Annotated in this window: 44 protein-coding genes and 3 pseudogenes (2 of these 47 running past the window's edge); 13 read left to right on the forward strand and 34 right to left on the reverse strand. The window is 38.1% G+C overall.

Translation table 11 applies throughout. The features are described from left to right. The 13 genes from A6E06_RS14055 to A6E06_RS14115 all read right to left on the reverse strand — a co-directional run. A protein-coding gene (locus A6E06_RS14055) for a DUF3466 family protein (protein WP_065591116.1) crosses the window boundary here: on the reverse strand, positions 1 to 392 show its 5' end (the start). Its footprint begins 1,252 nt before the window's first position; the window shows 392 of its 1,644 coding nt (coding positions 1–392); its start codon is at positions 390 to 392; its stop codon lies off the left edge, out of view. A gap of 8 nt (positions 393 to 400) precedes the next feature. Next, positions 401 to 2,314 (reverse strand): ABC transporter ATP-binding protein, encoded by a 1,914-nt coding sequence (locus A6E06_RS14060; RefSeq protein ID WP_065591115.1) that lies wholly within the window; start codon positions 2,312 to 2,314, stop codon positions 401 to 403. Further along, the gene (locus A6E06_RS14065; protein ID WP_065591114.1) at positions 2,295 to 2,537 is read right to left on the reverse strand and encodes a glutaredoxin family protein; all 243 of its coding nucleotides are present in this window, start codon (positions 2,535 to 2,537) and stop codon (positions 2,295 to 2,297) included. Before A6E06_RS14065 ends, A6E06_RS14060 begins: the two co-directional genes overlap by 20 nt. Before the next feature lie 6 nt (positions 2,538 to 2,543). After that, entirely contained in the window at positions 2,544 to 4,661 is a 2,118-nt protein-coding gene (gene rlmKL, locus A6E06_RS14070) for a bifunctional 23S rRNA (guanine(2069)-N(7))-methyltransferase RlmK/23S rRNA (guanine(2445)-N(2))-methyltransferase RlmL (RefSeq protein ID WP_065591113.1), read from the reverse strand. Positions 4,662 to 5,194: 533 nt separating this feature from the next. Next, positions 5,195 to 5,734, reverse strand: a complete 540-nt coding sequence (locus A6E06_RS14075) for a cell division protein ZapC (protein WP_065591112.1) — start codon at positions 5,732 to 5,734, stop codon at positions 5,195 to 5,197. Between the two features lie 218 nt (positions 5,735 to 5,952). Then, complete coding sequence (gene pyrD, locus A6E06_RS14080; RefSeq protein ID WP_065591111.1) at positions 5,953 to 6,963, reverse strand: quinone-dependent dihydroorotate dehydrogenase; 1,011 nt, start codon at positions 6,961 to 6,963, stop codon at positions 5,953 to 5,955. A gap of 264 nt (positions 6,964 to 7,227) precedes the next feature. Continuing rightward, positions 7,228 to 12,060 (reverse strand): NAD-glutamate dehydrogenase, encoded by a 4,833-nt coding sequence (locus A6E06_RS14085; protein WP_065591110.1) that lies wholly within the window; start codon positions 12,058 to 12,060, stop codon positions 7,228 to 7,230. A 158-nt stretch (positions 12,061 to 12,218) separates the two neighbouring features. Continuing rightward, positions 12,219 to 12,443, reverse strand: a complete 225-nt coding sequence (locus A6E06_RS14090; RefSeq protein ID WP_065591109.1) for a DUF2835 domain-containing protein — start codon at positions 12,441 to 12,443, stop codon at positions 12,219 to 12,221. A 107-nt stretch (positions 12,444 to 12,550) separates the two neighbouring features. After that, complete coding sequence (gene pepN / locus A6E06_RS14095; RefSeq protein WP_065591108.1) at positions 12,551 to 15,154, reverse strand: aminopeptidase N; 2,604 nt, start codon at positions 15,152 to 15,154, stop codon at positions 12,551 to 12,553. A gap of 148 nt (positions 15,155 to 15,302) precedes the next feature. Beyond that, entirely contained in the window at positions 15,303 to 15,968 is a 666-nt protein-coding gene (locus A6E06_RS14100; protein WP_065591107.1) for a hypothetical protein, read from the reverse strand. Positions 15,969 to 16,107: 139 nt separating this feature from the next. Further along, complete coding sequence (prc, locus tag A6E06_RS14105) at positions 16,108 to 18,129, reverse strand: carboxy terminal-processing peptidase (protein WP_065591106.1); 2,022 nt, start codon at positions 18,127 to 18,129, stop codon at positions 16,108 to 16,110. Positions 18,130 to 18,146: 17 nt separating this feature from the next. After that, the gene (proQ, locus tag A6E06_RS14110) at positions 18,147 to 18,776 is read right to left on the reverse strand and encodes an RNA chaperone ProQ (protein WP_065591105.1); all 630 of its coding nucleotides are present in this window, start codon (positions 18,774 to 18,776) and stop codon (positions 18,147 to 18,149) included. A gap of 105 nt (positions 18,777 to 18,881) precedes the next feature. Next, complete coding sequence (locus A6E06_RS14115; RefSeq protein ID WP_065591104.1) at positions 18,882 to 19,334, reverse strand: GAF domain-containing protein; 453 nt, start codon at positions 19,332 to 19,334, stop codon at positions 18,882 to 18,884. Positions 19,335 to 19,417: 83 nt separating this feature from the next. On the opposite strand from A6E06_RS14115, the gene A6E06_RS14120 reads away from it, so the two are divergent. The 5 genes from A6E06_RS14120 (at position 19,418) to A6E06_RS14140 (ending at position 27,916) form a co-directional block, all read left to right on the forward strand. Then, complete coding sequence (locus A6E06_RS14120) at positions 19,418 to 21,211, forward strand: ABC transporter ATP-binding protein (RefSeq protein WP_065591103.1); 1,794 nt, start codon at positions 19,418 to 19,420, stop codon at positions 21,209 to 21,211. A 17-nt stretch (positions 21,212 to 21,228) separates the two neighbouring features. Then, a complete protein-coding gene (locus tag A6E06_RS14125; protein ID WP_065591102.1) occupies positions 21,229 to 22,455 on the forward strand; it encodes a paraquat-inducible protein A in 1,227 nt (408 codons plus the stop codon). Next, complete coding sequence (locus A6E06_RS14130) at positions 22,433 to 25,069, forward strand: MlaD family protein (protein ID WP_065591101.1); 2,637 nt, start codon at positions 22,433 to 22,435, stop codon at positions 25,067 to 25,069. Before A6E06_RS14125 ends, A6E06_RS14130 begins: the two co-directional genes overlap by 23 nt. 163 nt (positions 25,070 to 25,232) lie before the next feature. Continuing rightward, a complete protein-coding gene (gene rsmF, locus A6E06_RS14135; RefSeq protein ID WP_065591100.1) occupies positions 25,233 to 26,654 on the forward strand; it encodes a 16S rRNA (cytosine(1407)-C(5))-methyltransferase RsmF in 1,422 nt (473 codons plus the stop codon). Positions 26,655 to 26,740: 86 nt separating this feature from the next. Continuing rightward, a complete protein-coding gene (locus A6E06_RS14140; RefSeq protein ID WP_065591099.1) occupies positions 26,741 to 27,916 on the forward strand; it encodes a threonine/serine exporter family protein in 1,176 nt (391 codons plus the stop codon). A 68-nt stretch (positions 27,917 to 27,984) separates the two neighbouring features. Here the strand turns inward: A6E06_RS14140 and yeiP are convergent, their stop codons facing one another. Continuing rightward, a complete protein-coding gene (yeiP, locus tag A6E06_RS14145; RefSeq protein WP_065591098.1) occupies positions 27,985 to 28,551 on the reverse strand; it encodes an elongation factor P-like protein YeiP in 567 nt (188 codons plus the stop codon). A 99-nt stretch (positions 28,552 to 28,650) separates the two neighbouring features. After that, the gene (locus A6E06_RS14150) at positions 28,651 to 29,541 is read right to left on the reverse strand and encodes a sulfite exporter TauE/SafE family protein (RefSeq protein WP_065591097.1); all 891 of its coding nucleotides are present in this window, start codon (positions 29,539 to 29,541) and stop codon (positions 28,651 to 28,653) included. 287 nt (positions 29,542 to 29,828) lie between these two features. On the opposite strand from A6E06_RS14150, the pseudogene A6E06_RS14155 reads away from it, so the two are divergent. Next, positions 29,829 to 30,589: pseudogene (locus A6E06_RS14155) on the forward strand (transporter substrate-binding domain-containing protein). A 75-nt stretch (positions 30,590 to 30,664) separates the two neighbouring features. Here the strand turns inward: A6E06_RS14155 and A6E06_RS14160 are convergent. The 4 genes from A6E06_RS14160 to A6E06_RS14175 form a co-directional block, all read right to left on the reverse strand. Next, positions 30,665 to 31,351, reverse strand: a complete 687-nt coding sequence (locus tag A6E06_RS14160) for a TVP38/TMEM64 family protein (RefSeq protein WP_065591096.1) — start codon at positions 31,349 to 31,351, stop codon at positions 30,665 to 30,667. Between the two features lie 2 nt (positions 31,352 to 31,353). Further along, on the reverse strand, positions 31,354 to 31,923 hold the full coding sequence (locus A6E06_RS14165) for a glutaredoxin (RefSeq protein ID WP_065591095.1): 570 nt from the start codon (positions 31,921 to 31,923) through the stop codon (positions 31,354 to 31,356). Positions 31,924 to 32,127: 204 nt separating this feature from the next. Then, positions 32,128 to 32,508 carry a VOC family protein gene (locus A6E06_RS14170; protein ID WP_065591094.1) on the reverse strand — a complete coding sequence of 127 codons (381 nt, stop codon included), beginning with the start codon at positions 32,506 to 32,508 and terminating at the stop codon, positions 32,128 to 32,130. Between the two features lie 21 nt (positions 32,509 to 32,529). Then, positions 32,530 to 33,090, reverse strand: coding sequence for a TetR/AcrR family transcriptional regulator (locus A6E06_RS14175; RefSeq protein ID WP_065591093.1), 561 nt, complete (start codon positions 33,088 to 33,090; stop codon positions 32,530 to 32,532). A 124-nt stretch (positions 33,091 to 33,214) separates the two neighbouring features. Here A6E06_RS14175 and A6E06_RS14180 point away from each other — a divergent pair, with 124 nt between their 5' ends. Continuing rightward, a complete protein-coding gene (locus tag A6E06_RS14180; protein WP_065591092.1) occupies positions 33,215 to 33,667 on the forward strand; it encodes a DUF417 family protein in 453 nt (150 codons plus the stop codon). A gap of 111 nt (positions 33,668 to 33,778) precedes the next feature. On the opposite strand, the gene yciA is transcribed toward A6E06_RS14180, so the two are convergent. The 3 genes from yciA to A6E06_RS19990 form a co-directional block, all read right to left on the reverse strand. Then, positions 33,779 to 34,189, reverse strand: coding sequence for an acyl-CoA thioester hydrolase YciA (yciA, locus tag A6E06_RS14185; RefSeq protein ID WP_141676976.1), 411 nt, complete (start codon positions 34,187 to 34,189; stop codon positions 33,779 to 33,781). A gap of 144 nt (positions 34,190 to 34,333) precedes the next feature. Continuing rightward, positions 34,334 to 35,770 carry an amidohydrolase gene (locus tag A6E06_RS14190; protein WP_065591090.1) on the reverse strand — a complete coding sequence of 479 codons (1,437 nt, stop codon included), beginning with the start codon at positions 35,768 to 35,770 and terminating at the stop codon, positions 34,334 to 34,336. 149 nt (positions 35,771 to 35,919) lie between these two features. Next, positions 35,920 to 36,069: a hypothetical protein gene (locus tag A6E06_RS19990; protein ID WP_176703462.1), complete on the reverse strand. Its 150-nt coding sequence runs from the start codon at positions 36,067 to 36,069 to the stop codon at positions 35,920 to 35,922. A gap of 186 nt (positions 36,070 to 36,255) precedes the next feature. Here A6E06_RS19990 and malE point away from each other — a divergent pair. Next, positions 36,256 to 36,930 (forward strand): annotated as a pseudogene (gene malE, locus A6E06_RS14200) (maltose/maltodextrin ABC transporter substrate-binding protein MalE); the annotation flags it as partial. A gap of 60 nt (positions 36,931 to 36,990) precedes the next feature. On the opposite strand, the gene A6E06_RS14205 reads toward malE, so the two are convergent. After that, positions 36,991 to 37,983 (reverse strand): MBL fold metallo-hydrolase, encoded by a 993-nt coding sequence (locus A6E06_RS14205; protein ID WP_065591088.1) that lies wholly within the window; start codon positions 37,981 to 37,983, stop codon positions 36,991 to 36,993. Between the two features lie 162 nt (positions 37,984 to 38,145). Further along, positions 38,146 to 38,967, reverse strand: coding sequence for a helix-turn-helix domain-containing protein (locus tag A6E06_RS14210; RefSeq protein WP_065591087.1), 822 nt, complete (start codon positions 38,965 to 38,967; stop codon positions 38,146 to 38,148). Between the two features lie 67 nt (positions 38,968 to 39,034). Between A6E06_RS14210 and A6E06_RS14215 the strand changes: the two genes are divergently transcribed. Continuing rightward, on the forward strand, positions 39,035 to 39,931 hold the full coding sequence (locus A6E06_RS14215; RefSeq protein WP_012550255.1) for a DMT family transporter: 897 nt from the start codon (positions 39,035 to 39,037) through the stop codon (positions 39,929 to 39,931). Between the two features lie 80 nt (positions 39,932 to 40,011). Here the strand turns inward: A6E06_RS14215 and manA are convergent, their stop codons facing one another. From manA to malX, 3 genes are all read right to left on the reverse strand, one after another. Further along, positions 40,012 to 41,118 carry a mannose-6-phosphate isomerase, class I gene (gene manA, locus A6E06_RS14220; RefSeq protein ID WP_065591086.1) on the reverse strand — a complete coding sequence of 369 codons (1,107 nt, stop codon included), beginning with the start codon at positions 41,116 to 41,118 and terminating at the stop codon, positions 40,012 to 40,014. Next, positions 41,118 to 42,287 (reverse strand): MalY/PatB family protein, encoded by a 1,170-nt coding sequence (locus A6E06_RS14225; RefSeq protein WP_065591085.1) that lies wholly within the window; start codon positions 42,285 to 42,287, stop codon positions 41,118 to 41,120. The genes manA and A6E06_RS14225 overlap by 1 nt, the downstream gene beginning before the upstream one ends. Before the next feature lie 80 nt (positions 42,288 to 42,367). Beyond that, positions 42,368 to 43,945, reverse strand: coding sequence for a maltose/glucose-specific PTS transporter subunit IIBC (gene malX / locus A6E06_RS14230; protein WP_065591084.1), 1,578 nt, complete (start codon positions 43,943 to 43,945; stop codon positions 42,368 to 42,370). 249 nt (positions 43,946 to 44,194) lie between these two features. On the opposite strand from malX, the gene A6E06_RS14235 reads away from it, so the two are divergent. Then, a complete protein-coding gene (locus tag A6E06_RS14235) occupies positions 44,195 to 45,217 on the forward strand; it encodes a Mal regulon transcriptional regulator MalI (protein ID WP_065591083.1) in 1,023 nt (340 codons plus the stop codon). An 80-nt stretch (positions 45,218 to 45,297) separates the two neighbouring features. Here A6E06_RS14235 and A6E06_RS14240 read toward each other — a convergent pair whose 3' ends face one another. From A6E06_RS14240 to A6E06_RS14260, 5 genes are all read right to left on the reverse strand, one after another. After that, positions 45,298 to 46,164 carry a DMT family transporter gene (locus A6E06_RS14240; protein ID WP_065591082.1) on the reverse strand — a complete coding sequence of 289 codons (867 nt, stop codon included), beginning with the start codon at positions 46,162 to 46,164 and terminating at the stop codon, positions 45,298 to 45,300. A 182-nt stretch (positions 46,165 to 46,346) separates the two neighbouring features. Next, entirely contained in the window at positions 46,347 to 47,600 is a 1,254-nt protein-coding gene (pepT, locus tag A6E06_RS14245; protein ID WP_065591081.1) for a peptidase T, read from the reverse strand. A 63-nt stretch (positions 47,601 to 47,663) separates the two neighbouring features. Beyond that, a complete protein-coding gene (gene dcuC / locus A6E06_RS14250; RefSeq protein ID WP_065591080.1) occupies positions 47,664 to 49,025 on the reverse strand; it encodes a C4-dicarboxylate transporter DcuC in 1,362 nt (453 codons plus the stop codon). A 133-nt stretch (positions 49,026 to 49,158) separates the two neighbouring features. Beyond that, positions 49,159 to 50,010 (reverse strand): MurR/RpiR family transcriptional regulator, encoded by an 852-nt coding sequence (locus tag A6E06_RS14255; RefSeq protein WP_065591079.1) that lies wholly within the window; start codon positions 50,008 to 50,010, stop codon positions 49,159 to 49,161. A gap of 255 nt (positions 50,011 to 50,265) precedes the next feature. After that, the gene (locus A6E06_RS14260; RefSeq protein WP_065591078.1) at positions 50,266 to 50,676 is read right to left on the reverse strand and encodes a LysM domain-containing protein; all 411 of its coding nucleotides are present in this window, start codon (positions 50,674 to 50,676) and stop codon (positions 50,266 to 50,268) included. A gap of 607 nt (positions 50,677 to 51,283) precedes the next feature. On the opposite strand from A6E06_RS14260, the gene A6E06_RS14265 reads away from it, so the two are divergent. The 3 genes and pseudogenes from A6E06_RS14265 (at position 51,284) to A6E06_RS14270 (ending at position 54,085) form a co-directional block, all read left to right on the forward strand. After that, positions 51,284 to 52,030 carry an HAD-IIB family hydrolase gene (locus A6E06_RS14265; RefSeq protein ID WP_065591077.1) on the forward strand — a complete coding sequence of 249 codons (747 nt, stop codon included), beginning with the start codon at positions 51,284 to 51,286 and terminating at the stop codon, positions 52,028 to 52,030. A gap of 27 nt (positions 52,031 to 52,057) precedes the next feature. Next, positions 52,058 to 52,188, forward strand: a pseudogene (locus A6E06_RS20145) (IS3 family transposase); the annotation flags it as partial. 562 nt (positions 52,189 to 52,750) lie between these two features. Continuing rightward, entirely contained in the window at positions 52,751 to 54,085 is a 1,335-nt protein-coding gene (locus A6E06_RS14270) for an amidohydrolase family protein (protein ID WP_065591076.1), read from the forward strand. A gap of 789 nt (positions 54,086 to 54,874) precedes the next feature. Here the strand turns inward: A6E06_RS14270 and A6E06_RS14280 are convergent. Together A6E06_RS14280 and A6E06_RS14285 are read right to left on the reverse strand one after the other, a co-directional pair. Further along, entirely contained in the window at positions 54,875 to 56,965 is a 2,091-nt protein-coding gene (locus A6E06_RS14280; protein WP_065591074.1) for a carboxylesterase family protein, read from the reverse strand. Positions 56,966 to 57,130: 165 nt separating this feature from the next. Further along, positions 57,131 to 57,671: the end of a BamA/TamA family outer membrane protein gene (locus tag A6E06_RS14285; RefSeq protein WP_065591073.1), read on the reverse strand. 635 nt of this gene lie beyond the right edge of the window; only the last 541 of its 1,176 coding nucleotides appear in the window; its start codon lies beyond the right edge, outside the window — the gene reads right to left on this strand; its stop codon occupies positions 57,131 to 57,133.

Raw genomic sequence — 57,671 nt, forward strand, 5'->3', positions numbered from 1 at the left:
CAACTTGACCAACGATCAGACGCCCAATACTCACAAGTTGCATAACCTAATTGATAATTGCAGTAATCTTCAAACCCATCGTAATCATCTTCAATGTAGCCAAATGAGTTATCCATAGCGAAAGGGACTTCTTCACGATATGAGAAGCCATCTGGCCGCTCTCGAGTCTCTCCTGCTAGTTTATAGTCAGTACCAAGCCCACAATCCTTCTCAAAACATCCTTTAGGAAAAGTTGTATTATCTGCAATTGGAGACGGCTGAATAGCCGTTCCATAATACTCGGTCCCAGAAACGCCAGGCGTTACTTCCACCACTTTATAAAGCGCCGCTTGCGCAGGAAGCGCAGCGGACACCAAAACAGCTAATGTGGTTAATTGTAATTTACTACTCATTTAACTTCCTATTGTAGAGCTTCAAGTTCTTCCCAACGCTCGAATGCCACTTCCAACTCTTGCTCAGCTTCAGCTAAACGCCCTAAGACTTCATCAGTCTTTTTAGGATCTTGTTGGAAGAAAGCCGCATCGTTCACTTTCTCTTGAAGTTCAGTAATTTCGTTTTCTAATTTCTCTAATGTTTCAGGAAGCTGTTCAAGCTCACGCTGTAACTTATATGATAATTTCTTTGGCTTAGCTGCCTGCTCTACTTTTTGAGTTGTAGCAGCAACTGCTTCCGCTTTTACTTTTACTGTTGGAGCCATTGCATCACGAGCTGCCTGTACATTAGCACGTTGACGTTGTGCATCGTGATAGCCACCTACGAATTCTTCGATCTGGCCCTCACCTTCAAAGATCCAACTGGTCATTACTGTGTTATCAACGAACTGACGATCGTGACTTACTAATAATAATGTACCCTCATAGTTGGCAAGTAATTCTTCTAAAAGTTCCAATGTTTCGATATCTAAATCATTGGTTGGTTCATCAAGAATCAATAAATTGTTTGGACGAAGGAATAAACGCGCTAGTAATAAACGGTTTTTCTCACCACCTGATAATGCTTTAACAGGCTGACGAGCACGCTTTGGAGAGAACAAGAAATCTTGCAAATAGCTAAGTGCATGACGTTCACGACCGTTTACTGTCACTTCTTGCTTACCGTCTGCTAAATTATCGATAACCGTTTTTTCTGGATCTAACGCTTCACGATATTGGTCAAAGTACGCCACTTCAAGTTTCGTACCGCAATACAATTTACCTGAATCAGGTTGCAGTTGGTCAAGCATCAGTTTAAGTAAGGTACTCTTACCACAACCATTTGCACCAATTAAGGCAATGCGATCACCACGCATAACATTGAAGCTGAAGTTCTTAACAATGTTTTTACCATCAATTGAGTAATGAAGGTTTTCAGCTTCAAATACAATTTTACCTGAACGATTACCACCATCCACTTGAATGTTCGCTTTACCAACGACTTCACGACGATCTGAACGTTCACGACGTAATTGTTTTAATGCACGAACACGACCTTCATTACGAGTACGACGCGCTTTAACACCTTCACGGATCCACGCTTCTTCTTGAGCAAGTACTTTATCAAATTGAGCATTCTGATCTGCCTCTACACGTAGAGCTTCTTCTTTTGCTAGCAAATATTCGTCATAGTTACCAGGGTAAGACGATAAGTTACCGCGGTCTAAATCAACAATACGTGTCGCCATTGATTGAATGAATGCACGGTCATGCGAGATAAAGATGATTGAGCCTTTAAAATCTTTTAAGAAAGTTTCAAGCCATTCAATCGTCGTTACATCTAAGTGGTTGGTCGGTTCATCAAGAAGCAATACATCAGGATCAGAAACTAAAGCACGAGCCAATGCCGCCTTACGTTGCCAACCACCCGATAAATCGGTTAATAGCATTGAACCATCAAGTTTTAAAGACTCTAAAACTGATTGAATACGTGTATCAAAATGCCACGCATTAAGATTATCAATTTGCTCTTGTGCTCTTGCCAATTTATTAATGTTTGATTCACTTGGATCAGTCGCTAATAAATCTAATATATGGTGATACTCTTTTAAGTATTTCCCCGCTTCTGCTAGGCCTTCAGAAACATAATCAAAAACACTGCCTGTTTCATTACGCGGTGGATCTTGCTCTAGGCGAGAAACCACCACATCTTGATTAATTTGAAGTTTGCCGTCATCCATAATGATGTCACCAGCAATCACTTTCATTAGCGTTGATTTACCTGCACCATTACGGCCAACTAAACACACACGCTCATTTTCTTGTAAAACGAAATCAGATTTGTCTAATAGCGGATGATCACCAAACGCTAATTGACCGTTATTAATTGTAAGTAATGCCATTGTCTTCTAACCAATTCTTTAATTGCGATATATTGAATGGCCAATTTAGCTCAGATAAGCCATTGGCCACCACTGGTATTGTGACACCGTAACGAGAGAAAAGCTCATCGTTGAACGCTATGTCTACCGTGTCTACTTTTTCGATATCTACACCCACCTCCACAAGCAAGTCAAACGCTTGCTCGCAAAGATGGCAGCCTTCCGTGCTATAGAGAGTTATCATTCGTCTCTAATCTTCCTTGTGTGTGATAATCCAACAGTTATGAATGTGTTTATTACGAGCAAAATCAAGTGGCAATGTTTGCTTAGAAATATTCTTAGCTTGAAGGCCTGCTTTCTCTAGTGCTTCGTCATCCATTTTGAAATTACGCTTGTTGTTCGAGAATACGATCGTCCCGTTCTCACGTAGCATACGTTTTAGGTTCTCAAGTAACATGATGTGATCACGTTGAACATCAAACGTCTGTTCCATACGCTTAGAGTTAGAGAACGTAGGTGGATCGATAAAGATTAAATCAAACTCACCTTCTGCTTGTTGTAACCATTGCAGACAGTCAGCTTGTAAGAACTGATGTTGAGTTCCTGTTTGATCATTCGTATTCATGTTCTTCTGTGCCCACTCTAGGTAGGTACGAGACATATCAATCGTCATGGTAGATTTTGCACCACCACAAGCAGCATGAACTGTCGCAGAACCGGTGTAAGCAAATAGGTTTAAGAAATCTTTACCTGCTGCCATTTCACCAATCATTTTACGAGTTAACTTATGATCTAAGAATAAACCCGTATCTAGGTAATCTTGTAAGTTAACAATCAGTTTTACACCGTACTCATCAACATCAAAAGAGCGAGATTTCTCAGCCAATTTTTGATATTGATTTTTACCTGATTGCTTTTGACGAACTTTCAAAATTACATTATTCGTTTCTACACCGGTCACAAGAACCGTTGCACGGATCATGTCAGTTAAACGACGACGAGCTTTGTCTTCTGAAATTTCTTTTGGTGCCGCGTACTCTTGAATGATGATGTAATCTTTGTATACATCAATAGCCGCGTTGTAATCAGGTAAATCGGCATCATAAAGACGGTAACATTCTAATTTCTCTTTACGAGCCCACTTACCAATCTTAGACAAATTCTTTTTAAGACGGTTCATAAACTCAGGAGCAACTTCAACGTTTACGGCTTCTTTACGTTCAGCTGATTCAGTAATTGAGTAGTTTTTCTGAACACACGGTAATGCACCATTGTTCAGTTTAAATTGCTTATCTGCTCGCATACGTATACATGCAAGTAAATCATCATTACTTGAATAGATTGATGCAGTACAACCACCAAACTGTTCTTTAAGTTGACGACCAAACTCACTGTACAATGCAATCAATGCTGGCTCAGTACTTAAACGCTCACCGTATGGTGGGTTACAAATCACTACGCCATTTTCAAATCCTTCTGGACGCTCAATCTTAGTTGCATCACCAACATCAAACGTAATTAAATCTTCAACGCCGGCACGACGAGCATTATCACGAGCGGTTTGAATTACACGGTAATCACGATCAAATCCGTAAAAATGTGTATCTACTTTCTTAACACCACGACGACTCTTCACTCGCGCTTCTGAACGGATCTCAGCCCAAAGCTCTGCATCAAAATCATTCAGTGCTTCAAAACACCACTTTTCACGTTTAACACCCGGTGCCATTTCACATGCCATTAGCGCCGCTTCAATCAGTAACGTACCTGAACCACACATTGGGTCTAATAATGGCTTGCTCTCATCCCATGTACTACGAAGTACTAAGGCTGCTGCTAATGTTTCACGCAGTGGAGCTCGACCGGCTTCAGTACGGTAGCCACGTTGATGCAAACCAGAACCAATTAAATCAAAACCAAGAATCCCTTTCTCGCCAGATAAACGCATATGTATACGTAAATCAGGTTCCGCTTTATCAATATTTGGACGTTCTAAATCTGCTTTTGTGAAACGGTCAACAATCGCATCTTTTACTTTCAATGCACCATATTGGCTATTTCGAATCTCACGGTTCGTACCGTTAAAATCCACCACTAACGTTTTATCTGCTGTGAAATAATTAGGCCAGTTAATTGCAGAAGCACCTAGATATAAATCCATATCATCACGAACATCAAACTCAGAAAGAATTTGAACAAAACGAGAAGCGATACGGCTCCATAAACAACAACGATAAACAACCTCAACAGGAGCTTCAAACGTAACCCCTGCATAAACTAATTTTGGATCAGTAACACCAAGTGCAATAAGTTCGTCAGCAAGTAGGTTTTCAAGGCCTTTAGAAGTAATGGCTAAGTATTTTTTCATGGGATTCTTTTGGTTATTAAATTGCCTCGCATTATACATGAATCTTACTGAAAAAGGATAAATAGATTGTAGATAAATACCTATGAAACAAGTTCATTTAAGCCTTTTAAAACAAATACTTATTAAATATAAAACCGACCGATCATTAATTATGTTTCTAAGCGGAAACTAAAAACCATCGAACAACCCTCACCTAAACTGGACTACTCCAGAACAAAATAGCGACTGTAATATTCTTACATTTACCGTTAAATGAGGAATCGAATAAGAAATATGCTTTATTTTTTGTGCTTTATGGCCATTTTTTTTCATGGTGTTTTTTTGTACTTCTTGACTCTATGTCTCATTTTTAATAGACCGAAATACAAATAATTAACTTTTTTAAGGATATTTATCGGAAAGCTGAAATGTACAAATGGCCAATAAGCCATTCATATAAAGAATAGAAGCGATGTTTGTAGGGCAAATAAGGCGTGATAAGTCTTCAGGAAAGGGATTACAAATACATAGAGATAAGCGTGGCTTCTCGTTAACTAGCCCACTAAGGCGTAATAGGCAGAGTTTACGACTTGCATTTTGGCCATACGATCATGCATAACTTTAATTGGTTCACAAAATGCCATGTATTTAATTGGATTAAGTGCAAAAGAGTCCATGTCGACTAGCATACACATACTGGCACATTCGTAATTCTCTACAATAATAAAGTGCCCTTCTCCCAAATCATTCTTAAGAGAAACAATTTCGCCCTCTTCAGGAGAGTAACCGCAGCCTTGAGGTTCAAAAAACCAACTTTTAGGTAGCATTGGTTTATGAAAGCGTTTAGCTGCGACGCAATTAAGTGCTAATTCAACTTTACGAGGTTCAGAAAGCGGTAAGAATGAAATGTGTTCTACGAACATTTGGTAAGCAGAGGCGTCATCAACAGAGAATTTACACTCAGAGAAAGCACTATCAATAAGTACTTTATAAGGTAAGTTAACACGGAATACCATGTCCATACCTAAATCGAGCATTAGTGATTGTGCTTTATTGTCGTAATACCAATTCCATGTATCACTGGGTTTAAGCATTATCATTTCTCTCTTGATAAAATGGGAAGAGTCCCTTAGATAGCCAGTCACCAATTACTGAAAATTAAGCTGAAATTAACTCCTGTTTTCAACTCAAAATAATACTGGTGCAATTAATCATTAATTTTACAAGAGGTTAGCAATAAAAAAAGGGGAAATTTTCATTTCCCCTTCCGTTTGAATGGTTTGTAAGCAACTTTCGTTACTTTTTATAACAATTAAATATTATTAATAATATCTTTAACTAAAGCTGGACCTTTATAAATGAAACCAGAGTAGACCTGAACTAGATCTGCACCAGCCATCATCTTCTCTTTTGCTGCGATATAAGAATCAACACCACCGACTCCAATGATTGGCAACGAGTCTCCAAGCAGCTCTTTTAGACGACGTACGACTTCAGTACTGCGAGTTTGAATAGGACGACCACTTAGGCCACCCATCTCTTCCGCATGCTTCATGCCTTCAACCATTGAGCGATCTAATGTTGTGTTCGTTGCTATCACACCATCAATTTTATATTTCATTAAAGAATCAGCAATTTGAGATAATTCATTATCGTCTAAGTCCGGAGCGATCTTTAGAGCAATAGGAACATACTTACCGTATTTCTCTGCTAATTCTTTTTGCTTCTCTTTTAATTGAGAAAGAAGATCATCTAATGCTTCGCCATATTGAAGAGTGCGAAGCCCTGGAGTGTTTGGTGATGAGATATTAATCGCGATATATCCTGCGTATTGATATACCTTTTCCATACAAATTAGGTAATCTTCTGTGCCCTTTTCAATTGGCGTGTCTTTGTTTTTGCCAATGTTAATACCAATAACACCATCAAATTTTGCTTTCTTTACGTTCTCAACTAAATTATCAACACCAAGGTTATTGAACCCCATGCGATTGATTATCCCTTCAGCTTCAATTAGGCGGAAAAGGCGCGGTCTATCATTACCGGCTTGAGGACGAGGTGTCACTGTACCCACTTCAATAAAACCAAAACCCATTGCGCCAAATGCTTCGATACATTCGCCGTTTTTATCAAGACCAGCCGCAAGGCCAAGAGGATTTTTAAATTGGATACCCATGACTTCTACAGGTTTAGAAGCGAGTTTTTGACGATAGAAGAGATCAAGCGGAGTGCCTGTAAAGCGTTTAAAATTTTGAATAGCTAAATCATGTGCTTTTTCAGCATCAAGTTTGAAAATGCCAGCTCTGGCGATGCGGTATAACATTGTAGCTCCAAAAAAAGTCCCGAATAAACGGGGAGTCATTATTCACTGATTTTATTCACAATTCAAACTTAATCGTACTTTATTCGTCATAATTTATTGCAATCTAAATCCACACTATAATTAAAACAAATAACAATTCAATAAAACAGATTATAAATACAGGTGAATGCGGAAAATGTCGGGTAAATAAAAAGGCAAAGTGAATAAACAATCACTTTGCCTTTTTCTATGCAAACGTTTAGCTAAACGTTACCACTCGTTATTTTAAGAGTGTGATGAACAACTTAAGTTAAGTAAAGTTAGCTCTCTTAATGCTACAGAGAATTTAGCAAATTCATGCACCGAACCTACTTTAAACTCATTGAGAATGTTGTCCCAACGCCCTACTGATGCCGTATTCTTTTTACACCACTCTTCAATCGCACTTTCAACTGAACTACTGTCTTTATACTCATCAAGAACAAGTTGAGTTAACTGACGTTGTTGCCAATCTAAATCTTCACGGAAAGAAGCTCGAGCTAATGCTTGCCAATGATTATCAACACTTTGGTTATTAATTTGTTTTAAGAACCAATGAAGAGATAATTTGTCCCCGAGTACATAGTATAAACGAGCAGATATCGATACAGGTTGATTCGTTATTTCTGCAACAACTGAAATATCCATTGCTGAATATAAGCTGCTTAAACGAGCTAATGCATTACCTAATTCACAGGGTACCCCTAGCTCTAAATAATGATTTGCTTGTTCAATATGCTCCACTACTTCATCTTTCACTAAGTAGCTATCTAGATTCGCTTTAATATCATCAACCGCTGGTTTGTATTTAGCTATCAACTCTTGAATCGTTAGTTTTTGTGAACCATTACGCAATAACCAACGCGCTACTCGACGAATCGTTCTACGCATCGTGAAGAACGCATCATATTGCGCTTCTGTTGTGGCAATATTATCTAGTTTACGAATTTCTTTAAATAAATCCCCGAACTCAAAAATTGCTCGAGTAGCAGAATACGCATTAGTAATATCAGTGACACTGTAACCAGTTTCTTCATGCATACGAGTGATAAAGTTGCATCCCATTTCATTCACCATCTGATTTGCTAGGCAAGTCGCGATAATTTCAGAACGTAAGGGATGATTATCCATTGCTGCTTTATAGTTACGCTGTAACTCATTAGGGAAATACGTGGTAAGTAAATCAGCATGATATGGATTATTTGCTATTTCATCACACGCTAATTGCTCTTTAAGCACCATTTTTCCGTAAGCGATAAGAACCGAAAGCTCAGGTCGAGTTAATGCCTGCCCCATTTTCTCACGTTCAGTCAATGTTTCGTCATCCGGAATAAATTCCAATGCACGATCTAACTGACCTTGTTTTTCTAAGTGATGAATAAATCGGATCTGCTCTTTAACTAATGAGGTTCCTTGTTGCTCTGTCACCGAGATCGATTCCGCCTGACAATAAGCATCATCAAGAACAATCTCACCGACGTCATCTTCCATTTTTTGTAATAATACGTTACGTTGTTTATAGGTAAGATCACCATTGGCAACCAAACCATTAAGTAAGATCTTAATGTTTACTTCGTTATCAGAACAGTCAACACCACCTACATTATCAACAAAATCGGTATTAACACGGCCACCTTTAAGCCCATATTCAATACGACCCAATTGAGTCATACCTAAGTTACCACCCTCACCAATTACTTTCGCATTTAGTTCTGAACCATTGATACGTAAGGAATCATTAGCACGATCACCTACATCTGCGCTGGTTTCTTTACTTGATTTAACGTAAGTACCAATACCACCGTTCCACAACAGATCAACATCCATCTTCAAGATCATCTGAATCAAATCATTCGGAGCTAATGATTGTTTACGAGTCCTTAGCATCTTCTGAATTTCAGGAGAAAGATCTATCGATTTAGCTCGGCGTGAGAATATACCACCACCTTGCGAAATCAGATCTTTATTGTAATCTTCCCAGCTTGAACGAGGTAATTCGAATAAACGAGCACGCTCAGGCCAAGTCAGTTCCGAATTTGGATTAGGATCAATAAAGATATGCATGTGGTTAAATGCGGCTTGAAGACGAATATGTTTAGATAGCAACATACCGTTACCAAACACATCACCCGCCATATCACCAACACCAGCAACGGTGAAATCCGTCGTTTGGCAATCAATATTCATTTCACGGAAGTGACGTTTAACCGATTCCCAAGCCCCTTTTGCAGTAATACCCATGGCTTTATGGTCATAACCATTAGAGCCACCAGAGGCAAACGCATCACCTAGCCAGAAGTTGTACTCTTCAGATACTGAGTTAGCTAAATCAGAGAACGTTGCTGTCCCTTTATCTGCTGCAACAACTAAATATGGGTCATCATCATCATGGCGAACCACATTGTGTGGTGGAATAACCTCTCCTTCAATGATGTTATCTGATACATCCAATAACGCACGAATGAATTGTTTATAACAACGTTGACCTTCAGCAAAAATATCATCCCGCGTTGTGAAATGATGTTGCTTCTTACAAACAAATCCACCCTTTGCGCCTACTGGAACAATAACGGTATTTTTAACTTGTTGTGCTTTTACTAGTCCAAGAACTTCGGTACGGAAATCTTCCTGGCGATCAGACCAACGCAAACCACCACGGGCAACTTTACCACCACGTAAATGCACACCTTCAATATCTGGCGCATAAACAAAGATTTCAAAAACTGGCACGGGTGCTGGAATTTCAGGGATATTCGATGGCTGCAGCTTCAAAGATAACCAGGGTTTTGGTTGTCCATCGTCTCCGGTTTGATAGTAGTTAGTACGTAACGTGGCAACAATCATCTCAACATAACGACGAATGATACGATCATCATCTAAGCTTTCTACTTTATCTAAACTTGCGTAAATAGAGTCTAGTTGTTTTTTCTCTTTCTTCTCAGACCAACCAGCCGCAGGATCAAATCGCAGTTCAAAGAGATTAACTACGGATACTGCCAGTTTGGTGTGTGTAGATAAGGTATCTTCAATGTATTGCTGGCTGAATGGAAAGCCCACTTGACGCATATAACGAGCATAAGCACGTAAGATGGTAACTTCACGACCCGACAATCCCGCACCAAGTACTAAACGGTTAAAGCCATCACTCTCTAATTGTCCACCCCAAATTTGAGCAAATGCTTCTTGGAAACGGCAACGAGCTTGACGTAAATCAACTTCTTCCGAACCGTTATGAATCATAGAGAAATCTAAGATCCAATCAACAGAACCGTCACTTTTCTTAACGCTATATGGTGATTCACCTATTACTCGTAATCCTAAATTTTCAAGCATAGGCATTACATCAGATAAATGAATTGGCTCATCACGATGAAATAGTTTTAACTTAACGTTCGCTGAGCCTTTTTTCTCTTCTTGTGGACGATAGAATAACATCCCCAACTTATTGTCATCACTCAACAACTCAAGAAGCTCGATATCTGCAACCGCAGACCCAGGAAGTGTCGCTTCTTTATATGAACGAGGAAAAGCTCGTTGGTATTTCTTCGCAATCGCGGTACCTGTGCTTTCACCTAGATTGGCAACTATCACATCACACAGGCGATCATCCCATGTTGATGCCGCTTCCATTAGATTATTTTCAATATCTTTCACATTAATGTCGCCGTTATTATTATCTACACGAACAATGTAATGAGTTCTTGCTAAAGCACTCTCAGAGAAGAACGTCGTAAATTCAACTTCTTGATCTGAACCAAAGTAGTTCTTCAAAATACGCTGAGTTTGACGACGAAGTTCAGTGTTATAACGCTCTTTAGTCACATACACCATGCATGAGAAGAAACGACCAAATGGGTCACGACGCACAAATAGACGTAATAAATCACGATCTTGCATTTTAACTACGCCAACACCCACTTCAAGCATCTCTTCTTCCGTCGCTTGAAACAGTTCATCGCGTGGATACGTTTCAAACAAATTGGTTAATGCTTTAAAAGAATGCGAACCTTTAATGTATTGGCTTGATTCTAAAATACGCTCGACTTTATTACTTAGAAGCGGAATGTTAGATACACTTTGGTTATAGGCCGTTGAAGTATAAAGACCAGTAAAGCGATGCTCACCAATCACTTTCCCTTCTTTATTCAATCGTTTAATACCAATGTAATCGGTATAAGCTGGGCGATGAATTCTAGACTTTGTATTCGACTTTGTTAAGATCAACAAATCTGATTTTTTCGCTGCTGCACGCGCAGAAGATGGCATATCAGATAATTTAGCCGTATGGATACGAGAATCTAAAGAAAATAAACCTAAGCCAGTCTCTGCGGTTGGCGTTAACTCATGATCGCCTTCAATAGCAACCAAATCAAAATTCTTATAACCCATCAATGTGAAGTTATGATTTTGCAACCAAGTTAAAAACTCAATGGCTTCATTCACCTGTTTTTTAGCAATCGGAGAATCGTTATCCTGAAGCTCTTTAATCACATCTGACAGCTTATCTGACATTGGTTTCCATTCATTCACCACACGATGAATATCTTCTAAAACCAAGAGTAATTCAGATTGAAGCGCTTTCATTTCAGAGAGATCATTTAAATGATCCACTTCAAAATGGAAAAGAGTTTGTTGCATTTTACCATCACTACTACAGATCGAAATAATCTCACCGTTCTCATCACGAGTAAAACAGTGTGGACCGTGCAGCATAAAATGACTTGTCATATCAAGACGGGTTAATGCCATTTTAACGGAATCAACCAGGAAGGGACTGTCTGGCGCTACAATCTCAACCACACTGTGGGTTGATTGCCAGCCATCTTGGCTTAATGTGGGGTTAAAGACACGAACCGAAATATCAGACAGATTAACATCTGATAAATGGTTCCAAAGACTGAGAGTTGCGCCATACATATCTGATTCATTACGTTGTTGTAAATCATCATCATCAATATTGGCAAATAAACGCTGAGCAAGTTGCGTTACTAGGGATTGTTGAGGCATTTCAAGCTTTTCAGCAATTAGTGCGTACACTTTCTCAAGTAGTACTGGAACGATAGGATCACGCGTCGTCATAAAGCGAATGCTCCGTTTCTTATGATTAGAATTATTTATATAGTGTAGCAGTTGAAACTGCTTATGCGCCTTATATTGTAAGGATAATATGACGGAAACGTTATGACTTTTTTACGTGCTAGAGTCTTTATAGTTAGAAATGTGATTAAAGTAGAGGTTTATCCTACTTGCTCAAGATTTACAAAACGATTATTTTGGTCAACAGTTAAACGAAAGCGACCTTTCACTCCCAGTTGGGTTAAAAATGCTCGAAAACGTGATGCTGGTAACTGAAGTTTTAACCCTTGTTCTGTCATCACCAATACAGTACTGGCCGTACCAGAATAATGGCTTAGAAAGGATTGGTAGTTAACATTAACTCGAAAATAATAAAACGTATTCATGATCTATAAGTATATTTATTCTGTAATAAGAAAACGAAGTATAAAGAAAAAATGGCCAGTATAAAATACTGACCATCTCATTCTTAGATCATATTAAGATCGCACTATTACGCCAGTGCCTTTGTTACTTTTTCAAACAGATCTTTAGCTAGGTTATCTAGATCCGCCAAGCGCTGTAATTGCTCTTTCATTAGCGTCTGACGATCACTATCGTATTTCTTAAACTTCAATAATGGATCAATTAAACGCGAAGCAACTTGTGGATTACTCACATTGAGATCAAGTAATATATCGCCTAAGAACGCATAGCCTTCACCTGATTTATTATGAAAATTCACCGCATTATTAGCTGCAAATGATCCAATCAAACTACGGATACGATTCGGGTTTTTTAAGCTAAATGCTTTGTGATTCATCGTCTCTTTAATTGTAGATAATACTTCAATACTTGGGTTTGAACCCTGTAAAATGAACCACTTATCCATAACTAAGCCGTCATGAGACCATTTTTCACTAAAGTCATTCATCAATGTTTCGCGAATCGAAAGTTCTGCTGAATTAGCAGAAACCATCGCTGCCATTGTGTCTGTCATGTTATCTGAGCTCTTATATTGCGCTTCAACTAATGACTCACCAACGTCTGTTTTTGCTAAATAACTTAACGCAGAATTTCGTAAAGATCGTTTACCAATCGCATTATGATCCACAGAATAAGCGTCTTGTTTCAAGCTGTGATAAGTTGCAGAAAACTCATCTTTAAGATCATTTGCTAATGTTTGTTTAATAAAACCAAGAGCAATATCAATCGCATTTACATCAACCGTATCAAACCAACCTGTTATCTCATTATGATTTGGCAAGACAAGCATTTCAGCAATAAAAGCATGATCTAATTCTGGGTTTAATAATACACCACGGAACGCATCAACTACCGGATCTGGCAGAACCAATGAGTCATTATTTTGAACATGGATAATGTTCGCTCGAATATAATTTGCAAGTAGCATTTGCCCTGCATCCCAACGAGCAAAATCATTTTTAGCATGAACCATTAAGAAAATTAATTCTTCATCACTGTAAGCGTAATTTAATTTAACTGGCGCTGAAAATTCACGAAGTAAAGAAACGACTGGTTTTTCAGAAACCTCTTGGAAGACAAACGTTTGTTGTTCTTCAATTATATTCAATACATTATCAATACTTTTATTGTTACAGCGTAACGGTATCACTGCCCCATCTCGTGCATAAAGCTCAATATCTAATGGAATATGCAATGCTAACTTTTCAGTTTGATCTTCTGTTGCTGGTGTATGCTGTTTCACTGTTAGCGCATATTCTTGTTTTGCTTCATCGTATTCAGAAGTAACAGATAAAACGGGCGTACCCGATTGACTGTACCAAAGACGGAACTGAGTTAAATCAATTCCAGACGCATTTTCCATTGCTAATACAAAATCTTCGCAGGTTGCAGCCGTACCATCATGACGTTCAAAATAAAGCTTCATCCCTTTTTGGAAATTTACTTCGCCCAATAAAGTATGCATCATACGAATTACTTCACTCCCCTTTTCGTATACAGTCAGCGTATAGAAGTTATTCATTTCTATTACTTTTTCTGGACGAATGGGATGTGCCATTGGACTCGCATCTTCAGAAAATTGCGGGCCACGCATAATGCGAACATTATTAATTCGGTTAACAGAACGAGAACCTAAATCCGATGAGAATTCTTGATCACGAAAAACCGTTAAGCCCTCTTTTAAGCTTAATTGAAACCAATCGCGACAAGTAACACGGTTACCAGTCCAGTTGTGGAAATACTCATGACCAATTACCGCTTCAATACCTAAATAATCAGTATCGGTTGCCGTCTCTTGTTTTGCTAATACAAACTTAGAGTTAAAGACATTTAAGCCTTTATTTTCCATTGCGCCCATATTAAAGAAATCAACCGCAACTATCATATAAATATCAAGATCATATTCAAGGTCAAAACGATCTTCATCCCACTTCATCGAATTGATTAGAGATGTCATTGCATGAGGTGTACGATCTAAATTTCCTTGATCAACATAGATTTCAAGGGCAACATCACGACCTGATTTGGTTGTATAAGTATCAGTTAATACATCAAAATTACCCGCGACTAAGGCAAAAAGATACGCAGGTTTTGGGAATGGGTCTTGCCAATGAACAAAGTGTTTATCCCCATCAAGATCACCATGGCTAACACGGTTACCATTACTTAATAAATGCGGGTACGCTTTTTTATCTGCTATTACTTTTGTCGTAAAACGCGCTAGTACGTCTGGGCGGTCTAAATAATAAGTGATACGACGGAAACCTTCCGCTTCACACTGTGTACAAAAACCATCACCTGATTTATATAAACCTTCAAGTGCTGTGTTTTCTTGTGGATTAACTTCCGTCACAATCGTTAACGTAAAATCACCACTCACATTATGAATGGTTAACTGTGTGTCTGTTTTCGTATAGTCACTATGATCAACATCATTAATTTTTAATGACACTAATGTCATTCCTTCGCCTTCAAGAAGCAAGTCCGTTGATTTTTTTAGTTGCTGTACTTTTGAGGTCGCTGATATAAATGTTTTTGTATCATCAAGATCAAAAACTAAATCAATGTCTGAGATGGTAAATTCTGGAGATTGGTAATCACTGCGAAATTTAGCCTGAGGTTGTTGGCTCATAATATATCCTTATGATGTCTATCACTAAAATGAATACAAATAGATATCTAGTGACAGTAACTAATTAACCCAACTATTTTCGCATAAGATCTAATAAAAATGTTAACTAAAAGTGGTATAGACTCATATTTCTATCCTTAGAGTCACACTATTCTCTTTGTAATAAGGCGTACATTCCAAACTGATCATTCTTTAACTCAAATACATCTTCTTTAATTATAAACGTCGATTCCTGTTCCCCTTCTTCATACAATAAAACAAGATCGTTATTTTCAAAATAATAATAACCAACCTGTTGATTCTTTTTTCCTGTTTCTGAAATAACCTCAAGTAAAAAAACAAAATCAGGACGTAGCTTCAAATTTAACGATTGAACATTACTTACCATAATGTCTTCACCTGATACAAGTTTTGAATTCCATGAACCGACCATTTGATCTGGAACGACTTTAAAAAATTCCACCCCATTTAAATAAAGACGATTATGACTGACTTTATAGTTATAAACTTGAGACTCTTCTCCTTTTCCCTCAAAGCGAATACTGTCTTGAGAAATATTAAATGTTCCTTGCCATGTCTCCGCCGTATTAGTGGCAATCTCGATCATTTCTATTTTGAATTCATTTTCTGAACTTAGTGCTATATGAAGAACATCATAATCATTATCGACGTGATCTGGTTTAAAAAAATACCAATCACCAATAAGAAATGGATTTTCAAAATAAGTCAGTGATTTATTATCAATCTCAACCTTTGCATTAGATACAAATGGACTCATAAAGAAGAGTAATATAAATAAGGTCATCAACTTCATAACAAGACTCCAAATAAGATAGAGAATATGTATTTACTCTCATATCTTAAGCCTAGATGAAATTTAACTAATTTTCTGTTTTTTAGGCATAAAAAAACAGAAGCCAAATGACTTCTGCTTTTTAGGAGCTATAACTCTATTAACTTTTTTGATTCATTAATGCTAAATCAATCGTAATCGAAACCGCTTCATCTAAATAAGCATCCGGAACTTCATAATCTTTCGGGATATCATCAAGAGTTTTAAATTCTTCTTCTTTAAGAAGTTTTTGTCTCTCGTTCACTCGCGTAAGACGACGAACATCAGCTTCATCACTTTCTTTCTCACGAACTTTCTTATTCAATGAAATCGAGGTAATGTCTTTATCTGCTTTATAGCGAGCAATATCTTCTTGAATAAATCCGAATTCTTCATCCGTTTTAATTCGTTCAATATGTTTTTTCGCTAATGGTTCAATTGTATTTACGATCTGATTAGTTTGATCATAAGTTGCCGCTTTAATGCTATCCCAAGGAAGCGCATTATCTTCAACACTTTCGCCAGTTTCTTTAGGATCAATCGCTGTTGGGAACGCAATATCAGGAACAACACCTAAGTTTTGCGTACTACCACCATTGATTCGATAAAACTTTTGAATCGTATATTGAACATGGCCAAGTGGTTTATCAAACAGATCATAAATATGATTTAATGATCTATGTTGTTGAACCGTTCCTTTACCGAATGAGTTTTCACCTAAGATAACGGCACGGCCATAATCTTGCATTGCTGCAGCAAAAATCTCAGACGCAGATGCACTGTAGCGATTCACTAATACCGTCATTGGACCGGTATATGAAATTTCACCATCAGTATCCGCATTAACATTAACTCGTCCGTAGCTATCACGAACTTGAACAACTGGGCCAGCAGTAATAAATAATCCTGATAACGCGGTTGCTTCAGTTAATGCACCACCACCATTATTGCGTAAATCAACAATGATGCCGGTAATATCTTGCTTTTTGAGTTCATCAATCTGTTTCTTCGTGTCTTCAGCTAGACCAACATAAAAACTAGGTACTTCTAACACACCTACTTTCTTGCCGTTTTGCTCGATGACTTCAGATTTAACTGCTCTATCTTCTAGACGGATCTTATCTCGAATAATTGTGACAGTGTGACTTTTTGAATCATTACCTTCTGGTAAGATATCAAGCTTCACTTTTGTCCCTTTTGGTCCTTTGATAAGCTGAACAACGTCATCTAAACGCCATCCAATCACATCAACGATTTTTTCACCTTCTTGCCCGACACCGATAATTCGGTCTCCTTCAGAAAGTTGTTTACTCGTTAATGCTGGTCCACCCGCGACTAAAGAACGAATAACCGTATAATCATCCGTTGCTTGTAATACTGCGCCAATGCCTTCTAATGAAAGATTCATTTCAGACTGGAATTGTTCAGCATTACGAGGAGATAGATAACTGGTATGAGGATCCACTTCACGTGCAAATGCATTAATGTAAAGTTGGAACGCATCTTCATTGTGACTTTGAGTCAAACGCTTAAGCGCATTATTATAACGCTTGCCTAACATCTCTTGGATTTCAGGCCAATCTTTACCTGTCATAGACAAGTTCAGCGCATCATATTTAACACGTTTACGCCACAGTTCATTTAATTCAGCTTCATCTTTTGGCCAAGCCGCTTCAGAGCGATCAAGTTCAAGAGACTCATCAACCGTATAATCAAACTCTTTATCTAAAAGAGATAGCGCATAAACATAACGTTCAAAACGACGTTTGAGTGATAAGTTATAGATATCAAAAGCGGCTTGAGAATCACCGACTTTTAATTGGTCATCTAACTTAGTAGATAATGGGGCGAATGAAGTAAGGTCAGCTTGAGTAAATATATTACGATTGTAATCAAGCATGTCTAAATATCGCTCGTAAATGGCAACTGAAAAGTCATCATCTAATGAGAAATGCTTGTAATGAGAACGTGTAAAACGAGAAGTAACACGCTTACTTGCAGTTGCATGCTGCGTTTCTGCGGTTAATACAGGTAAGTCCGTTTCTGAATACTTGGCTTCGAGAACCTTAGCTTCAAGTGCGTGTGCAGACGCTGCTAGCATTACGCCAGCAGCAATCAGCGAGACTCTAAATCGACAATTCATGCGTCGGGAGTGCTCCTTTATGAACGAAGATTCTCCGCTTTAACAACCATTTGTAGGCCATTTGATAAGCGAATTCGTACATCATCCTTGTTAATTTCAACGATTGTCGCAGGCATATTACCTTTACCCATGTTAACGCTTACGTTGTTACCAACTGTAATTTCTTCTGCGTTTAGAGCACGAGTTTCAACTGGTTGTTCTACTTTTTTAGCAGCAACTGGTTGAGGACGACGCTTAGGTGGAGTAGCAGCACGAGCTGTTTTCTTAGCTTTTGCTTCTTCTCTTACTTTTTTAGCTTGCTCTTTACGACGAGCCGCTACTTTTGCTTTGCTTTCTTCAAGAGTAGCTTTAGCGTGTTCAATGTGCTCTTCTTCTAGTTCACCACAAGGGTTACCATCTAAATCAACACGAGATGCGCCCGGCTTAACACCGTGTAGGTAACGCCAAGAAGAGGTGTATTGACGTAAACCAGCACGTAGCTGAGTTTTACTTACTTTAGGATCATCACTTAAACGCTCAGATAAGTCTTGGAAGATACCAATTTTAAGAGGTTGAGCTTCGCCTTCTAAGATAAAGCATTTCGGGAAGCGTTCAGCAATGTATGCAATTACTTCTTTGCTGTTCGCTAATTTTTCAGAGTTTTCCATGTAGTTTCCTGATAGTACGGTTTATCCCGTATTTAGGTGTATTTCTAGTAAAGATATTCCGCTATTATAGATACTTAAGCGTGAAAAACCACTACTGAAGGAAAATTAAAGTCTCTTTTCTGCTTCTTTCATGAAATCAATCAGTCCTTTTTCATCAATTTCACTAAATCGTGCAATTTTTGGGCTATCAATATCCAATACCCCTGCCAATTTGCCATTTTTATAAAATGGGATCACAATTTCAGAATTACTTTCAGCATCACACGCAATGTGCCCATCAAATTGATGAACATCTTCAATACGTTGAACCGTCTCTGTAGCAAACGCGGTTCCACAAACACCCTTACCTATCGAAATGCGAATACAAGCAGGTTTTCCTTGGAATGGACCTAAAACAAGTTCATCATCTTTAAATAAGTAGAATCCAACCCAATTGATGTCATCCAGTTCCATATTCAATAAGGCACTTAGGTTCGCAAGATTAGCGATAAAATCTCTTTCACCTTCAATAAGCCCTATCGCTTGTTGTGTTAAACGTCGGTAATGTTTTAATTCCATTTGTTATTTTCCTTTATTCACTTGCGACTCGTTCTATACTGAGTACAATGCCGGATTAAACAGTAATAGGAACCATTCTCACCATGAGCAGTATCATTTCATCTACAATTAACTGGAATTGGCTATTAAGGCAAGCAAAAACCTACAAAAAACGTTTGGTTGCCGCAAATGCCGTTGCGATTATTGCTACACTTATCAGTGTTCCAATCCCATTATTTATGCCATTGATGGTTGATGAAGTTTTATTAAATAAACCATCTACTGGTGTTGAATTATTAAACAAGTTACTCCCTACTGCTTGGCAAGGCCCAATTGGTTACATTTTACTTGTCCTTGTCTTAGTTATCTTGATGCGAATAGTGAGTCAGATACTTAATATTTACCAAGGAAGGCAATTCAGCTTAGTGTCTAAAACGATCACTTATCAAATCCGCCTTCAATTATTGGATAAGCTAAGTCGTATTAGTATGAAAGAATACGAGTCTCGCGGTAGCGGTGGTATTAATTCTCATATCATTACAGACATAGATACTATTGATAAGTTCCTTGGCGCTACATTAAGTCGCTTTATTGTTTCTTTTTTAACGGTAATAGGCACGGCAGGTGTTTTATTGTGGATTAATTGGCAGCTTGGCTTATTTATTCTTTTGGTTAACCCTATTGTTATTTATTTTTCGCGTAAGTTAGGAAGCCGTGTAAAAGAGTTGAAACGCAAAGAAAATCAGTCATACGAACATTTTCAAACTCGCTTGATTGAAACTTTAGATGGTATCTATCAATTACGAGCGTCAAATCGTGAGCGAGCTTTTTTAGAGCAATTAAAGGATCAGGCAGATAAGATTAGGCACAGTGCTGATCAATTCGCATGGCAATCAGAAGCGGCTGGTCGACTCTCCTTTTTGTTATTCTTATTAGGCTTTGAACTTTTTCGTGCTGCTGCGATGATAATGGTCCTACTTAGTGATTTAAGTATTGGTGAAATGTTTGCCATATTTAGTTATTTATGGGGAATGCTCTCTCCTATTCAGGAATTACTTAGTATTCAATTTTCTTGGTATGGTGCATCAGCAGCACTCAAGCGAATTAATACACTATTGCATATTAATGAAGAGCCTAAAATTGAATCAAACACCAATCCTTTCCACGGTAAGAGCACAACCGAAATAACGATTAACAATTTAAATTTTAGCTATAACGACGAATGCCAAGTATTAAATAATCTATCCTTAACTATACGCGCGGGTGAGAAAGTCGCTCTTGTTGGTGCCAGTGGGGGCGGTAAATCGACACTTATTCAACTATTATTAGGATTATATCAACCTAGCGACGGGCACATTCTATTTAATGGTCACAATACAAAAGACATTGGTTTTGAAAAAATAAGAAACCAAATCTCGGTTGTATTACAACAACCTATACTATTTAACGATACATTAAGGCATAATCTAACATTAGGGTCAGACTACTCTGATGATTTATTATGGCATGCTCTTGATGTTGCTCAATTGCAAGACGTCGTAATTCAACTAACAGATGGATTAGATACACAGATTGGCCGTCAAGGCGTTAAACTTTCAGGTGGCCAACGTCAGAGACTAGCTATCGCAAGAATGGTATTAACTGACCCTAAATTTGTTATTTTAGATGAAGCAACATCAGCATTGGATACGGCAACAGAAGCAGCGTTACATAAGGCATTAAGTGAATTCTTAGTTGGAAGAACAACATTAATTGTTGCTCATCGTTTAAGCGCCGTAAAACAAGCCGATACCATTTATGTATTAGATGATGGTAAAGTGTCCCAATCAGGCACACATCATGAACTGGTTACACAGCAAGGACTGTATCAAACTTTATATGGATCAATTCAAAGTTAATAAATTGGATATATACCGTGGAAGACGCTAAATTTCGTCGCTGCCACGGCTGTGATCTTGTCGTTAAAGTAGCGAAGGTAGAAAGAAAGCAGAATGCACACTGCCCTCGCTGCAATACACAACTGTATCGTGGTAACCGAATTTCATTAAACAGTGATTTAGCCATCGCTATTGCTGCGTTATTGCTATTTGTACCTTCACATTTTTTTCCAATGGTTACCATCCAATTATTTGGTGTCATGATCCCCGCTACGCTGCCTTCCGGAACCATCACTCTGATGGGGGAAGGTTTCCCTATGCTCGGTTTATTAATCCTATTTTGTAGCTCTATTGTTCCTTTCCTTGTTTGTGGTTCGGTCGTGACTGCGCATTTAGCCCTAAGACGAAAATGGTTTACCCTCTTTAGATCCAGCATTTCAACCATTCAGCATTTAAAAGACTGGATGATGCTCGATGTTTTTCTTGTCAGCTTAGCTATCGCCTGCTTTAAAATACAAGACCATGCTGATATTTTTATTGGCTCAGGCTTGTATGGATTAATTCTATTGCAGTTTGTTACATCGCTATTATTAACTCATGTCAGCGCAAGACGCTATTGGCGTGTGTGGCAAAGAAAACACCAACAGCACATTGAAGCGCCAATTATTGAACCCGAGAACTCCATACATTGCGGGCATTGTCACTTCACACAACAAAAAGGCAGTCACTGCATTCGATGTAAACGCCCTATACATTCAAGAAAACCCAAATCCATACAGAAAACATGGACCTATTTACTTACCGCTGCGATATTTATCATTCCTGCAAATATTCTCTCTATATCTATACTGTTAACTAACGGTAAGCGATTAGAAGATACAATTTTTTCAGGGGTTGCAGGGTTAATAAAAACCGATATGTATGGCATTGCCATTATTATCTTTGTTGCAAGTATCATTGTACCTCTCGCTAAAATTTTTGGCTTAGGCTATTTATTATTATGCGTTCAGTTTAAACGAACCGTTTTTCATCGCCAAAGAATGTCAATATATGTGGCCGTAAAATGGATAGGTAAATGGTCCGTAATGGATTTGTTTGTAATCTCGATTATGATGACATTAATCGATCGTGGACAAATTCTAGATTTCACTCCCGGCCTTGGTGCTGTTGCCTTTGGCTTAGTTGTGGTATTTACCATGCTAGCCGCAGAAAGTTTTGATTCTCGTTTAATTTGGGATAATTATGAGCGAAACAAAGAATCTTGATTCATCTATTGAACAAGTGAACATAAAAAATGAACGAGGGATATCTCCATTATGGATGCTACCTCTCCTTGCGCTGTGCCTTGGTGGCTGGCTGGTCTATTCCGCTTTTATGGAAGCGGGTCAACGTGTGCAGATCTATTTTGAGGATGCACAAGGTTTGATTGCTGGTCGTACGACTATTCGCTATCAAGGTCTTGAGGTAGGTATGGTAAAAAACATCACCTTATCTGAAGATCTTTCTAATATTTATGTCGATGCAGATATATACCCAGAGGCATCAAGTCTTCTTAAAGAGAATACGCAATTTTGGCTTGTTAAACCTCAAGCGTCTTTAACTGGTATTTCAGGGTTAGATGCGCTTGTTTCCGGTAATTACATTGCTATTTTACCCGGTTCTGGAGGGGCTAAAACCACCTTTACCGCACTAGCAAATTCCCCAGCGATTCAACCAGATTCAACGGGGTTAAGTGTAACGCTTAGATCTAAAGATTTAGGTTCAATTTCTGTTGGTTCAAAAATCTATTACAAGAAAATACCAATAGGTGAAGTGTATAACTTCAAATTAGATCAAGAGTCCGATAATGTTCGTATAAAAGCGCTTATCCAAGAAGAGTACGCGCATTTAATTACGTCAAAAAGCCGCTTTTGGAACGCCAGTGGCATTGGCGCTAACATCGGTTTTAGTGGTGTTGAGGTTCAGTTTGAAAGTTTATCTGCATTAATTGGGGGTGCGATAGCTGTTGACTCCCCTGACGATGGTGCTGAAATAGAAAATGGCAAAGAGTTCCGCCTTTATTCAAACATTAAAACGGCGGGTCGTGGTATCCCTATAAAAATCACATTACCAGATAACAATCAAGTGAGTCCTAATGGTTCTGCGATTATGTATCGTGGCCTTGAAATTGGTCAAATCAACAGCTTAAAACTGTCTGATGATAAAAAAGACATCATTGCTTCTGCCACTATTGAACCTTCTTTTAGTGACTACCTTAACGATGGTTCTCGCTTTGTGCTTGAAGAAGCTAAATTAGGCCTTTCAGGTGTAGAGAATATTGGTAATCTTGTCCGTGGTAATTTCCTTACTTTAATCCCAGGTAACGGTGATAAATCACGAGCATTTACAGCAATAAGAAAACCAGAGCTTATCAAACAAGATGCAAGAGCCCTTACCTTTTCCTTATATGCAGATCGCTCTTTTGGGTTAACACCAGATACTACGATCTTATATAAAGGCATTAAAGTCGGTTCAGTAACTCACGTTGCATTAGTGAATGACCGAGTTAAATTCGATGTGATGATTTTTGAAAAGTACAAACATCTAATTAAATCTAATAACAAATTCTTTGTATCTGGCAGCGTTTCTGCAGAACTAACCGATTCTGGTGTAAATATTGATATTCCACCAACGCAAGCGTTGATCTCGGGTTCAATAAGCTTCAGCAGTGAAGGTAAAGGTTACAAGCAAAAAAGCTACACTTTGTTCAAGAACAACTCTCTTGCAGAGCTCGCTCAGTTCAAAACAGAAAAAAGTACAGAGCTGACTCTATTTAGCCCTGAACTACCACCTATTACTAAGAACAGCCCTATTTTATATCGTAACCTTGTTGTCGGTAAAATCACCGATTTCAGTTTGGGTAATGATGGCGTCAACATAAAAGTAAACATTGAAAAGCAATACGCGCACTTGATCCAAAACGATACCGTATTTTGGAATTATTCAGGCGTAAATGTTGAAGCCAGTTTAACGGGAGTCAATATTCAAGCCGCCCCACTCATGTCGATGATCCGAGGTGGCATCGGTTTTGACAATATGCAAGGCGTAGAAAACAAACTAGGTAAAAAATGGAAGTTATACTCAAACCTATCTGAAGCACAAGAGTTTGGTAAAATAGTTGCCTTCACTGCGAAAGACAGTAACTCCATATCAAAAGGAACCTTGATTAAATATAAAGGCGTGTCCGTTGGTGAAATAAGTAAAATTACACCAAACTTTAAACAAGGCAATGTTTACGTACAAGCTCGAATCTACCCTGAATACGTAGACCAAATTGCAGTATCAGGAAGCCATTTTTGGGTGGTTAAACCAAACATTAGTCTCTCTGGTGCTGAAAATTTAGATACGCTACTTGGCAGCTATATTCAAGTTACACCTGGGGATGGTAAAGCTCGAACTCAATTTAGCTTAACAGACCAACCTCAAAGTAATGAGTATATTCCTTATACTTTAGAATCAATTACACGTGGGTCTGTAAAAGTAGGCACCCCTATTTTATTTAGAGAAATGGAGGTCGGTGAAGTAACTGATGTTAAATTAGGTGATTTATCTGACCGTGTTATTTTCACGATTGGCATTGACCCTGATTTTGGCTACCTTATTCGTGAAAATACAGTTTTCTGGAATGTCTCTGGTGTCAATATGTCTATTGGCTTGAGTGGCGCAAAAGTACAAGCTGGCACAGTCGACAGTATCTTACGTGGTGGTATTGCTTTCTCAACCCCTGATGATGAAGCCCTGCAACCTAAAGCAAAAGCAAAAAAATCTTATCTATTATATAAATCAGCAGAAGAAGATTGGCCTTTGTGGAATGCAGCAATACCGAATCCAAACAAGTAGCCATACACACATAAAATAGTTAAATTTAGGCAACCAAACTTCACATTGGCTGCCTTTTTTTATTTAAGGCCTAAATTTGTCCTATAACTACCGATTCCATTTAGACAATAGTGTTAATTGCGTTTACACTCCTTGCCATAACATCACCCTATGAGATCCATCCGTGCACGATAATATTTTTCTACCTGAAGCCTTCTTAACGCAAGTGCAAGAAACCATGCCTTCCCACCTTTCAATGGAAGATTTTGTTGCTGCTTGTAAACGTCCTTTGCGCCGTAGCATTCGTGTAAATACATTAAAAAACAGTGTAGAAGAATTTAAACAACGCGCCGATGAAAAACAATGGAAGCTAGAGCCCGTTCCTTGGTGTGATACTGGATTTTGGATCACAAGACCAGAAACAGACACGGTGAAATTAGGCAGTACTGCTGAACACATGTCAGGTCTATTCTATATTCAAGAAGCCAGTTCTATGATGCCAGTAACGGCATTATTAAAAGATAATGATAACATTGAAATGGCATTAGACATGGCCTCTGCCCCAGGTTCTAAAACCACACAACTTGCTGCGGGCATGAAAAACCAAGGCGCATTAGTTGCCAATGAATTTTCATCAAGCCGAGTAAAAATACTGTGTTCTAATGTGCAGCGCTGTGGCGTTAGCAATGTTGCTCTTACCCATTTTGATGGTCGAGTATTCGGCGGTTGGTTACCTGAAACCTTCGATTCTATTTTACTAGATGCCCCTTGTTCTGGTGAAGGGACTATTCGTAAAGATCCAGATGCGATGCATAACTGGAGCCCTGAATCAGTCATTGAAATTGGAGATACTCAACGCGACCTAATCGAAAGTGCTTTTCATGCTCTTAAACCGGGTGGCGTGATGGTTTATTCTACTTGTACGTTGAATCATCAAGAAAATCAGAATATCTGTCATCATTTAATAGAACAGTTTGGTGACGCGGTCACGTTTGAACCGTTAGGTGATCTCTTTGAAAATGCAGAGAAAGCATTAACTAAAGAAGGTTTCTTACACATCTACCCACAGATCTTTGATAGTGAAGGCTTCTTTGTTGCTAAAATCCGAAAAAATTCAGCAACAGTCGCACCTGAAGTTAAAAAACGCTTAGGTAAATTCCCCTTTGCTCCCGCTTCAAGCAAAGAAGTAACAGACATCGAAGCAGAATTAAAAGCCACCTTACAACTCTCAATCCCAGAAGCAAACGAGTTATGGATAAGAGATAAAGAAGTATGGGCTTTTCCTAAACGTATGAAGCCTTTAATTGGTGAAATGCGTTACCACCGTATTGGGTTCAAGCTTGCGGAAACTCATAAGAAAGGTTATCGCTGGCAGCACGAAGCAATCATGGCATTGGCTGATGCAAACAACCCTACCGCGAGTGAATTGACCATTGAACAAGCCCGCGAATGGTACATGGGTCGTGATGTACGCCCTGAAATCGTAGGCAAAGGCGAAACCATTGTTACTTATTGTGGCGCCGTTATTGGTCTAGGAAAATGGGTAGGAAATCGCATTAAAAACGGATTACCGAGAGAATTAGTTCGTGACGGTAACTTATTCTAACTAAACGAACGATAGCCATCGTACAGTTAAAGGAATCAAGATAAACTGTACGGTGGGTTATATACAACAGAATTAGGAATACGGACATGCCTACGCAGTATAGAATAAATAGGATTGTCGATATTGGGGACACATTGCACCGTTGTGGGTGTGCTCCTTATAAAGTAGAGCGTTACACCACTTTTTACGCCAATAAACACGGTGTAAATTGCATGATACAGGCGACACCAACCGCCATTAATTATCAGTTTCCTGACGATAATAACGCAGTGATATTAAAGCGACACAAACCGGCTAGTATTGATTTAGGCCTGTTGGCAAATACGATAATTCAATTACAACAACCCTTAACCCCGGTACCATTAGCTCCTGCAGAAGGAGTGTCTTACCCTACTTGGATTGTCCTTTTGGCAAACACGTGCATCCCTCCCGCATTTTTAATGCTCGTAGGTTCAACCTATGAAGCATTGTTTGTGAGTTTTCTTTTGGGGTTTATTGTTTGGGCTTGCCAAGCTATTTGTACTAAGCGTCGTAGCCTTGCTGTTGAATTCTTTAGCGCAGTCATTGTCACTCTCATTGTTACTTTTATTGCCAGTCTCGGCATCCCCATCCCCGTTCTTGCACTTTGTATTGCTGCCATCGTCCTTTTTGTCCCCGGATTATCCATTGCCAATGCACTTGAATGTTTAGCATTTAATGATCTTGTTTCTGGAACCAGCTTACTCGGTCAATGCTTCTTAACACTCATCAAACTCTTTATTGGCATTATTATTGGGTTACATATTGGAGAGGCTCTTTGGGGCGTACCCGAGTTCATCGATTATCAAAACGAATTTCCACTCTGGTTACAAATTGTAGGACTTCCTCTGATCTCTTTTTCCATTGGGGTTATGTTTAAAGCCAGACCCATAGATATGGTTTACAGCTTACCGGTCGCCGTATTAGGCATGTGGGGGCCCTTCTACCTTGGCTTTGATGGCGGATGGGTTGTTGGGACTTGGGTTACCACCGTTTTGATCACGCTCTATGGAACATGGATAGCAAAAAAGTTAAATCTGACTGGTATTATTTTTATCATGCAGGGGATTATAATTTTAGTTCCGGGAAGTCGAGTTTTAGTCAGTGCAAGCCAAAATGTATTTGAAGCCTCTATACTTCCTATCCCAAGTATCGGCCTATCTGCCCTTTTCATGTTCTCTGCTATTGTCGCAGGTCAAATTACAGCTTATTCAATCTACTCCCCTAAAATAGATCAAGATTGATATCCGTAAATAAAACACATAAAAAAGGCCAACTATAATAGTTGGCCTTTTTCTATTTCAAAAAGCGATTATGCACGGCTCATGAACTTGTGTTCAGTCGTGTTGATTTTCACTTTCTCACCGTTAGCGATGTATTCTGGAACTTGTACAGTTAAACCCGTTGTCATTGTCGCAGGTTTAGTACGAGCACTTGCAGAAGCACCTTTAATTGAAGGAGCAGTATCAACGATAACTAAATCTACAGCTGAAGGTAATTCAATTGCAACTGGCACGCCATCAACGATTAAAATTTGAAGACCTTGCGTCTCTTCAGAGATGAAAAGTAATTCTTCTTCGATAGCTTCTTTGTTGAAGTTATATGGAGTGTAATCTTCTGCATCCATGAATACATACTCATTACCATCAACATAAGAGAAAGTCGCACTACGACGGCTAAAATCAGCTAAAGTAATTATATCATCTGATTTAAAGCTCTCATCTGCTTTTGAACCCGTAGCTACATCATACATACGCATACGGAATAACGTTGCGCCAGCACGACCACTTGGTGTTAGCTTGCTGATTTCTTTAACGAAAAATACTTTACCGTTCAGTTCAATTGCTGAACCTTTTTTAATGTCGCTTGCCTTTGGCATGATAAAAAATCCATAAATAATTGGTAGGTGAAAAATACCATGAACTTTTTATATCTCCAATAAATATGTGCTTTAAACTCGTCATTTATCGGTTAATTATTAGGCATTCGAATCAATAAGAGCTTCTTTTCTTCCTTGCTGCCAAGATCTAAGCATAGTTATCGCAGTATAAAGCACAACAAACGACACTAACCAAGATAGCATCTCTACATCTAATGATTTAACGATGAAAGCAGCAATGAAAACACCGATGGATCCGGTAACGACAACAACGAGTGCAGCCCTTGAATTTAATGCTTCTTTTTGAATAAAATTACCAGAAGAAAAAAAGCAAAGAAACGCACATGAGCACATCATAATAGGAAATGCGGCCAATGGGTTCATTCCTAATAAATAAATCATCGTCATACAAGGGGCATATAAACCAATACCAACCGTCATTAATGCACCAAAAATAAAGTTACCAATAATGCCTATCACCAGCTTCTCACCAGATAACCCAAGCGCATCGCCACCTAATGGAAACAGATGAAATTGCCCAGCAAACATTAAGAATGCCACCACAAATAATGCGCCCGTCATAATCAGTCTAATAAGCTGGCGATCAAAATTTGAAACCAGTCGAGCCCCTATCGTTGCACCTGCACATGCAGAAACAATTAGGCTAAGTAATGTAGTTAAATCCACATTGATTGCAGTTAAGAATATCAAGGCCTGAAATACTGTCGCCATTGTTGCTTGAGCGTTCATTGTTCCTGGGAGATCTTTATCATCGAGAAGTTTAAATTGTTTATAGCCCGCTGTTTTTATAGCAAAACTTCCTACACCTAACGTGTCACAGAAATTAGCAAAACCACCAATCAGACCAATCGCTACCACATTCGTATTCTTCTCTGATTCTTTTTTTCTCATCCATAGCTTAATAAGCATATAAAGAAAAATCACACCACCAATAAGTAGACTAATCTGTAAGAGTAAAAGAACGGTCATGATACGCACACTGCAATAAATAAGGGCACAAATCATAGTCCAGTTTTATTTGAAAAACCAGTGAAGTCCCTTATGAACAAAGGGGTTAATAAAACCATAAGTAACAATCAATCCACATTATTAACACTTAAAGATAAACACATTCTTTATACCTATATATTTAGTAATTCAAGCGAATGAAAAATGCTTAACTATGTTTTTTTATCGTTATTTATAGAATAGTTTAGTGCGTTACTTTGTGAAAAAGTGATAGATTTGTTAGCTAACCTTATAAATAAAAATATCTTATGAAATCAAAATTATTGTGCTTATCTCTTTTGCTTGCCGCTTCCTGTTCAGCCCAGGCTGATCGCCTCAGTGATATTCAAGAATCAGGAGTACTTCGTGTCGGTACCACTGGCGATTACAAACCTTTCTCTTCTTTTGATGGTAAAAACTATGCAGGTTACGATATCGATGTAGCGAAACACGTTGCTAATCAACTTGGTGTGAAACTAGAGCTTGTGAAAACGTCTTGGAAAAATTTAATTCCAGATCTAAACGCCGACAAATATGATATTGCAATGGGTGGGATCACTCGTAAAATGCAACGTCAATTAAATGCAGAACAAACTCAAGGGTATATGACATTTGGTAAATGCTTTCTTGTTGCTAAAGGGACAGCAGAGAAATTTAATACCCTCGATAAAGTAAACGGAGAAAAATTCGAGTTGGCATTAATGTAGGTGGAACAAATGAAATTTTTGCCAATAATAATTTGGAAAAAGCCATTTTTACACGTTATGAAAATAACCTTGATGTACCTCAAGCCGTCGCTGAAGGAAAAGTAGATGTGATGGTAACAGAAACCCCTGAAGCCCTTTACTATCAAGCAACAGATAAACGATTAGAAGCCGTTCGATGTGATAATCCATTTACTAAGAGTCAATTTGGTTACCTTATTCCGAAAGGCGAGCAAGAACTATTAAATACAATGAATTTCATTATGGATGAGATGAAGCTGAAAGGAATTGATGACACATTAATGAAGCAAAACTCACTTCGCTAACGTGTTCTAAAATCAATCTTGCTTAGGATAAATAAAAAGAACGTATTGAGAAATATCAGTACGTTCTTTTTTATATTACGATCCCGTTTGAGATCGTCTTTTTTGAATAAAGTGGATAATAAACTTAATCACAATTGGGAATAATCCAAGTAAAGCTAAAGATCCTAAGATCTCAGGAGAAATAAGCCCAGACAAGGAAGTAATCTCAGACAACTGTGTACCTGCATTAAGGTAAACCATAGTCCCTGGTAACATACCTAATTGACTAAATAAATAAAATCGTCCTGCACTTATCTTAGTTAATCCCATCAATAAATTAATAATAAAGAAAGGAAAAATAGGAATTAAACGAAGCGTTAATAAATAAAATGCCCCATCTTTTTCTACCCCTTGATTAATTGGGACTAATTTATCTTTAAACTTACTATCAACCCACTCTCTTAATAAATAACGACTGCTTAAAAAGGCGATGGTTGCCCCAATACTACTTGCAAAAGAAACAAGTAATAGGCTCCACCAAAAACCGAACAGAGCGGCGCCGAGTAACGTAACTACTGCAGCTCCGGGAATGGACAATGCTGTAATAACAACATAGGAAAAAAAGTAAGCAGCACTGTAAAAGAACAGATTTTCTTGGATGTCGCTTTGAAGCGATTGATGAAACTCTTTAATTTGCTCTAATGTAAGCAAGTGTCCAAAATTGAAATAAACAACCGCAAATGAAGCAAGAAGAACAATTAATAGTATTAATTTTTTATTCATAACTAGCTCCCTACTTTAGCATTCATTGTTTTTTCCAGGTCATCAAAACCGCCAACATATTTGCCTTCTAACCAGATCTGAGGCACGGTTACTGGTGTTTTCTCGCCAATAATAGCTTTAACTTCAGGGATCATTCGGTATAAAGCGGCACTGTCTTTTACGACATCATGATAAATATACTCTATACCAGCCTCATCTAAAGTCGCTTTTGCTTTAATACAAAACGGGCACGTTGCCTTACCAAACACAACATTGCCTTTAATATCATCTTGCTTGGCGACTTGTGCAATAACCGCCTGAACTAAAACACCGCGATTTAATGCTTCACCTTCGCTGATCACTTTATCTTCAACAATAATAATCGGAGCATGCCATGCCTTAAGCTTTAATGGTTCCCACCAGTGAGATAACCAGTCTTTCACTTCTAATTCGATTGGGATCCCAGCAAGTTCAGTATTAAACGTATCTTGAAGAATATCTTTGGTTAAAGTGCATTCACCACAAGGGATATTAACCTTAAATGGTCCCCAACTACCTGCCCAACGATATAACGTAATTTTAATTGGCTTCATAATTTTATCCCTTACCGATACAAATTAAACTGAACTGTTTAGTTTAATTTAGCTTATATCAAACTTAAGTCAACCATTAAAAACAAAAAGACATAATTAGTTAACTTAATGATAGTCGCTATTTTTATGCTATGAATACGGTATAGGCGATAAATGGTGAGATAACCATCTATTTAATTGTGATTAATCTGCTTAGTCTTAAAACTATAGATAATTTGAGAGTTCTATCAAGTTACCATCCGGATCTCTAAAATAGATAGATACGATCTTACCCAAGGCTCCTGTTCGCTGGACTGGCCCATCAATAATCGTAAGACCTTGCTCTTCTATGTGTTTTTTTACTTCTGTAATGCTCGTGTTCACAATAAAGCAAAGATCAGCACTTCCGGCTTTTACATTCAGAGCTTTTGGCTCAAACTCATTGCCTTGTTCATGTAGATTGATCTTCTGATCACCAAACAACAAAGCGACTCGCCCCTCACCAAAGCTTATGTGCTTCATTCCAAGTACTCGAGTATAAAAATCTACTGTGTTATTAATGCTTTTTACTGTGAGTACAAGATGATCTAAATGACTAATTTCCATGATGGCACCCCACCCTAAATATTATTCCGGCTTAAAAATGATATCTATAAACAATTGATGAGCTAATTCAATAAGTAATATATCTTTCGTTAATTGTAGTGACGCTAATAAGCCGTTATAAACTAGCCCTGCTTTTTTAGCTTTCAACTCCGCATGACTAATATCATGCCTTTTTAAAAGTGCGATTAATAAATCTTGAGTTTTTTGCTTATATTGTGCACTAACCTCAGTAATAGCCTTATCTTCATTACTGTATTCACTAAAAGCAAGCTGGAAGTAACAGCCATTAAATGAATCAATATCAATACAACCAACAAGGCCTTCAAAACGTAGAGCTACTTTTTCTTCTAGAGTCAGGTCTGTATTCTCAAAAATCACCTTTACACTCGATAAAGATTGCTCGCTAAAGAGCTCTAAAGCCTTGGCTATCAGGTTTTCTTTAGACTGAAAGTACTTATAAATAGTTGCCTTTGACAAGCCCGTCGCAGCCGTAATTTTATCCATACTCGTACCATGAAAGCCATATAAGGCGCACAGTTCTATCGTTTTTTGTAACGCATTCAATCTCTTTTCTTCTTTCATGACATCTCTCTCCTCTATTGGTTCCATAATAACAAAATAAACTGTTTAGTTCAAAATCGGGTTGACTTACTTGAGATTATATATAAATTAAACTAAACAGTTTAGTTTATATCGGAGATGAGAAATGGAAAATAAGACACCGCGAAGAATACACAATGAAACGTCTTTAGGTTATAAGATTGGCGTTTTTGGCGTAATTCTTACCTTGTTGTGGATAGGTATTTTTAAATTTACCCCAACAGAAGCAGCAGCAATCGAACCTCTTGTGATTAATCATCCTTTAATCGGCTGGATATATCACTTTATATCGGTACAAATGGTTTCAAACATCATTGGGTTAACCGAAATTGTTATTGCTATCGGACTTATCGTGGGTTTCTTTAACCCTAAGGTTGGTTACTTCTCTGGGATCTTGGCCCTACTCACCTTTATTACAACATTAAGCTTTTTAGCCACCACCCCAAATACATGGACAATGGTTGATGGCGTGCTAACCACTAACTTTTTCTTATTAAAGGATATTGTGTTTATTTCTATATCATTATTAGTCATTGAGCATAATAAAAAACACATCTAGAACTTATAAAAAAAGCCTGCTCAACATATATTAAGCAGGCTTTTATTTTTTGATGTTAAACAGAAATCACGACAACACTTGGTAAGTTCTACTTAATACCAATCATAATAGTTATGAATGTTTAGGGATTGCTCTTGGTTTACCTTTTGAATCAATCGCTACATAATTAAATGTTGCTTCACACACTTGGAAGCGATGGCTAATTTCATCTTCTTTAATTGGTTTTACCCAAACTTCTAAATCAATCGACATTGACGTACGTCCAACTTTCGTACATTCACCATAACAGCAAACAACATCACCAACACTCACCGGTTTTTTAAATGTAATGCTCGATACAGAAACCGTCACAATACGCCCTCCTGAAATTTCCTGGGCTAAAATTGCACCCGCCAGATCAAGTTGCGACATAATCCAACCACCAAAAATATCACCATTAGCATTTGTATCGGCAGGCATAGAAAGAGTTCGAAGAAGAAGCTGCCCTTTTGGTGTTTGATTGGCGTTTAATTCAGTTATCAAAGTAATTCTCCACATTAAATATTTTGAGAACCATATCACATTTTGAAAATATCGGCAGAAATATTCATTTTGCTAAAGAAGATTCACCTAACGTTGCACTTAAAAAACCTGCTCAGATTATTCTAAGCAGGCTATCCTTTTTTCTTAATCCATTAAGCTTTTTGATTTAATGGCTTTTTTCGATAGCTCTTTCGCGAATGCGGCTATGTCATTCTCAAACTGTTTAACACTCTCACGAATATCATCTAATTTAACCGTCTGCATGTTTCTGTTTTCCATAATGACTTTGCCATTCACGATTGTCATATCTACATTGCTCGGGTTCGCTTGATAAACCAATGTGGCATACGGGTCATAATTTGGCATCATATTAGCGGACTGAGTTTCTACAATAATAATATCCGCTTTTTTCCCGACGTCTAAAGATCCAATTTCATTTTCCATATGCAGCGCTTTAGCTCCGCCGATGGTTGCCATTTCAATCACTTGCTCTGGGATCATTATCGTTCTGTCTGAGTATTTTAAACGCTGCATATTTGCGGCATAACTCAGTGTTCTCCATAGATCCACTTGGTTTGAACTCATTGGTCCATCAGTACCTAAACCAATTCGCATATCAGCACGATACATATCCCACGCGGGGGCAATACCTGTTGCGCCTTTTGCATTCGCCATTGGGTTATATGAAATACCCGCATCCGCCTCTTTAAGTAAAACCTGATCGTGTTCTGATAAATGAATACCATGTGCAATCACAACGCGTTCATCAAGTACTCCAATCTCATCTAAATACTCAACCGGTGACGTCGCTTTTGTTGGATCTTTAATTCGAGTTTCTTCGTTTGGAAATTCAGCAACATGAATAAGTACGGGTACATCTTCACTTTTTGATAATTGATTAATTTCTTGAAGCTTCTCTTTACTCACAGTATAAACCGCATGGGGAGCGAAAGCTGGCGTGATCAGAGGGTCATTCTTATACTCTTCAATAAACGTCTTTGCATACTCAATACCACCATAAGGTTGTTTTGCATCCACCACTGGAAACTTAATTACGGTTTCACCAAGCACGGCTCTTAAACCAACTTCTTTTGTTGCTTTTGCCATTTCATCCATGTGGTAATACATATCAGCATATGTAGTTACACCGCTTTGTGCTAAATCGATAGCCCCTAACTTAGTGGCATTGTAAATTAATTCTCGACTTAGTTTTTCAGACTCTAACGGGAAGAAATAAGCAAATAATCGATTTGATATTCCTTCTTCACCTAGACCACGAAAGGCTATCATTGGGAGGTGATTATGAGTATTAATCATACCTGGCATTACGATACCATTTTTTGCATCAATCACTTTTGGCGCTTGGTATTGATTTAATAACTCTACCGTCCCAACAGCCAAAATCTTATCATTCTTAATCACAACAACACCGTCATCAATCACCTGCATCGCAGAGTTCATTGTCAGTACTTGTCCATTATTTATGATCATATCGGCATTATATTTTTGTTTTTCTGTCGCCAAACCGCAACCGGAAAGTAAAACAACACTTAAACTAAATACCAAACTTTTAAGCTTCATTCCTAAACCTTAATTAAATATTCCCTAATAAGGAGTCACGTAAATTTAAAGGGAAAAATAAACTTACCGTCTTTAAGATAAGAAAAAAGAACGTAAAGCGTTTATAGCTATACGTTCTTTTCTATTTTTATTTTAACGCTGATTAGGCGTTATAGTTCATACATTTTATCAAACTCACGTTGCGCTAAAATTTCTTCAATTTTTGAGCGAGCATCAGGTTTGATGTTTGCATCAGAACTTGCTTGTTTTGCTTTCTTCCTTGATTTAACTTCACGTACTGGTTTAATTTTATCAGTCATACACTTCTCCATTTGATAACTGAAGTATAACATTATTTTAATTACTATTATCATAGTATCGTCAAATCATTCAAATTTAATAAATAAAAAACAAGCTTTAATTAATTTATAAACTGCTTTCCTTCACATTTATCAATCTTACTTTAAAAGATTATTTCAACTAATACTTGATAGCTATCACCAATAATGTAGTGGGATGTGAAAAATGCATATTTCACTTGGCCAATGATCTCTTCTGGTGGCGCTTATGCATTTAAGAAAACCACCTCTGGTTACAATGCGAAAGATACTGGTGTAAATAACCCAACAGCAGTTCATGGTCTTCAATTCTTAGTTGATATGGTAAATAAGGGGATCGTTAATCCAAATATGGATTATTCAGTGTCAGAAGCCGCCTTTGCTAAAGGGAATGCTGCAATGACAATCAATGGACCTTGGGCATGGGGGAACTTAGATAAACTTGGCGTAAATTATGGCGTCGCGGTTTTACCAACACTCAATGGAGGCAAAGGAAATCCATTTGTCGGTGTGTTAAGTGCTGGTATTAATGCTTCAAGTCCGAATATTGATCTTGCCGTCGAATTTCTTGAAAACTACTTATATCAAGATGACGCTTTAAAAATCATGAATGATGATAAACCGCTAGGAGCAGTAACATTAAAGTCGTTCCAGAAAATATTAGAAAGCGATGAACGCATTAAATCCACCATGATTAATGCAGAGAATGGTGAAATCATGCCTAATATCCCACAAATGACGTCTTATTGGTTCTCTGAAGGTGCTGCGATTGATAATGCAATGCAGGGAAAACAAACCGTCAAAGAAGCGTTAGACATGGCTGCACAACAAATTACAAGATAATCAATCAATACAAAGCTCGTACTCTACAATACGAGCTTTTTCTTATTGAAGAATCTTATCTTAAAACTGCAATGAATCACCTTGCTCAGGAAAAATGAAATTAACACCTAACTTATTTGCATCCGCTAGCTGTTTTTTGATCGTCACTTTAGGATCTTCACTATTCTTTAAGCTATATTTAATATGACTAATGACAACATTCAAACCATTTAATGACCCATTTCCATTCATGCTTTCAAGTACTGTCAGTTCTTTGAGTAGCCAGTTTGGTGTTAAATGCCCAAATAGCGATTTATCTGGTGTTTCATTCGTAAAAGAAACTTCAATGATAATTCCTTTTAACTTTCCTTGTTTTACAAAAGGCGCCAATGTTGACCAAGCAGTTTTCAATGCTGAGCTTTTTTCTATTTCATCAGGCCCTGTATCCCCAAAATAAGCGAATACATCTCCTTTTATATCTTTTAAAATAAATGCGGTTGATTCTCCACCAGAATGAGACAGTGGTAAGGCCATTACGCTCATTGTGGTATTCAAAACAGGAACCCACGTCGTCGGTACCAAATCGACGTAATTGTATTTATTTAATTTAAAACCATCGCCTTTATTACCAAAATTAGGCCATGCCGACCAGTTAAAGTAATTTTTCATAAGGTCTTTATTTGTCGCTTCCAGCCCATAGATCGGTTTTTTGCTGTCATCTGGAGAAGAAATAATTAAGCCTGCCACATGATCTAAATGAGCATGACTAATAAAGTAACCTTTAATTTTTTCATTTAATAAATACCCTACTTTGGTGTAATGGGTATCATCTGGCAACGCTATATTTTTAAAAGCCCCTTTCTGCTCTGAAACAATCAATCCATTCACGACAGAACCGGCATCAAGCATGACAAAATTTGCATCTTGTTCACTCTTAATTAAAAAAGCCGTTAAATTGCCATCTTGGATCCCTCCTTTGCTCCCTAAAGTTACGGTATCAAAACTGTTTGATTGAGCGGTAAAAGACAATACAGACAAACAGGTAAATAACACGACTAATTTACTTTTAAACATATCCGACCTTATTTATTTGGCACACCCTTGTGCACAATCAGATAATACAATGAGAAAAATAAATGGTGTATTAAATATTTAAAACTATTGATAAGAAAGAAACTATAGGTAACAAAGATTCCCTTCCATGGAAAGCAAATCAAGCAATTGATTGTCTATTTTCTAATTATCCATCACTGTTGAAGTTTCATTTTGCTTTCTAAATTGTTCCGGAGTTACACCAGTATGCTTTCTGAACATTTTAATAAAAGAGGACCCTTGGCTATAACCAAGCTGATACGCTATTTCATTAATGCTTATGGATTCTTTCAATAGTGTCATTGCCTTAACTAGTTTTGCTCTCTGTCGCCAATCATTAAAGCTCATTTTTAATTCTTTTTGAAAACGTCTGGCTAGCGTCCTTTCTGTACTAAATACACGTTTAGCCCAAACAGATAAACTCGAATCATCTTCAGGCGTTTCTTCCAGTTGCGTCAAAATAGGCGCTAATAACTTATCTTGCGTTGATGGTAAATAAATTTCAATCGGGTTTATTTTTACTAATCTATCCATAAGCACATAGCTAAGGCATTTATCTTCTTCTGAGCTCACCATCGTTGTTTTTCGTTCAATCAAGTCATCAATTATTGCTCTTAATAACGGTGTTAATGGGATCATACACGCGTGTTTAGGAAACTTTTCACTCAACTCTGCCGTAATATTAATGGCGCAATATTCGATGTCACTCCGATTAAATGCTCGGTGCTTTTGGTAAGGAGGCGTCCAAATCGTATAGTTTGCAGGGCACACCATTTTCTGTTGATCGACTTCCATTTCTAACACGCCTTGCTTAATTAAATGCAACTGCCCCCAAGAATGAGAATGTGGCAAAGTTTCTGTTTTTGCTTCAATAAAAAAATAGTGGCAGAACACATCTGTTGGCAGTGTTTCTGTTAATTTAGGCATGAATTTTTTATATGTCGTAATCGCTATATCCGGTGTCATAAATGGTATACCACTGCTCTCTGTATTAGTGTGACAATTCTGTTAATTATCAATAACAGAGATTATTATGAATTTATTTTTCCCAATCACTGCTGTATTTATTTGGGCAGCAAACGCAGTAGTAAGTAAACTAGCCACTGGCGCAATAGAACCGGGGGCAATTGCTTTTTATCGCTGGCTTTTCGCTTTATTTATCTTGCTTCCGTTTTGTGTAAAACCGGTATGGCAACAACGACAATTAATAGTGAAGCATTTAGGTAAGCTCGCTATTCTTGCTTCACTTGGCATGGTATTAAATCAATGCCTTGCTTATTATGCTGCACACACAACCAGTGCAACCAACATCGCCGTTTTCTTATCCTTAATGCCCCTATTCAGTTTATTTCTAGCCGTGCCTTTATTAGGTAAACAGTTAAAGCAACAAGCATTAATAGGAGCCGTTATTTCATTCTCTGGATTACTGTACATGCTCAGTGAAGGCAGCCCTGTCAGCTTACTAACGAAGGGAATTCAACAAGGTGATAGTTTGATGTTTATTTCCAGTTTGGCTTATGCGCTCTATTCAATATTGCTGAATAAATGGAAGTTACCTCTTAAGCCTTGGACTTCTGTCTTTTGCCAAATTACGATTGCAACTCTATTACAACTTCCCCTACTGCTAAGTAGTAATTCCTATGCAATTACAACAACTGCCTTTCCTATGGTTCTGTTTGCTGCTGCATTTGCTTCCGTGTTAGCCCCATGGTTTTGGTTGAAAGGAGTTCAGCGAATTGGAGCAGCCCAAGCAACCTTATTTATGAACCTAGTTCCAATATTTACCGTGCTCATTAGTCTTCTCTTTTTAGGACAGTCACCAACGGTATATCACCTAATTGGGGGCGGTTTTGTCTTTATTGGCTTGCTATTAGCTCAAGTGAAGATAGTGCCTTGTAGAGTTAACTTTAATCCTGATGTAATCAAATAATCGCTATCAACTACTCTCAGTATTTCTCATAATTGTCTGATAGTTATAAAAAAGCCGATAACATTATCGGCTCTTTTTTTCTATTTAGATTCAAAAGCCCGAACTAATAATCCATCACCAGATACCTGATAAGCACCTGATTCAATGAATAATGACTGCCCAGCTAACAACACCGTGTCATTAAATTGAACCTTTCCTTTGGCAACCAATAATATTGAACGAGACGTCACCGTTAAAGATTGTTCATGCTCAGTGACTTGGCATAACGCTAGCCCGAAATCAGTCTCTGTTGGTTGCAATATTTGTTCTGACTTAACAAGCATTGGCACTAACTTTTCAGGGGTAAACGGAACAAATTGAGTACAAGCCATTAGCTCTGCCGTATCAATATACTTTGGGGTAAGCCCTGCTCTTAATACATTATCTGAACACCCCATTAACTCAATACACGTCCCCTTTGTGTACGCGTGAATCGTTCCCGCAGGTAAATACATCGACTCACCCGGCTCTAACGTTAAACAATTCATATAAAGCGGCGCTAATATTCCAATATCACATGGGTAGTAATGTGCAAGCTCAACCAATTGCTGCCACATTGGTTCGTTACAAGTAATAGCAATAGATAATGCTTGTGCAATAATCTGCTGTTTATCTTTTTGTGTTAGTTGCAACAAGGATAATAATAACGTCTGATGATTAAATGTTTCACTGTGTAAGATAGTCTTTAATGCATCTGATTGAATTAAGTTAAGATTATCAATGATCTCTTCTAACGGCCTAAACCCCACCATTATTTTAAAAGGTGACAGCGCCATGACCATTTCTGGTTTAGCATAAGCGTCTTTATAATTTCGGTGTGGTGCGTCTAAAGGAATATGTTGTGCATTTTCACGCTCAAAACCGGCTTTGGCTTGAACATTATTTGGATGTACTTGAAGCGATAAAGGTTGCGATGCACTCAATACTTTAAACAAAAATCGAAGTGGCTTTTGTTCAAGAAACTTATCCAGTGTTTGCCAAGAGCTATCATCAAGTTGAACTTTAGAAGGTAAGGATGGATGCCCCCCTAACCACAGTTCCGCAAGCGGTTTATCATCTTGGATCGGAAAACCAAACAAACCATAAAGTAAGTGGGATCCCCATTGATAATGGCGCAGCCCTGCTTCAACGTTATATACAGTATTCATTAAGATTGCTCTTTAATTGCAGAAATGAGCGCAGATAAGCCTTTTTCCACTTTTATGCGCGGACAGCCTAGGTTAAGTCTCACAAAACCTTTTCCTGCAACCCCGTAAGTACTGCCTTGCATGATGGCAACTTTATGATTTTTAATTAAGCATTGATTTAATGCATCCATATCTAACGAAAAAGAAGACAGATCAATCCATGCGAGATAAGTAGAGTCTGGAATTTGATAACCGATACTTGGTAGCTCCCTCGCCAATACCTCTTGAACATAGCGATGATTTTTATATAAATACGACTTTAATTCATCAAGCCACGGGCCCCCTTCTTGATAAGCGGCCATTAAGCCAATAACACCAAGAATAGAAGGAGAAGAAAGCCCATCCACTTGTTTAAGGTTAAATAAGTAATGTTCTCTTGCAACATCATCAGCAATAAAAGCATAAGCCCCATTAAGCGCCGGAATGTTAAATGACTTTGATGCAGAACTGACTAAGGCCCAGCGACTCCCCATTCCAAACCCTTGCCAAGGCGTATGAGGTTTAAAACAGATGTCCATGTGGATCTCATCACTGATCACTGCCACATGGTATTTTTCACAAAGAACCGCCATGCGCTTCAACTCATCAGCAGTCCAGATTTTGCCAGTTGGATTATGAGGGCTGCACAGCAATAAAATCGTGTTATTAGGATCAGATAATTGAGCTTCAAATACATTCCAATCAATTTGATACCCTTCTGAAGAAGGCGATAATTGATTTGGAATAATCGTTCGTTCTAATCCTAAAATCATTTTATCAAAGGCATCATAAGCTGGAGTATGAATAATAATACCTTCACCTGCACTGCTCCATTGACGGATCAACTGAGAAATAATATAAATAACAGATGGCCCATAAACAAGATGGTTATCATCAAGCTCAGCATTAAAACGGTTCTTAAACCAATCGTTAATCGCTCCTTTGAAATCACTGTGATCCCAACGGCTATAACCAAAAACAGGATGCTCCATTCGTGATTTTAGTGCATTCATAACCACTGGTGGCGCAGCAAAATCCATATCTGATATTGTGAATGGCAAAAGATCGGCCTCACCGAAGCGATCAGCAACGTAATCCCATTGAGTGCAGTAACTGCCTTTACGATTGATTTGCTCAGAGAAAGTAAACATAGCGACTCCAAAGTTCATATTTATGTGAACTAAAAAACAAAGAGTGTGAAAAAGGTGGAGAGAACCTCCACCTATAAAAATTAAGCTGTTGCTGACATTAAGGATTGCATTTCATTTTTTACAATATGAACTTGCGCACCAATAACAACCTGTAAGCTATGTTCATCAAGTTTAACGACACCAAGAGCGCCATACAGTTTTAGCTGAGCATCATCAACCAAACTCATGTCTTCAACCGTCATACGTAAACGTGTAATACAGTTGTCTAATGACGTGATATTTTCTGCACCACCTAGAGCGGCAAGTATAAGTTTTCCTTTACCACCAGCCGTTGCAATAATTGCTGCTTCTTCTTTAGACATCGCAATATCTTCTGCTTCACGGCCCGGAGTTTTAAGGTTGAACTTAAGAATCGCAAACTTAAACACAAAGTAATAAACCGCGAACCAAACACCTGCAACCACAGGAACTAAGTACCATTTAGTAGACAGACCTTGAAGCACACCAAAGACTAAGAAATCAATAATGTTGCCATCGGTATTACCAATAGTAACGTCTAGCATCCCCATGATCATGAAGCCAAAGCCAGTTAAAATTGCGTGGATAAAATACAAAACTGGCGCAACGAATAGGAACAAGAACTCAAGTGGTTCGGTGATACCACCAACAATACAAGCAACCACACCAGAAACTAATAACGCTTTAATCTTGCTGCGGTTTTCAACTTTAGCACAATGGTACATCGCTAAAGCAGCACCAGGAAGGCCACCTAAGAACGCAGGCATTTTACCTTGAGATAAGAAAGCAGTAACTGATGGAGTGAAGCCTTGAGTTTCAGAACAAGAAAGCTCTGAATAGAAAATGTTTAATGCACCAGACACCGTATCACCACACACTTCCATCGTACCGCCCGCTTCAGTAAAACGGATAAGCGCAACTAAAATATGATGAAGACCAATAGGTAAAAGTAGACGTTCGCTCATGCCAAATAAGAAAGGACCAAAATCACCTGCACCCGCAATTACATGACCAATACCATTAATACCTGCCGCAAAGTAAGGCCAAATAAAAGGAACCAATAAACCAACAACGCCTAACGTAATGGTTGAAATAATAGGAACAAAACGAGCACCACCAAAGAAAGCTAATGCATCAGGCATTTTAAATGTGTAGAAGCGAACATGCAGCTTAGCAACGATAATACCAACGATAACCGCCCCTAAAATACCCGTATCAATCGATTCGGTCCCTAAGATAGATTTCACACCGTAAGCTTCACGCAGTACTTCATTGTCAAGTACGCCGTTCACCGTTAGGTAGAAGTTAACCGCTAAATTTAATGCCGCGTAACCAACTAAACCCGAGAATGCAGCCACCCCTTTCTCTTCACGAGCAAGACCCATAGGAATCGCAATCGCAAACATGACAGGCAGATAAATAAACGCAACTAAACCAATTTTAGTCATCCATATAAATAAATACTGGAAGATTACATTATCAAAAAATGGCATTGCTTCTTTTAATGCCGCACTTGAAAAAGAACTCCCGATACCGAGTAAGATACCCGAGAATGCAAGCAAAGCAACAGGAACCATAAAGGTTTTCCCTAAGCTTTGTAAGAACTCCCATAACGTCGTTTTATTCGCTTTTTGCTGCATAAAATATCCTTAATTAATCACTTCAAATAAATATCATTAAGTAATTTAAACCTCTTCTATTGATTTAAATTTTCTCTTAATCTTGGTCAATACAATACACCTGACAAATTTTGGTAAAACGTTTTACCAACAATCTTGTGCGAGTGATCACGATCTTTTTCCATTAGATTGATAATTACGCTAGAATGGCGTCAATAAATGTGTTTAATTAGGTAAAACGTTTTATCTAATCGTGGTAAAAGAAGTGCTATGACTAACAAAAAAGCAAATATAAAGGATGTTGCAAAACGAGCGGGAGTCTCAGTAACAACCGTATCAATGGCACTGAGTGATAAAGGACGGATCTCACCTGAAACCATTCAAAAAGTAAATCAAGCGGTACAAGAACTCGGCTACATTAAAAATCGCACCGCTTCTAATTTAAGTTCAAAACAATCATTATTGATTGGCTTAATTTTAAGAGACATCAGTGACCCCTATTACGCTGAAATAGCAGCAGGATTAAGTGAAGTATTAGAAGAAAAAGGTTACATGCTTTTTCTTACCCAATCAGGCACAAATCAAGATAAGTTTGATCAATGTATTGAAACCATGGTGGCTCAAAATGTTGGTGGGATTGTATTTTGCCCTATCCGTGATATTGGCGTTCCGAATATTCAAAAAATACAAGATTTAAACTTACCAATAGTCTGTGTTGCTCGAGCCAAAGTAGGACAGCAGATTGACTTTGTTGGGCCCGATAATATGCAAGCTGCGAAAATTGCTACAGAGTATTTGATTAAACAAGGGCACCGTCAAATAGCTTACGTTGGCGGACAAAGTGATTCATTAAGTAGAGCCGAACGTTTAGGTGGTTATTGCAGCACACTAATGCAATTTGGCCTACCTTTTAAACCTGAATGGGTTGTTGAATGTGATAAAAGTCAAACTGCCGCCGCAGAAGCAGTAAATCAACTAATTAATAAAAATCCAAAAATAACAGCAATACTATGTCATTATTCATCAACCGCATTTGGTGCTGTTTATGGTGTTAATCGCTCTAATCGCACAGTGGGTAAAGATAATTACATTGGACAACAAGTCGCTATTATTGGATTTGATGACGTGCCCGAAGCTCAATTAATTCAACCGTCATTAACCTTTGTGTCTTCTCCTATTCGTGATATTGGTCGCCAGGCTGGACACCGGTTAATTCATCAAATACACAATAAAGATAGCACCCCACAAAGCCTGATTCTAAACCCAGAATTAATTGCTCGTGACTCTGCTTAATCAATAAAAAGGACAGTCACGCGCAACCAATAATAATGCTTGAGTTTATAATCTTATCGCTCAAGCATCTAATAGATGATTTAAAAAGTACGTCTAACTTGGCTAAAGCGATAAAAAACCAAAGACAGAAGCAATAAACCACAGCCAACCAGTTTATTCATTGGCATCGATTCATCATAAAACCAAACACTGAGTAGCATAGTCCAAATAGGTTCAAGTAACATTAAGATCGCAGCATTGGTTGGTGTTACCCACTTCTGTCCTATCGTTTGCAATAAATAGCGCAGACTGGTTGCAAGTAACACACTTAAGACGACCCACTTCCACGTAATTACACTCACCTCTTGTGGCCATGTTTCTGATAACAGTGATAACACGACACCCAAACAACCCACCGTAAATAATTGTAATGTCGTTAATAAAATCGTCGGTAAACTGGCTGAATACTTACTGTTAAAATTAAAATGAGTCGCAAGTCCTATTGCTGCACAGATAAACCATATTTGACTTGCCGATACATTCCACCCGTCATTCCATGCTAATAAGAACAGACCAGAAATAGCAATTGGCAAAGAGAACCAAAATGCTCGTGGTGGCCTAGAACCAAACAGTGGCCAAGCAAGTAAAGGGACAAATAACATAGAGAGGCTCATAATAAATGCCCCTTCACCCAATGTGTCGCTGATCGAAATAGCATGGATCCAACAAAATAAGGCTGAAGAAAGTAATACGCCAACCCCCATTGAACGAAGACAATCTTGCCACAAGGCTTTTTTCAAGGCACTGAAGCAAAACGGCAATAAACACAATGATGCCAAAATAAAACGAATACCAATAAAAGCAAATGGAGGTAACTCTTGAATTGCTTCTTTTGAAAACACCCATCCAGCGCCAGCTAAAAGAGTGGTTATAATTAAAACAGGTTCTGCACGAAGTTTAGTTAGCATAAAGACACTTAATAGTGATGAAGACAGAAAATGGTGGGTATTTTAATACGCATCAAGCGAGACATACAGATTTATAAACTAATTTATCACTTACTCATAATAAAAAAGAGCATATTGATATTATCAACATGCTCTTTACTACATTATTCACCCACAATCGTTACACCGTCACTAATGACTTGTTATTTATGCCCTTCTGCCGTGATCTTTATAACGTCGATCACCACATTACTTGCCGCCTTTAATGAGTTAACTGGGAGGTATTCATAGATAGAATGGAAATTATGCGCCCCAGTAAATATGTTCGGACACGGCAATCCTTTCTGTGACAAAACCGCACCATCATAACCACCACGCATAGGCACCGCCTTCATCGTAATGCCATTTCGCTCATACGCTTCTTTGGCGATAGCAATAGGGAAACTCGCATCCCCTTCCAAACTGTTTGCTACATTCTCATAGCGATCACTTAGGTTGATAGAGATACTTGACTCACCCCATAATTTCGCAAAACTGTCTGACAGATTTTGTAAAAATGTCATGCGACCACGATAACCATCTTTATAGAAATCGCGCACATCCATTTTTAGTACCGTTTTAGCACTGTTGCCAGATAACTCTTTCACCCAATAATAGCCTTCACGATCTTCAGTATATTGAGGCGCTTCACCACCAGGAACCATACTAATGAATTGATGAGCCATTAATAACGAGTTCTTTAGCTTCCCTTTTGCAGACATTGGGTGTGCAGATTGCCCAGTAAACGTAATGATTGCATCACCGGCATTCCAGTTTTCATGAACAAACTCACCAATACCACAACAATCAAGCGTGTACCCAAAATCAGCACCGAAGCTTTCTACATCAAACGCTTTAGCTCCTCGCAGGCCCTGCTCTTCATCAGGAACAAAAGCGACTTTCACCGTACCATGAGGAATATCAGGATTCGCCTTTAACACTTGCAATGCATTCATGATTGCAGCAATCGCGGCTTTATCATCAGCACCCAATAAGCTTGTTCCATCCGTTACAATAATATCATCGCCAATGTAATCCGCTAATTCTGGAAACTCAGCGTCTTTTAAGAAGATATTTGATCCTGCATTTAGGCAAATATCACCGCCTTGATAATTCACAATGTGTGCTTTTGTATCATTGCTTTGCTCTGCACTCGTATCTAAATGCGCAAAGAAAGAAACCGTCGGAATAGGTTTTGACTCTTCGCTTGTTTCTATATTCGCAGGCAACGTCGCCGTCAATATTGCGGTATCACGCAGGACGACGTCTTCCATTCCTAAAGCGGTCAGTTCTTTTGCTAATAATTGAGCAAGAACCATTTGTCCATCAGAAGAAGGCATAATGCCTGCCGCGCCTTTCTCTCTGCTCGTTGTTGTATTAATGCGTGTGTAACTTAAAAAACGGTCAATAATATCCATAGGAAACTCCAATGCTTTATTCATTTTCAATAAATGTTCGATAAAATACGATGTGCTCAGCTATCACACTAAAATCTGTGAACAAATTAATACGGTAACCAAACCACCCGTCATAGGAATAATGGTTCGTTTTGCTAGCTCAATGGGAGATACGTTTGCCACACCCGCACAGGCAATAACTACACCTGCAACTGGAGAAGCTGAACGCATTAACCCTGCCGCTAATTGCATAGGAAGCGCAACATGAGCTGCGGCGGTTCCTACTTGAGCGGCGACTTCAGGCGCTAAGTTTGAGAAACTAAAGAATGAGGCGTTACCAGAGCCAGACAACATTGTGACAAGAACAATGATAACCACAAGAACAAGAACCATGGCTAAATACCCTAATCCCATATTTGATGCAGAGTCGAGTAATAAAGCAATAAAACCAATTGTTGTTAAACCGGTAACGAATACTTGTGCCGAGATAATTAAACTTACCACGCCAGTAAATACGTTACCCATGCCTTCTAAATACACTTTTAAAGAAGCCGCAACTTCCTTACCGTTACGGGTATAAAGATAATCACACACCATTGCGATAAACAGAGAGATAAACATCGCTGTCACTACGTCCATACGAACCGATGTCACCGCAAATTTACTGAAGGTTAATAGAAGTAATAATGGTAATACTGGTAAAATAGCGAACCATTTAGGGGCTTTGCGTTGTTCTTTTGCATCAAGATTGAACTCGTGAGTAACGCCTTTCTCTTCGTCTTTTTTGTCAAAGTAACGCTGACAAACATAATGCAGAGTAGCAATCACCGCCATCGCAGCCATTGCGACAGGAAGTTGGTAACTTGCAAAATACGTCGCGACATCAATGCCAGAAACTTCAGCCGCTTTGTTTGCTGCAGAAGACGCAGGACCTAAATCCAAACAACCCGTTGTTGCAACAACCGCCGCCGCCGCCGCCGGGTTGCAACCAACACCAACAAGCACTGGGTACATAGCGATAAGTAGTAACAGAGCTAACCCTGTTGCACTTGGAATAAAGATATTGATTAATTGGCCAATAATGTAGGCGAATGCCAACACTAAATATGGGTTTTTAATATAAGAAAGCGGTTTAGTCGCAATTTGCACCATCGCATTTGCCGCACCAATGTGACCCATGTATTTAGAGAAACCACCAACCGCCATGATGATAAGACCTAGCTTCGCAAGGGTTGATGATGAAATAACTTTTATGACTTCAAAAAAATCAACAATGATCGACCCTGTTGGTGTACCACCTTTAGGTAAAAAATCGGTTATCCCATTAAGAACACCCAAACCTATCATTAATAAACCAGAAAGAAATAGTACCGCCTGAGTATTATATTTCTTTATAATAAAATACCCTACGCCTAATATTATTGGTAACGCTAAAAAAGCAATCATAACAAACCTCATTATATTATAAATATAGAAAACCGTACTCATTTAAATAAATGAGCATTAATTAAAAAATTATATCGATTCACTCCTATTAATTAATAACAGTGAATTTCGTGTATATTATTTCATTGTGTCTTTATTTATCAAAAATACTAAACTCGTCAAATAACCCTTCGATACGCTTAAAGCGATCGTTTTTTTCTTTTTGTTTCGATAAGCCTTTAATAAAAGCCTCAATTAATGCAAAACCTGAGGCTCTGTTATTAAAGAAGCCATCACTTGCACTCTCGACAGAAAACTGGATATCACAATAAGCTACAAAAGGGTTTACAGGCTGATCAGTAACTAAAATAATTCGCCCACCAAATTGATGAAACCATTTAACTAAACGTATCGTTATGGTTGAGAATCGATGATAAGAAATAGCAAATAAAATGTCGTCTTTACTCACATCTACCAGTTGATGAGGTAATGTTGAAATATCAGCTTTTAGCCACACCACATCTTTACGTAAGTACCTTGCTAGTAAGTAAAAATAATTTGCTAATGCCTCTGATGACGCACTTCCAATAACATATAACTTACCTTTAGGGTTTTGCATATATTCAATAGCAAGATCAAAGTCAGACTCAGAGATCATCGAGAAGGTTTTAGTCATATTAGACATGACTTCATCGTAATGATTTTTTAATACATTATTTTTATTATCAGTAGGTTGAAGTTTTTCATAGCGCTCTACAGGTGTCGTAAGTGTTAATGCTAGATCATCAGCGACGTGCTTTTTAAACTCTAAAAAGCCACTAAAACCTAAATGCTGCAAAAATCGTCCTAATGTCGCCTTCCCTACACCTATTTGCTTACATAGCTCATCAATCTTGGCAAATGGCAGCATAGTATAATGCTTCATAAAATACTGAGTAATTCGCTTTTCTGCTTCAGTAAGCGCACCCAGTCCATTTACCGTATTTATGAAGTCTTTTTTATTCATGGGGATTATTTCCCAAATATGTAATCTATGGGATATATTTCCACTAATCTAATGATACTTTCAAGGGAATTAATTTTTCCCATACTTATTTTGTGACAAACACACACAAAAAGTAAGGAATTAACATCTTGTTAAAATAACCACTGTAAATAACAACAATTAAAGACACCCAGTTTTACCCAAAAAAAAGGCCACTACAGTAGTGGCCTCTCAATCATATTCTTGAATACACTCTAGAATAAGTGAATATTTATATTACTTAATATTAAGCACATCACCAATAAGCAAACGTTTAGGGTTTTCTATTTGAGGATTTAATTTAAGTAAATCATCTAATGAAATCCCTTGTTCTTTTGCGATACTGTATAGAGTGTCATCTTGTTTGATAGTGTAGTACATGCCCGCATTATCAGCATCTTGTTGTGCTTGTGCTGCTAATTCACCTTGTACGGCATCTAAATTACGAATAACTTGGTAAATTTCACCGTCAATGTCTTTTTGTTTCTGTAGTTCAGCTTCTAAAGTACTGACTTTTGATTCTAATGTGTTTATCTGGTCAGTTTGATTTTTTTGTTGAGCAATAAGTTCATCATTTGATGCACAGCCAGTAAGAACTAATGCAGACATTAGCGACGCTATTAGAAGAACATTCTTTTTCTGTTTCATACTTTTCCCACCACTTCATCTTTTTGATAAAAAACCATGACTATTGTCTTAAAAATAGAATGTATGCACAAGTAATAATCAATTTTATCATTCGATTTTGATTGTTTAGTGCCATTTAACCATAATACTTAATGGCAATATTATCAATTTCACCTTTTGGATTATCTAAACTCGATTCAAAATGACATTATTAGCTAAATCAGGAAGTCTTTCATAAACCTTGATGGTAGATTTATCACGGATTTAAAATTTCATTTAGTATGCCCGCCAAAAATCCCAGAAAAATAACTAGATCTTAAACAAAGATGCAGATAATCAAACCTCTAACTAATTTGTTCAGCTGCGCTGTCCGGGATCATAAATCAAATTAATTCTGAATCCTTAGCTGATAATAAAGACCCATTTTATTTTCATCACTTATCTGTGATCTTATATACCCTTTACACAAAGTTCAGTATACACACGGACACTTTCAGGTAAAACTAAACACATTGTTATCCAATACAAAGCGGTTAAGATAAATTAATCTATTAACGCAGAAATATCTCTTCTACACACGTTTAAAAACAGCACGTTTTTTCTCGACACCAACATATAGGTAACCACCATGATAAAAATGCTCGTTTGTGATTTCGATGGTACCATTAATGGCGGATCGTCACTGGGCGTAGACCAGTTTTCAGCATATCTAAATACACAACCCGATCTACAATTTATTATTGCTACTGGTAGAACGCTACCTTCGATTAAAGAAGGGCTGACAATGCATAACTACCCAAAACCGCAGTGTATTATTAGCGATATTGGTACGCATATTAATTATGACTATGATTTAATTGCAGATGAATATTGGCAGCGCCAATTGCAAGCAAGATGGAATAAATCAGAAGTACAAGCCGCTTTGCAAGACATCACGTTTTTAGGAGAATGTAATGCATCGCACCAAGGTGATTATAAGATCACTTTTGAGGGAAAACTTGACCACAAGCAATACTCAGCGATCTCGATGGCACTTGCACAACAATCGATTGATGTAGACATCACCTATTCCCATGATTGGTTTCTTGATATCACCCCAAAGGGTATAAACAAAGCCAGTGCCATTCATTACATCATGCAAAAATACAATCTGACTGCAAAAGAAATTTGTGTCGCTGGAGATTCGGCCAATGATACCACCATGCTGACCATGCCAGGAATTAATGCCATTTTAGTCGCAAATCATTATCACGAAGTCGCTCATTTGTCTGCACTCAATCACGTATATACAAGCAATGCTTCCCATGCAGAAGGTGTATTAGAGGGGCTAATATACTGGCAAGATATTGCAACGAAAAATAGTATTTGTAAGTAAGCTTAAAAGTACATAATGACATACTAGAAAAGCTATGGCTCTGTTGATATCAGACTCACTGAACAATTCGTATTAATAAATAAACTCAGACGGAGCCACAGTATAAATACCCTTTGTAAGTTTTTTAATATTCATCAGAGTAGCTTAAGTATTGGAAGGAAATACCAAAAAAAAAACATTAGAGCAAAAGAAAAGCAGTTAGGATGACTATAAAAATTCACGGAAAATAAAAAACTAAGCTGTTGATAAAAAATGAATTACAGACACAAGAAATCCCACGCTAGGTGGGCTTTTTTATATAATGTGGTGCTGTTTAGATAACCCTGCTACAGAGCAATTTTTTGGCCGCGTAAAGAATATATCCGTTACTACAACCACGCTCGACTTCATACAACTACAACGTTCGGAAAATTAACCATACCCCCCCCAAATAACCTAGCTAACTCATCGGCATACAGATATAAAAATAATAAACGCAAACATTTGAAGGATGTGATCATACAAATGCGATTATAAAAAAACTGCAATCCCCCCTACTCTACTCCTACAAAAAAATGGTAAGCAAGCAAAATGACTGAATATAAATATTCAGTCTATCTTTCACACCGAACGATATTTCATCAAATTGAAATGAAATCCCCACCGCCTTGTGCAAATGAAACGTTAAATATTTAACCATTCACTCATGAATAAATTTTTACAATAAAATCAGGTATTTATATGTTAAAGAAATTAATTACACCAATTACACTCGTCACATTTTCTCTATTAGCGAGTAATGCCATTGCAAGTGTAGAACAACCACACCGTTATCTTATCAAAAACGTGAATGTTTATGATGGTAGCGACAAGTTAGTTCCAAACCAAGATGTACTTGTAGAAGGAAATCTCATAAAGCAAGTTTCTGAAAATATTACGACAACAAAAGATATAGAAATAATTGATGGCGAAAACAAGACCCTAAGCCCTGGATTTATAGCTACTCATGAGCATCTCACGGCTCAGATGTCTTTTGGGCAATTAGCGACGTCTGACTCTCGATTTATAGGTTATGTTGCTACCGATACAGTAAATACCTACCTAATGAATGGCTACACTGCAGTACGAGACGTAGCAGGAAATACGTTTTCTTTAAAGAAAGCAATAGACCAAGGTTACGTAACGGGACCAAGAATCTATCCATCAGGACCAATGATTAGCCAAACAGCAGGCCACTCGGATCACCGTTTTGATGCTGATGGTTCCAATGTTCGCGGGAATGGTACTTGGGATACGATGGCTCGTAATTACGATATGGTCGTTGTGGATGGTGTACCTGAGATGCTTAAAGCCGTTAGAGAAAATTTAAGAAGAGGTGCTACACAAATTAAGATTGCTGTAGGCGGAGGAACTGGCTCTATTTCTGATCCACTCGATGTTGTTGAATTTAGACCAGAAGAGATTAAAGCAGCAACTGATGCGACAGGTGATTGGGGAACATATGTTCTATCACATGTCTATAACAATAGAGGTATTCGCCGTGCCATTGACAATGGCGTAAAAAGTATTGAGCATGCAAACCTTATCGATGAGAAAACATTGCGCTACATGAAGAAAAATGACGTGTGGTTATCTCCTCAAGTAAGTGTTTATACTTTCATTCCTAAAGGTTACACCGAAGAACAGGCAGATAAACATCGTGAAGCATATGCTGGCCTTGATAATTTATTCACTATAGCTAAAAAGATAGGCTATGAAAAAATCTCATTTGGTACTGATATTATTACAGACCCTGAAGCAATTAGAACAATGAATAATGAATTTGTTCATCGTACAAAATGGTTTTCTAATGCAGAGGTTATGCAACAAGCAACGTCTAACTCTGCTGCATTACTCGCTCTATCAGGTAAACGTAACCCATACCCACATCCAATGGGTGTAATTAAAGAAGGGGCATACGCAGATTTATTATTAATCGATGGTAACCCACTTGAAGATATTACAATTCTTACCAACCCGACAGATAACCTTAAATTGATCATGAAAGACGGTGTAATATACAAAAATACACTTTAAATAATACATTCGAGTGCATGGATGCACACGATACTTTAAAATAACGAGCACTTACCTAGGCGACTTCACTTTAATCACTTGTATTGCTAAATATCACTATTTTGTGTTGTTTACTTGCAAGATAAGATCAAAGAATATCTCAATAGTCAAAGCTATTCCCTCATTTTAACTCACACATCATTCCAGCTCGTATCTCCAGTAATATACAGCCACTTACATGTATTAATAGAGTTATCCATACAAGCATACTTCCATCGCTCAGCACTGTCTGAATGGCCAGTAAGCATGATTTATAACGTTTCTCATCTAGCAACAAGTCGTCATCAGCAACGTCAATGCTCTTCGTTTCCACAACAAAAATCTTAGTTATATCACTGGTTTTATAGCCCTAAACAGCGCTTAGACCTAGAGGTTTGTTTGCATAGTCAAAAACGAGAGTAATAGGTAAAAGTGTTGGAATGATTATTTTTGTCGTAATGGGTCGGAAATAAAGCCTAATGAGTAGTTGATAATATAGTTGTAACTTAGATGACAGGTTAGCTAAGTATCAAGTCAAAATAAACGAAGCTAAAAATCAAAATCGGCCAACATAAAGAATGTTGGCCGACTTGCCATATTGTTGAGATTATTCGCTACCTTGTAATACCCATCTGGATAAGTAATTGGTCATAGAATTGCGCAGGAAAATTCATTTATAACAAGGAGTCAATTGCAATTAACTAGTTATTCTAACTACAAAATTGACAAAGAAGTTAGAAAGGAATTTAACCAGCAAGAATGACCAAGTATTTATTTAGATTGGTATAAGTAAGGTATTAATAGCTTTTCATCTTCAAGCCCATTTAATAGGCCATTGCGTAATTTAGGGTCAATTCCCGATTGAGTCGCACTGTCCCAATCATATTGCATCATAATTTTGCCTGTGCTTTCAATCACCATCACACTGTCTAATGCTTCGCTATATTGGTAGTTATCGAACAGTTGGTCACTAAACCAAACACGCGATAATTTATTCATGAGTGTTTTATCTTGGTCACTAGGGTGAACACTCATACCATCTAATTTAAACGCTTTATTAAACACGAAAGGCAACTCTGAACCATGGCAAGCACCACTAATACAGCTAATGGATTTAAGTAAATCTGTAATACCAAGGTTTATTTCATTGTCAAAGCTCCAAACATTAAAGCTCGGGCGATAATTAAAATGATAAAAGCTCACCGGGACATTATTATCGTCACTCTGTTTTGCTTTCAACCTTGCAGGTCCTGCAAACACAATTGCATTCACTAATGACTTAAATTGCGACATATTATCGCCAGCACCACCGAGGGTACTTTCCGAATTAGGGTAAAAGTCGGTTAACGCTAATAATTCATTATTAGTTTCGCTGTTGCCTAACCCTAAAAATAATTTACTGACGGCTTCATAAGCACTGCTCGGCAAGTCGCCTAATAGATCCTCAATGGCCAGTTTAGTACTCGCATCTTGCACGGTTAATGCAGATAGCTCATCCTGTAAACGCTCAACATTGTCCTCTTGTGCTAACCACTGTTGCAGTGTACTGACCTGTAGAGATTGAGATGCTAACGCATCGTTATTGATAGCATCTTCACTGATTAATTCAATCAATGTCGGAATTAAAAAGGTTAACATTGGCAACATACTGACGGTATTGGCTTCATCGGCATTCACACCGAGTACGGTTGGAATAGTCAATGCCGTTTCCATCGGTTGTGTGGTCACATGTAAACCTTCGTTGGCACTGCCAAACAGCGGTTTATAATATTCTACATAAGGTGCAAAGGGCATTAACGTCGCGATAGGTGTTATCTCATTCGAGATTTTGCTGATAACGCAGGTTGCGCCATAGTCGATTTTATCAGTATCAATGCAATCAAGTCCTGTCCATGCACCAATACGCTCGATTGGATCAAGTACTTTGCTTTGTAATTGCATAATTTCATCAACTGACAAGCTATCGAGCGCTTCAGTCGCAAATAACTCACTACTGTAGTCATTTATTTTGCTGGCCATTTTTTTAGCTTGCCCATAGTTTTGATAATCAAAGCCATACGGATTACTTTGCATGATAGCGCGTTGTATGTAACTCCCCGATACCACATCATCCCCTTCGGTTTGTTGTAATATACCAATTGACATTGCGCCGGCCCCTTGGCCCATCACGGTGACATTAGCTGGATTGCCACCAAACTCAGTGATATGTTGGTTAATCCACTCTAGTGCCCTTTTTTGATCACCAATGGCAAAGTTGCCACCTTCAGGTTGTTCGGTCCATAAACTCCCCAATATACCCAGACGGTAGTTTATGCTCACCATTAAAAAAGGGTTGCCATCATCAATGCCTTGTGCGACGACGGTATCACCCTGCGTGATTGCATCTGATGCGCTACCCTGCTCAAAATCGCCACCATGAATAAAAACATACACAGGTAAATGATCACCGGAATAAGTACCTTCTGGTCGCCAAATATTTAAGTTTAGGCAATCTTCCGATTGCACTTGCTGCGTTGAGACGACCTGTGGACACGCATCACCAAATTTTGTGGCATTAATATTTCCCGCTAATTCACTGGTAACACTATGTGCAAAGCGATCTGCACTCGCATAGTTAACACCTTTAAAGGTTTCAATCGCCACTAAGCTTTCATCACCCGTTTGAGTCGTGATAACGACAGATTCCTGTAATGCTCGTAATGTCGCATGCTCGAATTCTATCGTAATTTGTTGTGGCGGTAAGGGTAACAGCGGTAAGGGCTCAGAGGGAATAACGGTCGTTTCCTCTTCGCTATTACAAGCAGAGAGTACCACTGACACACTAAGGGCCAATAAAGAGTGCTGTATTAAAGTCTTAGTCATGATAATAGTTATTCCATAGTAATGATGAGCCTAATGTTGATAGGCTCATCATAAAGAGAGATAAGAAATAACAACAATCGCTTTTGATGGATCACGCCCTCCTTACAACCTTCACCCGCATTCTCACGCCAATAGTATCGCATCTAGAGTATCGATACGGTGAGATTAAAAGCCACTACCAAGATTAAAGTACAACGCCTGCTCTTCATCACTAAAAGCCACATCAACACCAATATGTAGCCCATAACGGCGCGCTATTTGATAACGAAATCCAGCACCATAGGCATCAACACGATCCTCTTTAGCTGACTCAAAACGGTTTTCTGTGTGGGTCATACCTACACCATAGAAACCAGATACCGTCCAACGATGATCAATGTCATAGGTTACTTGTGACTGTAAAGTGACGACGTTATCCCCTTGAAAACGGTAGGAAGACACCCCACGTAATTTCACGTAAGGCTGCGCCGTGGGTGAAACAAAACTATCTTCACTGTTAAAAGCCTGATAGTTACCTGCAAAAGCTAATGTCCAATCCTGTGCAATGGGTATGTACCCTTCACCATTAAGCACCAAGTTTTGATAATTTGAATCACTGCCAATATTTTCGTCATAGACCATATATTCAAGACCGACAGCATGCCCCTCGGTCGGAAAGAAAATATTATTTCGCGTATCATAGTCGGCGGTGACACCAATGCCAGAG

The sequence above is a fragment of the Aliivibrio sp. 1S175 genome (assembly GCF_001690985.1).
Lineage (GTDB): Bacteria > Pseudomonadota > Gammaproteobacteria > Enterobacterales > Vibrionaceae > Aliivibrio.

Coding starts and splice junctions, on each gene's coding strand:
- malX (WP_065591084.1), bottom strand. CDS start 43,945: ATGCAGCAAAAAGCGAATAAAACGACGTTATGGGAGTTCTTACAAAGC.
- A6E06_RS14060 (WP_065591115.1), bottom strand. CDS start 2,314: ATGGCATTACTTACAATTAATAACGGTCAATTAGCGTTTGGTGATCAT.
- prc (WP_065591106.1), bottom strand. CDS start 18,129: ATGAATTGTCGATTTAGAGTCTCGCTGATTGCTGCTGGCGTAATGCTA.
- A6E06_RS14270 (WP_065591076.1), top strand. CDS start 52,751: ATGTTAAAGAAATTAATTACACCAATTACACTCGTCACATTTTCTCTA.
- A6E06_RS14265 (WP_065591077.1), top strand. CDS start 51,284: ATGATAAAAATGCTCGTTTGTGATTTCGATGGTACCATTAATGGCGGA.
- A6E06_RS14240 (WP_065591082.1), bottom strand. CDS start 46,164: ATGCTAACTAAACTTCGTGCAGAACCTGTTTTAATTATAACCACTCTT.
- A6E06_RS19990 (WP_176703462.1), bottom strand. CDS start 36,069: ATGACTGATAAAATTAAACCAGTACGTGAAGTTAAATCAAGGAAGAAA.
- A6E06_RS14180 (WP_065591092.1), top strand. CDS start 33,215: ATGGAAAATAAGACACCGCGAAGAATACACAATGAAACGTCTTTAGGT.
- A6E06_RS14120 (WP_065591103.1), top strand. CDS start 19,418: ATGAGCAGTATCATTTCATCTACAATTAACTGGAATTGGCTATTAAGG.
- A6E06_RS14190 (WP_065591090.1), bottom strand. CDS start 35,770: ATGAAGCTTAAAAGTTTGGTATTTAGTTTAAGTGTTGTTTTACTTTCC.
- A6E06_RS14280 (WP_065591074.1), bottom strand. CDS start 56,965: ATGACTAAGACTTTAATACAGCACTCTTTATTGGCCCTTAGTGTGTCA.
- dcuC (WP_065591080.1), bottom strand. CDS start 49,025: ATGATTGCTTTTTTAGCGTTACCAATAATATTAGGCGTAGGGTATTTT.
- A6E06_RS14255 (WP_065591079.1), bottom strand. CDS start 50,010: ATGAATAAAAAAGACTTCATAAATACGGTAAATGGACTGGGTGCGCTT.
- A6E06_RS14115 (WP_065591104.1), bottom strand. CDS start 19,334: ATGGAATTAAAACATTACCGACGTTTAACACAACAAGCGATAGGGCTT.
- manA (WP_065591086.1), bottom strand. CDS start 41,118: ATGAATACTGTATATAACGTTGAAGCAGGGCTGCGCCATTATCAATGG.
- A6E06_RS14100 (WP_065591107.1), bottom strand. CDS start 15,968: ATGAAGTTGATGACCTTATTTATATTACTCTTCTTTATGAGTCCATTT.
- A6E06_RS14225 (WP_065591085.1), bottom strand. CDS start 42,287: ATGTTTACTTTCTCTGAGCAAATCAATCGTAAAGGCAGTTACTGCACT.
- A6E06_RS14160 (WP_065591096.1), bottom strand. CDS start 31,351: ATGAATAAAAAATTAATACTATTAATTGTTCTTCTTGCTTCATTTGCG.
- A6E06_RS14165 (WP_065591095.1), bottom strand. CDS start 31,923: ATGAAGCCAATTAAAATTACGTTATATCGTTGGGCAGGTAGTTGGGGA.
- A6E06_RS14170 (WP_065591094.1), bottom strand. CDS start 32,508: ATGGAAATTAGTCATTTAGATCATCTTGTACTCACAGTAAAAAGCATT.
- A6E06_RS14085 (WP_065591110.1), bottom strand. CDS start 12,060: ATGACGACGCGTGATCCTATCGTTCCAGTACTACTTGAGAAAGTGTAC.
- A6E06_RS14210 (WP_065591087.1), bottom strand. CDS start 38,967: ATGACACCGGATATAGCGATTACGACATATAAAAAATTCATGCCTAAA.
- pepN (WP_065591108.1), bottom strand. CDS start 15,154: ATGAGCCAACAACCTCAGGCTAAATTTCGCAGTGATTACCAATCTCCA.
- pyrD (WP_065591111.1), bottom strand. CDS start 6,963: ATGTTATACCGCATCGCCAGAGCTGGCATTTTCAAACTTGATGCTGAA.
- A6E06_RS14205 (WP_065591088.1), bottom strand. CDS start 37,983: ATGTTTAAAAGTAAATTAGTCGTGTTATTTACCTGTTTGTCTGTATTG.
- A6E06_RS14075 (WP_065591112.1), bottom strand. CDS start 5,734: ATGCTTAAACCCAGTGATACATGGAATTGGTATTACGACAATAAAGCA.
- A6E06_RS14175 (WP_065591093.1), bottom strand. CDS start 33,090: ATGAAAGAAGAAAAGAGATTGAATGCGTTACAAAAAACGATAGAACTG.
- rlmKL (WP_065591113.1), bottom strand. CDS start 4,661: ATGAAAAAATACTTAGCCATTACTTCTAAAGGCCTTGAAAACCTACTT.
- proQ (WP_065591105.1), bottom strand. CDS start 18,776: ATGGAAAACTCTGAAAAATTAGCGAACAGCAAAGAAGTAATTGCATAC.
- A6E06_RS14215 (WP_012550255.1), top strand. CDS start 39,035: ATGAATTTATTTTTCCCAATCACTGCTGTATTTATTTGGGCAGCAAAC.
- A6E06_RS14090 (WP_065591109.1), bottom strand. CDS start 12,443: ATGAATACGTTTTATTATTTTCGAGTTAATGTTAACTACCAATCCTTT.
- yeiP (WP_065591098.1), bottom strand. CDS start 28,551: ATGCCAAAGGCAAGCGACATTAAAAAAGGTTCAGCAATTGAACTGAAC.
- A6E06_RS14260 (WP_065591078.1), bottom strand. CDS start 50,676: ATGAAACAGAAAAAGAATGTTCTTCTAATAGCGTCGCTAATGTCTGCA.
- A6E06_RS14065 (WP_065591114.1), bottom strand. CDS start 2,537: ATGATAACTCTCTATAGCACGGAAGGCTGCCATCTTTGCGAGCAAGCG.
- pepT (WP_065591081.1), bottom strand. CDS start 47,600: ATGGATATTATTGACCGTTTTTTAAGTTACACACGCATTAATACAACA.
- A6E06_RS14140 (WP_065591099.1), top strand. CDS start 26,741: ATGCCTACGCAGTATAGAATAAATAGGATTGTCGATATTGGGGACACA.
- A6E06_RS14130 (WP_065591101.1), top strand. CDS start 22,433: ATGAGCGAAACAAAGAATCTTGATTCATCTATTGAACAAGTGAACATA.
- A6E06_RS14150 (WP_065591097.1), bottom strand. CDS start 29,541: ATGACCGTTCTTTTACTCTTACAGATTAGTCTACTTATTGGTGGTGTG.
- A6E06_RS14235 (WP_065591083.1), top strand. CDS start 44,195: ATGACTAACAAAAAAGCAAATATAAAGGATGTTGCAAAACGAGCGGGA.